The 57,671-nt window shown below is 34.3% G+C and carries 45 protein-coding genes and 1 tRNA gene (2 of these 46 running past the window's edge); 19 read left to right on the top strand and 27 right to left on the bottom strand.

Annotation, left to right across the window (positions count from 1 at the left end; all coding sequences use genetic code 11):
* Positions 1-2,024 carry the 5' portion of a SusC/RagA family TonB-linked outer membrane protein gene (locus tag FLAVO9AF_RS14050; protein ID WP_236552328.1) on the bottom strand. The gene continues 970 nt to the left of window position 1, outside the view, so 2,024 of the gene's 2,994 nt are visible here — the first part of the coding sequence; the start codon lies at positions 2,022-2,024; its stop codon lies beyond the left edge, outside the window.
* Between the two features lie 408 nt (positions 2,025-2,432).
* Complete coding sequence (locus FLAVO9AF_RS14045; RefSeq protein WP_159690150.1) at positions 2,433-4,439, bottom strand: glycoside hydrolase family 65 protein; 2,007 nt, start codon at positions 4,437-4,439, stop codon at positions 2,433-2,435.
* A gap of 184 nt (positions 4,440-4,623) precedes the next feature.
* Here FLAVO9AF_RS14045 and FLAVO9AF_RS14040 point away from each other — a divergent pair, with 184 nt between their 5' ends.
* The 7 genes from FLAVO9AF_RS14040 to FLAVO9AF_RS14010 all read left to right on the top strand — a co-directional run bounded on the left by FLAVO9AF_RS14040 (position 4,624) and on the right by FLAVO9AF_RS14010 (position 14,538).
* Positions 4,624-6,228, top strand: a complete 1,605-nt coding sequence (locus tag FLAVO9AF_RS14040) for a glycoside hydrolase family 32 protein (protein ID WP_236552327.1) — start codon at positions 4,624-4,626, stop codon at positions 6,226-6,228.
* Positions 6,221-7,552 (top strand): sugar porter family MFS transporter, encoded by a 1,332-nt coding sequence (locus FLAVO9AF_RS14035; protein WP_159690147.1) that lies wholly within the window; start codon positions 6,221-6,223, stop codon positions 7,550-7,552. The genes FLAVO9AF_RS14040 and FLAVO9AF_RS14035 overlap by 8 nt, the downstream gene beginning before the upstream one ends.
* Complete coding sequence (locus FLAVO9AF_RS14030) at positions 7,545-8,453, top strand: carbohydrate kinase family protein (protein WP_159690144.1); 909 nt, start codon at positions 7,545-7,547, stop codon at positions 8,451-8,453. The genes FLAVO9AF_RS14035 and FLAVO9AF_RS14030 overlap by 8 nt, the downstream gene beginning before the upstream one ends.
* Before the next feature lie 301 nt (positions 8,454-8,754).
* Positions 8,755-10,512 carry an alpha-glucosidase gene (locus FLAVO9AF_RS14025; RefSeq protein WP_159690142.1) on the top strand — a complete coding sequence of 586 codons (1,758 nt, stop codon included), beginning with the start codon at positions 8,755-8,757 and terminating at the stop codon, positions 10,510-10,512.
* Positions 10,513-10,524: 12 nt separating this feature from the next.
* Positions 10,525-12,213 carry an alpha-glucosidase gene (locus FLAVO9AF_RS14020; RefSeq protein WP_159690139.1) on the top strand — a complete coding sequence of 563 codons (1,689 nt, stop codon included), beginning with the start codon at positions 10,525-10,527 and terminating at the stop codon, positions 12,211-12,213.
* 125 nt (positions 12,214-12,338) lie between these two features.
* Positions 12,339-13,358, top strand: coding sequence for a LacI family DNA-binding transcriptional regulator (locus FLAVO9AF_RS14015; RefSeq protein WP_159690136.1), 1,020 nt, complete (start codon positions 12,339-12,341; stop codon positions 13,356-13,358).
* A 154-nt stretch (positions 13,359-13,512) separates the two neighbouring features.
* On the top strand, positions 13,513-14,538 hold the full coding sequence (locus FLAVO9AF_RS14010) for a LacI family DNA-binding transcriptional regulator (RefSeq protein WP_159690134.1): 1,026 nt from the start codon (positions 13,513-13,515) through the stop codon (positions 14,536-14,538).
* Here the strand turns inward: FLAVO9AF_RS14010 and queG are convergent.
* From queG to FLAVO9AF_RS13960, 10 genes are all read right to left on the bottom strand, one after another.
* Positions 14,533-15,456, bottom strand: coding sequence for a tRNA epoxyqueuosine(34) reductase QueG (gene queG / locus FLAVO9AF_RS14005; RefSeq protein WP_159690131.1), 924 nt, complete (start codon positions 15,454-15,456; stop codon positions 14,533-14,535). The genes FLAVO9AF_RS14010 and queG overlap by 6 nt on opposite strands.
* Before the next feature lie 2 nt (positions 15,457-15,458).
* Positions 15,459-16,481, bottom strand: a complete 1,023-nt coding sequence (gene ruvB / locus FLAVO9AF_RS14000) for a Holliday junction branch migration DNA helicase RuvB (RefSeq protein WP_159690126.1) — start codon at positions 16,479-16,481, stop codon at positions 15,459-15,461.
* A gap of 73 nt (positions 16,482-16,554) precedes the next feature.
* Positions 16,555-18,351, bottom strand: coding sequence for a cbb3-type cytochrome c oxidase subunit I (locus FLAVO9AF_RS13995; protein ID WP_159690124.1), 1,797 nt, complete (start codon positions 18,349-18,351; stop codon positions 16,555-16,557).
* Between the two features lie 28 nt (positions 18,352-18,379).
* Positions 18,380-19,534, bottom strand: a complete 1,155-nt coding sequence (locus FLAVO9AF_RS13990; protein ID WP_159690121.1) for a cytochrome c oxidase subunit II — start codon at positions 19,532-19,534, stop codon at positions 18,380-18,382.
* Between the two features lie 20 nt (positions 19,535-19,554).
* Complete coding sequence (locus FLAVO9AF_RS13985; RefSeq protein ID WP_159690118.1) at positions 19,555-20,922, bottom strand: quinol:cytochrome C oxidoreductase; 1,368 nt, start codon at positions 20,920-20,922, stop codon at positions 19,555-19,557.
* 27 nt (positions 20,923-20,949) lie between these two features.
* Positions 20,950-21,495, bottom strand: coding sequence for a cytochrome c (locus tag FLAVO9AF_RS13980; RefSeq protein ID WP_159690115.1), 546 nt, complete (start codon positions 21,493-21,495; stop codon positions 20,950-20,952).
* An 8-nt stretch (positions 21,496-21,503) separates the two neighbouring features.
* Positions 21,504-22,028 carry a DUF3341 domain-containing protein gene (locus tag FLAVO9AF_RS13975; protein ID WP_159690111.1) on the bottom strand — a complete coding sequence of 175 codons (525 nt, stop codon included), beginning with the start codon at positions 22,026-22,028 and terminating at the stop codon, positions 21,504-21,506.
* Entirely contained in the window at positions 22,021-23,424 is a 1,404-nt protein-coding gene (gene nrfD / locus FLAVO9AF_RS13970) for an NrfD/PsrC family molybdoenzyme membrane anchor subunit (RefSeq protein WP_159690109.1), read from the bottom strand. The genes FLAVO9AF_RS13975 and nrfD overlap by 8 nt, the downstream gene beginning before the upstream one ends.
* 35 nt (positions 23,425-23,459) lie before the next feature.
* Positions 23,460-26,510, bottom strand: a complete 3,051-nt coding sequence (locus tag FLAVO9AF_RS13965; RefSeq protein WP_159690107.1) for a TAT-variant-translocated molybdopterin oxidoreductase — start codon at positions 26,508-26,510, stop codon at positions 23,460-23,462.
* 34 nt (positions 26,511-26,544) lie between these two features.
* Complete coding sequence (locus tag FLAVO9AF_RS13960) at positions 26,545-27,870, bottom strand: c-type cytochrome (protein WP_159690104.1); 1,326 nt, start codon at positions 27,868-27,870, stop codon at positions 26,545-26,547.
* Positions 27,871-28,085: 215 nt separating this feature from the next.
* Here FLAVO9AF_RS13960 and FLAVO9AF_RS13955 point away from each other — a divergent pair, with 215 nt between their 5' ends.
* Positions 28,086-28,475 (top strand): SPOR domain-containing protein, encoded by a 390-nt coding sequence (locus tag FLAVO9AF_RS13955; RefSeq protein ID WP_159690102.1) that lies wholly within the window; start codon positions 28,086-28,088, stop codon positions 28,473-28,475.
* A 78-nt stretch (positions 28,476-28,553) separates the two neighbouring features.
* Here FLAVO9AF_RS13955 and infB read toward each other — a convergent pair whose 3' ends face one another.
* The 3 genes from infB to rimP are packed head-to-tail and all read right to left on the bottom strand — an operon-like array spanning position 28,554 to position 33,193.
* Positions 28,554-31,409 (bottom strand): translation initiation factor IF-2, encoded by a 2,856-nt coding sequence (gene infB, locus FLAVO9AF_RS13950; protein ID WP_159690099.1) that lies wholly within the window; start codon positions 31,407-31,409, stop codon positions 28,554-28,556.
* Between the two features lie 52 nt (positions 31,410-31,461).
* Positions 31,462-32,715 (bottom strand): transcription termination factor NusA, encoded by a 1,254-nt coding sequence (gene nusA / locus FLAVO9AF_RS13945; RefSeq protein WP_159690096.1) that lies wholly within the window; start codon positions 32,713-32,715, stop codon positions 31,462-31,464.
* 13 nt (positions 32,716-32,728) lie between these two features.
* Positions 32,729-33,193: a ribosome assembly cofactor RimP gene (gene rimP, locus FLAVO9AF_RS13940; protein WP_159690094.1), complete on the bottom strand. Its 465-nt coding sequence runs from the start codon at positions 33,191-33,193 to the stop codon at positions 32,729-32,731.
* Between the two features lie 187 nt (positions 33,194-33,380).
* On the opposite strand from rimP, the gene FLAVO9AF_RS13935 reads away from it, so the two are divergent.
* A complete protein-coding gene (locus tag FLAVO9AF_RS13935; RefSeq protein ID WP_159690091.1) occupies positions 33,381-34,205 on the top strand; it encodes a universal stress protein in 825 nt (274 codons plus the stop codon).
* A gap of 44 nt (positions 34,206-34,249) precedes the next feature.
* Here the strand turns inward: FLAVO9AF_RS13935 and FLAVO9AF_RS13930 are convergent.
* Positions 34,250-34,320 (bottom strand) — tRNA-Gln (locus FLAVO9AF_RS13930).
* A gap of 238 nt (positions 34,321-34,558) precedes the next feature.
* On the opposite strand from FLAVO9AF_RS13930, the gene FLAVO9AF_RS13925 reads away from it, so the two are divergent.
* Both FLAVO9AF_RS13925 and FLAVO9AF_RS13920 read left to right on the top strand, forming a co-directional pair.
* Positions 34,559-37,840 carry a DUF2723 domain-containing protein gene (locus tag FLAVO9AF_RS13925; protein WP_159690088.1) on the top strand — a complete coding sequence of 1,094 codons (3,282 nt, stop codon included), beginning with the start codon at positions 34,559-34,561 and terminating at the stop codon, positions 37,838-37,840.
* An 81-nt stretch (positions 37,841-37,921) separates the two neighbouring features.
* Complete coding sequence (locus FLAVO9AF_RS13920; RefSeq protein ID WP_159690085.1) at positions 37,922-38,560, top strand: polysaccharide deacetylase family protein; 639 nt, start codon at positions 37,922-37,924, stop codon at positions 38,558-38,560.
* Positions 38,561-38,621: 61 nt separating this feature from the next.
* On the opposite strand, the gene FLAVO9AF_RS13915 is transcribed toward FLAVO9AF_RS13920, so the two are convergent.
* Entirely contained in the window at positions 38,622-38,918 is a 297-nt protein-coding gene (locus FLAVO9AF_RS13915; protein ID WP_159690082.1) for a co-chaperone YbbN, read from the bottom strand.
* 71 nt (positions 38,919-38,989) lie between these two features.
* On the bottom strand, positions 38,990-40,225 hold the full coding sequence (locus tag FLAVO9AF_RS13910; RefSeq protein WP_159690078.1) for a metallophosphoesterase: 1,236 nt from the start codon (positions 40,223-40,225) through the stop codon (positions 38,990-38,992).
* Positions 40,226-40,454: 229 nt separating this feature from the next.
* Between FLAVO9AF_RS13910 and polA the strand changes: the two genes are divergently transcribed.
* The gene (gene polA, locus FLAVO9AF_RS13905) at positions 40,455-43,316 is read left to right on the top strand and encodes a DNA polymerase I (RefSeq protein ID WP_159690076.1); all 2,862 of its coding nucleotides are present in this window, start codon (positions 40,455-40,457) and stop codon (positions 43,314-43,316) included.
* Positions 43,317-43,374: 58 nt separating this feature from the next.
* Here the strand turns inward: polA and FLAVO9AF_RS13900 are convergent, their stop codons facing one another.
* On the bottom strand, positions 43,375-44,400 hold the full coding sequence (locus FLAVO9AF_RS13900) for a LacI family DNA-binding transcriptional regulator (RefSeq protein ID WP_159690073.1): 1,026 nt from the start codon (positions 44,398-44,400) through the stop codon (positions 43,375-43,377).
* Between the two features lie 336 nt (positions 44,401-44,736).
* Here FLAVO9AF_RS13900 and rplM point away from each other — a divergent pair, with 336 nt between their 5' ends.
* The 4 genes from rplM (at position 44,737) to tsf (ending at position 47,463) form a co-directional block, all read left to right on the top strand.
* Positions 44,737-45,192, top strand: a complete 456-nt coding sequence (rplM, locus tag FLAVO9AF_RS13895; RefSeq protein ID WP_064715636.1) for a 50S ribosomal protein L13 — start codon at positions 44,737-44,739, stop codon at positions 45,190-45,192.
* Entirely contained in the window at positions 45,192-45,578 is a 387-nt protein-coding gene (rpsI, locus tag FLAVO9AF_RS13890; protein WP_024980376.1) for a 30S ribosomal protein S9, read from the top strand. Before rplM ends, rpsI begins: the two co-directional genes overlap by 1 nt.
* A gap of 172 nt (positions 45,579-45,750) precedes the next feature.
* A complete protein-coding gene (gene rpsB, locus FLAVO9AF_RS13885) occupies positions 45,751-46,512 on the top strand; it encodes a 30S ribosomal protein S2 (RefSeq protein WP_064715635.1) in 762 nt (253 codons plus the stop codon).
* A 126-nt stretch (positions 46,513-46,638) separates the two neighbouring features.
* The gene (gene tsf, locus FLAVO9AF_RS13880) at positions 46,639-47,463 is read left to right on the top strand and encodes a translation elongation factor Ts (protein WP_159690071.1); all 825 of its coding nucleotides are present in this window, start codon (positions 46,639-46,641) and stop codon (positions 47,461-47,463) included.
* A gap of 154 nt (positions 47,464-47,617) precedes the next feature.
* On the opposite strand, the gene FLAVO9AF_RS13875 is transcribed toward tsf, so the two are convergent.
* Positions 47,618-48,859 carry an MFS transporter gene (locus FLAVO9AF_RS13875; protein WP_159690067.1) on the bottom strand — a complete coding sequence of 414 codons (1,242 nt, stop codon included), beginning with the start codon at positions 48,857-48,859 and terminating at the stop codon, positions 47,618-47,620.
* A 205-nt stretch (positions 48,860-49,064) separates the two neighbouring features.
* On the opposite strand from FLAVO9AF_RS13875, the gene FLAVO9AF_RS13870 reads away from it, so the two are divergent.
* Together FLAVO9AF_RS13870 and FLAVO9AF_RS13865 are read left to right on the top strand one after the other, a co-directional pair.
* On the top strand, positions 49,065-50,123 hold the full coding sequence (locus FLAVO9AF_RS13870; protein ID WP_159690065.1) for an exopolyphosphatase: 1,059 nt from the start codon (positions 49,065-49,067) through the stop codon (positions 50,121-50,123).
* Between the two features lie 79 nt (positions 50,124-50,202).
* Positions 50,203-50,730 carry a helix-turn-helix domain-containing protein gene (locus FLAVO9AF_RS13865; RefSeq protein ID WP_159690062.1) on the top strand — a complete coding sequence of 176 codons (528 nt, stop codon included), beginning with the start codon at positions 50,203-50,205 and terminating at the stop codon, positions 50,728-50,730.
* A gap of 266 nt (positions 50,731-50,996) precedes the next feature.
* On the opposite strand, the gene FLAVO9AF_RS13860 is transcribed toward FLAVO9AF_RS13865, so the two are convergent.
* The 7 genes from FLAVO9AF_RS13860 to FLAVO9AF_RS13830 form a co-directional block, all read right to left on the bottom strand.
* Positions 50,997-52,064 carry a serine hydrolase gene (locus FLAVO9AF_RS13860; RefSeq protein ID WP_159690059.1) on the bottom strand — a complete coding sequence of 356 codons (1,068 nt, stop codon included), beginning with the start codon at positions 52,062-52,064 and terminating at the stop codon, positions 50,997-50,999.
* A 173-nt stretch (positions 52,065-52,237) separates the two neighbouring features.
* Entirely contained in the window at positions 52,238-52,726 is a 489-nt protein-coding gene (locus tag FLAVO9AF_RS13855) for a glycosyltransferase (protein WP_159690055.1), read from the bottom strand.
* 216 nt (positions 52,727-52,942) lie between these two features.
* Positions 52,943-53,563, bottom strand: a complete 621-nt coding sequence (locus tag FLAVO9AF_RS13850; protein ID WP_236552326.1) for a transposase — start codon at positions 53,561-53,563, stop codon at positions 52,943-52,945.
* A gap of 294 nt (positions 53,564-53,857) precedes the next feature.
* Complete coding sequence (locus tag FLAVO9AF_RS13845; RefSeq protein ID WP_159690051.1) at positions 53,858-54,508, bottom strand: tetratricopeptide repeat protein; 651 nt, start codon at positions 54,506-54,508, stop codon at positions 53,858-53,860.
* Positions 54,509-54,683: 175 nt separating this feature from the next.
* Positions 54,684-55,163 (bottom strand): hypothetical protein, encoded by a 480-nt coding sequence (locus FLAVO9AF_RS13840; protein WP_159690048.1) that lies wholly within the window; start codon positions 55,161-55,163, stop codon positions 54,684-54,686.
* Between the two features lie 249 nt (positions 55,164-55,412).
* Positions 55,413-55,820 (bottom strand): hypothetical protein, encoded by a 408-nt coding sequence (locus FLAVO9AF_RS13835; protein WP_159690045.1) that lies wholly within the window; start codon positions 55,818-55,820, stop codon positions 55,413-55,415.
* A 546-nt stretch (positions 55,821-56,366) separates the two neighbouring features.
* Positions 56,367-57,122, bottom strand: coding sequence for an NUDIX domain-containing protein (locus FLAVO9AF_RS13830; protein WP_159690042.1), 756 nt, complete (start codon positions 57,120-57,122; stop codon positions 56,367-56,369).
* Positions 57,123-57,659: 537 nt separating this feature from the next.
* Here FLAVO9AF_RS13830 and FLAVO9AF_RS13825 point away from each other — a divergent pair.
* Positions 57,660-57,671 carry the start of a glycoside hydrolase family 3 C-terminal domain-containing protein gene (locus FLAVO9AF_RS13825; protein WP_201296299.1) on the top strand. 2,319 nt of this gene lie beyond the right edge of the window, so 12 of the gene's 2,331 nt are visible here — the first part of the coding sequence; it begins with the start codon at positions 57,660-57,662; its stop codon lies beyond the right edge, outside the window.

Genomic DNA, 57,671 nt, shown 5'->3' with positions numbered 1-57,671 from the left:
CATTTCAAATTTGGATTTGCATTCACACCTTCTGGACCATTATCTGAACCTCCTGGACCGTAGGAACTTTTGTTTAGAGCTGAATTCGCAGCAAACTCTTGATTACCAGTCCTTCCTATACTTCCTCTAATTTTTATATCATTTAACAAACCTTCGTTTTGCTCAATTATCTTGTAGGCTGCTCCTAAAGCATAAAACACATCATATTTATTGTTCTCACCTAATTTAGAAGACCCATCCCTTCTAATTGTTCCAGTAAGAATCAATTTTTTATATAAAGCCGCTTCAGCTCTTGCAAAGTAAGACTGTAACTCGACTCTATTTCTTGCAGAATTTGCTTGAAATTTAGTAACAATTCCACCTTCTATATTATCAATCAAGTTAGTCTGAGCTATATTATAACCTACACCTGAAGAAGTATTCCCTTCAAAATTATAGTCGTAATATGAATAACCTAAAATAGTGTTTAAATGAAAATTATCACCTAAGTCTTTATCAAAAGTAATATTGTGTTCAAATGTTTTATTAAACTTATTTAAATTGGCAATATTCGCATAACCAAATTTTTCAACACCTCCATTCACGTCATCTATTGCTCTTAGAGCAGTACTTCTAATATTGATCGTTGGTAATACTTGTCTTTTTCTAGCAGAATTTGAAGCTTCTACTCCAAACACAAAATTGTATTTTAAATAATCTGTTAACTTAATCGTAGTAGTGATATTAGCAACTAACTTTTGAGTATTTGTATAATCTTTATAAGAATTTAACAATTGAACAGGATTTAAATAATCATCCCCAACAAAAGTATAAGAGCCATCTGGTTTGTAAATAGGTAAAGTTGGATTCCAATACAAAGCAGATCCAATTAAGTTACCTATATATCCAGCATTATTAGTTATCAATGTTGTTCTGTCTTTAATTCCTGCATACAATAAATGAGTATCAACTTTTAAAACACCACCAAAAAAATCATTCGAATTATTAAAACCGATAGTGTATTTAGCTATACCAGTATTTTTAACAATACCATCTGTTGAAGTAGCTCCAATAGACAAACGAGTATTGGAATTTTCTGAAGCCTTACTGATTGATAAATCATGGTTTGTTGTTAATCCAGATTGCATAATTGCATCTTCCCAATTATAATCTCGACCTCCTTTGTCTTGCCCGGGCACTGCCTTTGCATACTCACTTGGAGTTAACAACTTGAAATCTCCTGACATTTTACTAAATTGTACAGAGGCGTTATAAGTTAACTGAGGTAAATTTGATTTTCCTTTTTTTGTAGTAATTACAATAACACCATTTGCTCCTCTTGCACCATAAATTGCAGTTGAAGAAGCGTCTTTCAAAACCGACATACTTTCAATATCATTTTGATTGATGAAATTTAAAGGATTCCTTGCGGAAGAGGAACCAATATCCGTTATTTCACCACCCTCAGAGGACATATTTCCACCATCCAATGGTACACCATCAATTACAATTAAAGGATTATTTCCAGAACGAATTGATGAATTACCACGTATTCTAATCGAAACACCGGCCCCTGGTTCTCCACTAGATTGAGTGATTTGAACACCCGAAACCTTACCTCTTAGCAATTCTGCTGGATTGGTTGCTGAAACATTATCAAAATCTTTAGAACTTAATTGATCCACAGCTCCTGTAGCATCTTTCTTTTTCACAGTACCATAACCTACCACGATTACTTCTTTCAATTCTGCAGAATCATCTTTTAGAGTAACATTGATTACACTTTTACCTGAAGCACTAACTTCTTGTGTTTTTAAACCAATGTAGCTAAATACCAAGATTGCGTCTGAGCTGACGTTTCTCAGCGTAAATCTTCCATCAAAATCTGTCTGAACAGAATTACTAGTTCCTTTTACCAATACATTGGCCCCAGGAAGAGGACCACTAGCATCTGATACTTTCCCGGTAATCTCTTGTGCATAGGTCATCCCAGTGCAAAGAACCGTTAGAAATACCATCAAGCCTTTTAGTAGACTATTTTTCATACGTAATAAATAAGTTAGTTAATAATTTTTAAAAATTTGGTTATTGCTTTTTTTATACAAATCAAACTTAAGCAATGTTTTATGAAAAATTTAAGAAAAAGTACAACTATAACGTTTTCGATAGACCGAAAACGTTTTCGATTTTAAAATAGATACTTCAAAATTTTAATATTTATTTTAAATAAACCATAAAAAAAACCGATAAAAAAAACATATAATGCTTTTTTTCGGCTTTTCTAAACAAAATCGCTTATCGATTATTCAGTTAAACATTCCATTCATAGATTTTGACTGCTAATTATTCAATAAAAATGTATTTTTCATAACAAAATCCTAACGACAAAAATTTAATGTCAGAAAATCAATTAATTAAAAATTAAAAAAAGCATCAATCGCAACACAAACGAATTAATTTACGGTAATTGTTCTTTCATCGGTTCCAATACCAATAATTTTCAAAGATTTCCATTTTTTGGGTAAAATCCCTTTATTAAATTGCAATCCCTTATCCGTTTGCTCAACCCCGCCAAAACCATAAATTACCGCTTGCAGCATTGCCCCAGCTCCTGTAGCGAAATAAGGATTATTGCTATTGGCTGATTCAGAAAATACTCCAAATGGTGGGCGACTATTGGGCAAATACGATTTTACAAAATATTCATACGCCTTATCTCTATCTCCCAATCGAGCATACAAAACCGATAAAACTCCAGAAGCCATTGCAGGACCATCTTTCTTGTCAATTTTATCAGCATAATATTCTAAATCCTTCTTGATTTGATTTTTATCCGTAATTATGTGCAAAGGATAAGCCAACAAGTTTACATCCGCTTGTTTTATCATTTGCCCTTTGTATCCTTTGTAGTTTTGTGTGATTCCATTTTCTTTATTAATGACTAATTTTTCAGAAACCTTAATCCATTCTTCATTCACTTTTTCGTTTAAAATCTTTGCCGCTTTAATCGTATTCTTCAAACTTTCTATGGCCGAAGCATTCGTAAAAGCATTATCATCCACGTGCTGAGCATATTCGTCTGCACCGACCACATTATGAATGGAATAGCTTCCATCTGCATTTTCTACTGCTCTACTGACCCAAAAATTGGCCGTTTGTTTCAAAACCTCCCATTCATTTCTTAACCAAGATTGATTTTGTGTCATTGCAAAATAATTCCAAAAAGCAATAGACACATCTGCCGTAATGTGTTGTTCAAAAATTCCAGTTAATGCCCAAGTCGGCGTAGCTTCTTCTCCTGTATCATCAGATTCCCAAGGAAACATCGCTCCTTGATAACCATAAATACTTGCTTTTTGCTTTGCTTTTGCCAAACGGTCAGAACGATAATCCAAACACGATTTTGCTAATTCTGGTTGTAAGACTAACAAAGTTGGAAACATCCAAAGCTCCGTATCCCAAAATATATGACCATTGTACCCCTGAGAAGACAAGCCCATTGGCGCTATGCTTTGTCTTGAATCTGGACGAATAAAGGAATACAAATTATACAATGCAAAACGTACTCGTTGTTGTGCATCTAAATCTCCTTCTATTTGAATATCTCCCGACTTCCATAAATCGGCCCAAGCTTTTTTGTGTTTGAACAACAATTTATCAATCCCTTCTTGCAAAGCATAAATAGGTTGTCTTTCGGATTCATTTAAAGGGTCCGTAACATCTTTTGAAGTACAAATCCCTCCAGCTATTGCAAACCGATAGGCTATTCCCTTGTTCAGTTTTTTTGTAAAACCTACTTCATCGCCTTTTGGTTCTAATGTTTCACTTGTCCCATCAAACAGAAAAGTGGTTGATGCCGCCACTTTATATTTACCCGTCAAAGTTTGTGCAGTAGTTCCAAAAACAGGCATTAGATATTGATTGTCTTTCAACACCCTAAATTGTCTTTTGGCTTGTTTTAATTCTTCGGGAACTGTCATATAATTGGCCGCAGTCACTTCAATATCTTTCAAAGGTGTGATTTTCACAATAGCCATCGCAGAAAAAGGCAAGGCTCTATTCGCCAAAATAGCATACTCAATAGCAGCTACATCTTTAAATCGGAACGAAGTCGTGCTTGTTCCTTCTTTCATAGCAACTACTTGTTGCCATTTATCTATATTCGAAGCCGTCACTTCTTCCCCATTGATTACTAATCTCAGGTTCAAAAACTCTATCCCACGCACAATTCTACTGATACCGTTTTCTGGACTACCATCATAAACCCCATTGAGAATGATTTCTTTGGTTTTGAGTGGAGTCGCATCCGTAACAATCCCAATCTGTCCATTGGCCATAGCCACACCATAATAATTGTCTCGAGAATTCGCTACCAAATTCCATTCGTCGGATTGGGTCTGAGCCTGAGAAAATGGACTAAAAAGAAAAATAGCGGCAATCTTAATGATTGTTGATTTCATATTTTTAATGTTAAAATAATTTCAAATTTAAAGTATTTACATTTAAAAAAATGGATTTCACCACTAAGTCACTCAATTCAGAATCGAAATCGTTTTCGAAAAAATCGAAATCGTTTTCGATTTTTTAGCCTTCCATAATTTAAAAAAGGAATTCTATTTTTATGGGATGGTTAAACTAAAAAAGATGAAAGTACTCCCAAAGACTTATTTAATACCTATTTTCCTTTGCCTATTGAATATGGGGTGTGAGAAAGTAAAAGACAATGAATTTTCGATACCTACTACTGTTCCCCTCACTTCAAATCCTGACCAACTTTTTAAAGAACCATATCGACCACAATTTCATTTTACACCCCAAAAAAAATGGATGAATGACCCAAATGGAATGGTATTTTATAAAGGAGTCTATCATTTGTTTTACCAGTACTATCCAGAAGATATTGTTTGGGGACCAATGCATTGGGGACACGCAACAAGTACTGATTTGATACATTGGCAACACAAGAAAATAGCCTTATTTCCTGATGAGCTGGGATTAATTTTCTCAGGAAGTGCCGTAATTGATTACAACAATACTTCAGGATTGGGAACCAAAGAACATCCGCCAATGGTTGCCATCTTCACTTATCATAATATGGCTTTTGAAAAAGCAGGCAAAATAAACACACAATCACAGGGTATCGCTTACAGCCTTGATGAAGGAGAAACTTGGAAAAAATACGAGCGAAATCCCATCATTAGTAACACCAATAAAAAAGATTTTAGAGACCCGAAAGTATTTTGGAATCCAGAAACCAACATCTGGAATATGGTACTTGTTGCTGGAGACCACGCAGAATTTTACACATCAAAAAACCTTATAGATTGGACTAAAGAAAGTGAATTTGGAAAACAGTATGGCGCCCACGGTGGTGTTTGGGAATGCCCTGACATCTTTAAATTAAAAGTAAATGGTAACGAAGAAGAAAAATGGGTTTTAATTATAAGTATCAATCCTGGTGCTCCAAATGGAGGTTCGGGAACTCAATATTTTGTGGGGAATTTTGATGGAAAAACATTTACTAGCACTCAAAAAGAACCTAAGTGGATTGACTTTGGCACTGATAATTATGCTGGAGTTACCTATAATGATGCTCCCAATAACCAAAGAATATTCATAGGATGGATGAGTAATTGGTTATATGCCAGAAATACTCCTACCAAAAATTGGAGAAGCGCTATGACACTGCCAAGAACACTAGAATTAACAAAAATAAACGGAGAGTTTATCCTGAAAAACAAACCTATTGCAGCTTTTAAAAAGCTACAAAAACCAGCCTTTACCTCTAATAAAATCCCCTTAAAAGCCAATCAAAAAACTATTTTCAAGTATGATGCTTTTAACCAATCCGAAATCCGATTCAATGCAGCTAACAAAGACTTACAATTGGTTTTTTCCAATGACTTAAAAGATTCTTTAGTGCTCCATTATAATTCCCAATCGAAAACGTTTAGCATTGACCGCCGAAAATCTGGAAAAGTTGCCTTTGAAAAAAACTTTGGGAAAGACATCCATAAATCTAACGTTTTGGCACTTATTGCTAATCAAATCGACTTTCAAATCATTCTAGATTGGTCCTCTATAGAGCTTTTCTTGAACGATGGATTATATAGTTTCACTGAGCAAATTTTCCCTCAAAAACCCTACACCCAATTAAGTATTTTATCAACCGAAGACCAAGAACTGAATGATTTTACCATTAGTAGCATTAGCAGTATTTGGCCTAAAAAAATAGCAAATAATGAATAATGTTAGAAACTGGTCACTTACTGTTGCAGTAGCTGGATTTTTATTTGGTTTTGATACAGTAGTTATCTCTGGAGCCAATTTACCTATAAAAGAACTATGGCACACCACTCCTTTGTTTCACGGTGTTTTCATTATGTCAATGGCCCTTTGGGGAACGGTATTAGGTGCCCTTTTGGGTGGCTATCCTTGTGATAAATGGGGCAGAAAAAAAACACTGCTTTGGATAGGTATCTTATTTTTGGTTTCGGCACTAGGCTCGGCATTGGCTCCCAATCCTTATGTTTTTTCTTTCTTTAGATTCATTGGCGGAATTGGGGTTGGCGCCTCTTCGGTAGCCGCTCCAATCTATATATCGGAAATCTCAAGTCCAGAAAATCGAGGAAAATTGGGAACATTATTTCAGTTTAACATCGTATTCGGAATACTGATTGCCTTTTTTTCAAACTATTTTTTCGAAGGTTTTGGCGGTGAAAACGATTGGCGCTGGATGATTGGCATTGTCGCCTTACCAGCATTGATTTACAGTGTCATTGTCATTAGAATTCCTGAAAGCCCTAGATGGCTTATTCTGAATAAAAAAGATGACCAAGCGGGTCTAGCAGTTTTAGAAATGATTTATGCTCCAGCTCAGGCCAAAGAAAGTTTTAATGAAATCAAAAAAGACGTAACAACGACTGCAACTTCAGATTCCTTCTTTTCTAAAAAGTATAAATTTCCTATTCTTCTGGCTTTTCTGTTGGCTTTTTTCAATCAATTATCAGGCATCAATTTCATATTGTATTATGCCCCAGAAATTCTCGAAATGGCAGGATTAGGAGCCAAAGAATCGTTGTTTAATTCCATTTTGATTGGCGTAACCAATTTGGTTTTCACCCTAATCGGAATGCGTTTAATAGATGTTTTAGGTCGAAAACAACTTATGTTAATTGGCTCGTTGGGATACATTATAAGCTTAACTATGGTTGCTTTTGCTTTCTATTCACAACTAGGCTCAGTAGTTTTATTGCTTTCGATTATGTTATTTATTGCATCTCACGCCATTGGACAAGGAGCCGTAATCTGGGTTTTCATTTCCGAAATCTTCCCCAATACCGTTCGGGCAAATGGGCAAGCTTTTGGCACAGGAATTCACTGGATTTTTGCGGCTTTAATCACTTTAGTTGGCCCTATTGTTATCGATATTTACAAAGAAAATCCTTGGCCAATTTTTGCTTTTTTCGCCTTTATGATGCTCTTGCAACTTGTTTTTGTACTCTTTATGATGCCAGAAACCAAAGGATTATCGCTTGAAGAAATTGAATCTAAAATGAAAGCTTATGATTAATCAACCCAACACCAAATCCATAGTTAGCTTTGGAGAAATCTTATTCGATATCTTTCCAACGCACAAAAAAATTGGAGGAGCGCCCTTAAATGTTGCTCTTAGATTAGCGTCATTAGGCATCAATACGCAAATCATTAGTTGCATAGGAGCCGATTCAAATGGACAAGAAGTAATTGACTACCTTATGCCAACAGGCATTTCAACCAAAACCATCCAAATCAACGGCGCACACCCAACAGGCGAAGTTTTAGTTCACCTAAACGAAAAAGGTTCTGCCACCTACACCATCAATTATCCCGCAGCTTGGGACAAAATCAAGTATACGCAAGAAGGAGAAACCGCAGTAATTGGAGCTGATGTGCTTGTTTTTGGCAGTTTGGCCTGTCGTGACGCCATTGCTCATCAAAGCCTTCTTAATTATATCGCTTTATCAAAATTCAAAGTGTTTGACGTCAATCTCCGAGCTCCTTTCTACAACAAAGAGTTACTTCTAGAATTAATGCTCGAAGCCGATTGCATCAAATTCAATGATGACGAACTATACGAAATAGCCAATTTCTTGAACTCTCCCTATCATTCGTTAGAACAAAACATTCACTTCATTGCCGAAAAAACCAACACCAACAATATTTGTGTGACCAAAGGCAGCCACGGAGCCGTTCTATTTACCAATAATCAACTGTATTACAACAGCGGATACCAAGTCACAGTAGCCGATACAGTAGGAGCTGGAGACTCCTTTTTGGCTGGCTTGCTTAGCGTTTTAATCACCGAAAACAATCCTCAAACAGCACTAAATTTTGCCTGTGCTTTAGGAGCCCTTGTCGCTTCACAAGAAGGAGCCAACCCCAAAATAACCCGAAAAGAAATCGATGATTTTATGCATCCCACAACAAGTTAATGAAATAGAATGAGCAGTAGAAGCAGCAAACAAAGGCATTTTTTGCCAGCATCGTCCCGCCATCCGCTATATCTTTCCCTTTTAAAGAAAAAAGGCAAAGGATGCCGCTGCTGTCGGGGCTAGAGAGCCACAACTTGCTTTCTTGCAAACAACTTCTAAAAATACAGTCCCTGTTAAGTTTAACTCTCAAAATATAAATTACACTTATGAAATCGCCATTAACAAAAAGTTTGTTGCAAACAAACACCGATAACTATAAGGCGATTCCATATATGACCGCTAACAAATTATTTTTACATATATGAAAACCAGTACTTCACTACTCTTAGTGCTTCTTCTAATAGGCTATACAAACACAACCAATGCCCAAAAAAAAGAAACTCCTATCGACAAAAAATGGTGGAAAGAAGCCATTATCTACCAACTCTACCCTCGTAGTTTTCAAGACAGCAACGGCGATGGTGTAGGCGATTTAAAAGGAATCACACAAAGACTAGACTATCTACAAAGCCTTGGAATTGATGCCATTTGGCTCAATCCTATTTGTGCTTCTCCCAACGATGACAACGGCTATGACATTAGCGACTACAAAGCCATTATGAAAGAAATGGGCACTATGGCCGATTTTGACGAAATGCTGGCTGGAATGAAAAAGCGAAATATCAAACTCATTATGGACTTGGTGGTCAATCATAGTAGCGACGAGCATCAATGGTTTATCGAAGCCAAAAAATCAAGAGACAACAAATACCGAAACTATTATCACTGGTGGCCCGCTGAGAAGGGAACACCTCCAAAACGCTTCAGCATTTTTGACGAAAACTCTGATGCTTGGCGCTACGAACCCAACACCAACAGTTATTATTTACATTACTTCAGCCGAAAACAACCCGATTTGAATTGGGAAAACCCACAACTCCGCCAAGAAATGTATGATATTATGAAATTTTGGCTCGACAAAGGCGTGAGTGGCTTTCGCTTAGATGCTTTTCCATTCATCGCCAAAGACACCAATTGGCCAGTTATGCCTGCTGATTTTACCAACGAACAATTTGTGCGATACTACGGCGCCGACGCAAAGCTCCATAACTATTTGCGCGAGATGAACGAAGTGATTTTGAGTAAATACAAAGATGTCTATACTGTTGGAGAAGGTGGCGTTATTCCGTTCCAAAAAGTAATGGATTTTGTAGATGAAGACCGAAAAGAAATCAACACCCTTTATCACGACGAGATAGCCAATATTTGGGGAAGAGATGCCTATGACGTGGGCGCTTACCAAGTAGGACGCAACAATGTTTTAGGTATGAAAGAAATCGTAAACAAATGGGATAAAAAAATGGAATCCAAAGGATGGAATACCTTATATTTTACCAATCACGACCAAAGCCGAGCCGTGAGTCGCTACGGAAATGACAGTCCCGAATTTCGAGAAAAAAGCGCCAAAATGCTCTATACTTTTTTACTAACCCAAAGAGCAACTCCCTATATTTACAACGGAGATGAAATCGGAATGACCAATATCCGATTCAAAACTGCGGCTGAATATAATGACCTACAAACCCGAAACACCTATAATCAATTAATCAAAATTAGCAATGCCAAAGCAGCTGAATATTTACTCAATCAACAAGAGTTAAGTCGCGATAACAGCCGCACTCCTATGCAATGGAATGCAACAAAAAATGCAGGTTTCACCACTGGAAATCCTTGGCTAACTATCAATAAAAATTACACGACAGTCAATGTTGAAGCCAACAGCAAAGACAAAAACTCTATATTGAATTATGCTAAAAAACTAGCCAAAATCAGAAAAGAGAATCCTATTTTTGTGTATGGCAAGTTAGAAATAATTGACCCAGCTAATCCTGATGTTTTTGCTTATACAAGAGAATTAAATGGCAAAAAAATCATTGTTTTGTTGAATTTTACATCAAAAACAACCACGATTAGCGCACCTTTATTAGCCCAAAAAACAACACAATGGATTGGCAATTACCCCACTCCTTTTCAAAAAGAATTACGCCCATATGAATCCGTAATTTTAAAAGTAAATTAAAAAGCACATTCTATGAGTCTCGATAACAGCACAATAATTTCGCCAACATTAGACACAAAATGGTGGAAAGAAGCCGTGATTTATCAAATTTATCCCAGAAGTTTTAAGGACAGTAATGGGGATGGTATTGGAGATTTACAAGGTATAATTTCAAAATTAGATTATCTTAAAAGTCTTGGAATTGATGCCATTTGGCTCAACCCAATTTTCGAATCGCCAAATGACGACAATGGCTATGATGTGAGTGACTATCGCTCAATTCTAGCCGATTTCGGAACTATGGAAGATTTTGACATCCTCCTAAAAGGACTAAAAGAAAGAGGAATCAAACTGATTTTGGACTTGGTCTTCAATCATAGTAGCGATGAACACCTTTGGTTTCAAGAGAGTAGAAAATCAAGAGACAATCCGTATCGCGATTATTATTACTGGTGGCCCGCCGAAAAAGGAACACCGCCATACCGTTGGAGTTGGTTTGACGTTGAAAGCAATGCTTGGAAATATGACGCAACAACCGACGCGTATTATCTTCACTATTTCTCTGTAAAACAACCCGATTTAAATTGGAACAATCCAAAAGTACGAGAGGAATTGTATGCTATTATGCGTTTTTGGCTCGATAAAGGCATCGATGGGTTTAGGATGGATGCCTTTCAATTCATTTCAAAAGACCCTTCATTTCCCGAACTTCCAAATGATATTTTAGGCAACATTCCCGAAATTATGAAATATTACGGGAGAGGACCACATTTGCACGATTACATTCAAGAAATGCATCGAGAAGTATTGCAACACTATGATGTAATGACCGTATCTGAAGGAGCTGGTGGCTCTCCAGAAGAAGCCCTACTTTTTGTAGACCCTGACCGAAAAGAGCTAAGTATGGCCTATCATTTGGAAGGAGTAGAAATTGGCAGTCACGTTATGAACTACGGCATAGTAAATTACAAAAAACTCTACACACGCTGGGATGATGCCTTCAAAACCAAAGGCTGGCTCTCCATATTTTTGGCGAATCACGACCAACCCAGAATGGTGAGTAAATTTGGCAATGACAGTAGTGAATTCAGAACGATTTGTTCCAAAATGCTAACTACATTTGTGTTGACTATGCGAGGTACTGCCTATTATTTTCAAGGCGATGAACTTGGAATGGTCAATATACGATTCGATTCCATATCTGATTATAATGATATTGATACCATCAACAAATATGAGTTTATCAAAAGTCAGAATGGCGATTTAGAAGGCTTTTTAGAAGAACAAAAACAAGCCTCTAGAGAAAATTCAAGAACGCCATTTCAGTGGAATGCATCACCCAATGCTGGTTTTACCGAAGGCAAGCCTTGGCTAAAAGTGCATCCCAACCATACAACAATCAATGCTGAGAGTCAAGAAAATGATGTAGACTCTACGCTAAATTATTTTAGAACATTGGTACAATTACGAAAAAAAGAGCCCACACTCATTTATGGTAGCTATACTTTATTAGACGAAGAAAATGAAAATGTTTATGCCTATTTAAGAGAATTAAATGGTCGAAAAATAGTGGTCTTGTTGAACTTTACATCACAAGAAGCCCTTTTTTCAATCCCGATTGCTGTTGTAGGAGCAAAAATATTGCTTTCAAATTACAATCAAAAAAGCATTGAAAGCAACAAACTATTGCCCTATGAAGCAGCAATCATAGCAATTAAATAATTTTTTTAACATTTTTCCCATAAAAAAACCAAAACAAATCACATTTTAGAAATCATCTTCTACTAATAAATTGTATGTTTGTTTAAGAGCATTGATTCTGCTAGACAAACCATTCAATTTTTCAAATGAATAATGCAACACTAAAACAAATAGCGGCACAGCTAGGCATTTCCACTACTACGGTATCAAAAGCCCTAAAAAATTATACCGACATTAGTGAAAAAACCAAGAAAGCTGTAATTGATTTGGCCCAAGAGCTAAATTATACCCCAAATAGTTTTGCTGTCAACTTAAGAACTAGTGAATCAAAAACAATTGGAGTTATCATCCCAACCGTTGATTTTCATTTTTTCTCTAAAGTTTTCAAAGGGGTTTTAGAAGAAGCTGAAAAAAGAGACTATTTGGTAATTGTGTTGCGCTCGAACGAAAAATTAGAACTAGAAAAAAAACAAATTGATTTGTTGCTAAGCAAAAGAGTCGATGGAATTATCATCTCATTATCAAATGAAACTGGTGATTTCGACCACATCAAAAAGGTATTGGCACACAATACTTCATTGGTACTGTTCGATAAAATTGCCAAACTAGTCAATTGCTCCAAAGTGAGCATTAATGATCGCAAAGCGGCTTATGAGGCGGTAGATTATTTAATCAAAAAAGGGCGAAAAAAAATTGCCCATTTTCGAGGATCGTATATGCCTCAAAACGCAATTGATCGTTTTTTGGGATACAAAAAAGCGCTTGAAGACAACGGAATTCCTTACGACTCCTCATTGGTGTATGTTTGTGATAATTTTTCAGATTTTGAAGACGGTTATGCAGCAGCTAAAATAGCTTGTGCTGAGCACCCCGATTTAGATGCCATTTTCACCGTAACCGATTTGGTTGCTGTAGGTGCGCTAAAAGCCTTGCAAGATTTAGCCATCTCGGTTCCTGAACAAATTGCGGTATTTGGATTTTGCAATTCGTTTGTTAGCGAAATCACCACACCAAAACTCTCTACCGTAGATCAGCCGGGTTTTGAAATTGGCAGAAAAGCAGCTGAAATTTTATTTGAAGAAATTCAATTAAAAAAAGAAAGACAGCCAATAACTTTTCAAACTATCGAATTGCAGACTTCACTTTTGGAAAGAGGTTCTGCATAAACCCAATAAATAAGCTGTTTAATTTAAAATAGTCAAATTAATCCATAAATAATTACAAAAAATACTTTACATTAGTATAGGAGTTCAAACGAATTAATTACTTCATATATAACAACATACACGAAATTTTTAAAAGCCAAGCACTAAACGTTACATGAAAGAAATTACTCTTAAAGAAATTGCAAATACCTTAGGTATCTCAATAACTACTGTCTCTAAGGCCTTAAAAAACTATCCTGATGTTAGTGAAAAAACTAAAAAGGCAGTGCTGGATTTGGCTAAAGATTTGCATTATACTCCTAATAGTTTTGCTGTAAATCTTAGAACTAAAGAATCCAAAACTATCGGATTGATAATTCCAGAAGTAATGCATCATTTTTTCTCGAATGTAATTAATGCAATTATTGATGAAGCTGAGAAAAATGGGTATCTGGTAATTATTCTTCAATCGAACGAGTCAATTGAACTTGAAAGAAAACAAGTTGAACTCTTGATTAACAAGCGTGTAGACGGGATAATAATGTCATTATCAAATGAATCTAATTTTGACGAACACATTAAGGAAATTATTAATAGAAAAATTCCTTTTGTGATGTTTGACAAAATATCAAAATTGGCCAATTGCTCCAAAGTATTGATAGACGATCAAAAAGCAGCTATGAGCGCTACCCAACATCTAATCGACAAAGGATGCAAAAAAATAGCCCACATACGTGGTCCTTTAAACCCGCAAAATGCCATAGATCGTTACATAGGTTATAAAAAAACACTAGATAAGAATCAAATTCCATATGACCCTACTTTAGTTTACACTTGTGAAAATGTAACTTTCCAGGAAGGATTAGACTTTGCAAAACAAATAATCGAAGAACATCCTGATGTAGACGGTGTCTTCGCAGTAACAGATTTGGTGGCAGTGGGGGTTTTGTCTTACTTTAATGATCATCAAGTAAAAGTACCACAACAAGTAGCTGTAATTGGTTTTAGCAATTGGTTCATGTCTCAGGTTTTGACCCCAAAACTAAGTACTATTGATCAACCCAGTCATGAAATGGGGGTAGCTGCTTTCCGCTTATTATTGGAAGAAATGTATGCACACAAAGAAAATCAAGATTTCACCCCAAAAACTGTTATTTTGGAAACTAGTGTTATTGAAAGAGATTCTAGTAAAAAATCATAAAGCGTTATCAATATTCCTCATTAGCCCATTCCACTTAGTTCGCTTCAGAGGAGAATTTTTAAATATTGCATTAAAAGTTTCCGATGTGATTTCTTCCCATTCTTTTTTTGACCATCCGAGCATTTCAGGATTTGAATTGAATAAAGGTTCTTTATGGGGTTTAGAAAACCTGTTCCAAGGGCAAACATCTTGACAAACATCACATCCAAAAATCCAATCGTCAAATTTTTCTTTGAATTCTCCTGGAATATTATCTTTTAATTCAATCGTAAAATAAGAAATACATTTACTACCATCCACAACATAAGGCGCAACAATAGCCTGTGTTGGACAAGCATCAAGACAAGCAGTACAAGTACCGCAATGATCTGTTGTAGCATTATCATATTCTAAATCAAGGTCAACAATCAACTCAGCAATAAAGTAAAATGAGCCAACCTTTTGAGTGATTAAATTACTGTTTTTTCCTATCCATCCTAAACCACTTTTAGCAGCCCATGCTTTATCTAAAACAGGAGCAGAATCAACAAAAGCTCGCCCTGAAACTTCACCAATTTCAGTTTGAATCGAAAACAATAACTCTTTTAATTTATCTTTAATTACAAAATGATAATCTTGCCCAAAAGCGTATTTTGAAATCTTATAAGAATCTGGATTTTGTACTTCAGAAGGATAATAGTTCAATAACAAAGATATTACACTCTTAGCACCATCAACTAACAAAGTAGGGTCAAGTCTTTTGTCAAAATGGTTCTCCATATAACTCATTTGACCATTCATCTGATTAGTCAACCACTTTTCCAATCTTGGTGCTTCACTCTCAAGGAAACCAGCTCTAGAAATACCGCAAGACAAAAAGCCGAGTCTTTTGGATTCGGCTTTTATAAATTGAGTATATTTTTCTTTGTTATTAATCATTACTAAAACAATCCACCTTGAAAATTCATTCTAACTTTACCCAGATGCTGATATGCTTTTTCAGTTACCTCTCTTCCGCGTGGCGTTCTCATAATAAACCCTTCTTGAATTAAGAAAGGTTCATATACCTCTTCAATAGTTTCACTACTTTCAGAAACAGCAGTTGCCAAAGTAGTTAAACCAACAGGACCTCCTTTAAATTTATCAATGATGGTTGTAAGAATCTTGTTATCCATTTCATCTAAACCATGTGCATCAACATTAAGGGCCTTAAGGGCAAATCTAGCTATTTCTATATCAATTGTACCGTTACCTTTAATTTGTGCAAAATCACGAACTCTACGCAGGAGAGCATTCGCAATACGTGGTGTTCCTCTACTTCTACCAGCAATTTCAATTGCGGCTTCCATTGTAATAGGCATTTTAAATATCGATGAACTGCGCTCAACAATAGTAGTAAGCAACTCAGTCGAATAATATTGTAAACGAGATGAAATACCAAAACGAGCTCGCATTGGAGCCGTAAGTAAACCCGAACGCGTTGTAGCGCCAATTAAAGTAAAAGGATTTAAATTAATTTGTACCGTTCTAGCATTGGGTCCAGACTCAATCATGATGTCAATCTTAAAATCTTCCATTGCAGAATATAAATATTCTTCAACAATAGGACTTAAACGATGAATCTCATCAATAAAAAGAACATCTCTTTCCTCTAGATTAGTCAATAATCCTGCTAAATCACCAGGTTTATCAAGTACGGGACCACTGGTGATTTTTATTCCAACTTGCAATTCATTTGCTAAAATATTAGCTAATGTAGTTTTTCCTAATCCTGGAGGACCATGAAAAAGGGTATGATCTAAAGCTTCATTACGCTGGTTTGCAGCAGCAACAAATACTTTTAAATTTTCTAAAACTTGATCTTGACCCGAAAAATCATCAAAACTAAGGGGTCTCAATCTTTTTTCAATATCAAGTTCTTCCGAATTATAATTGGTATTAGTTGGGTCTAAATTTTCATTCATTGGATAAAGATAAAAAAAGGCATTGCAATAAAAAAGCCTTTCACAAGGAAAGGCTTTTTATATATTTTAGAAATTAGTGATGTAAAACTTCTTCACCTTCTTTCATAGGAATATTTTGAGGTACAAAATCTTCATCATGTCCTGGCTTACTGTAATCATAAGGCCATCTATGAACTTCAGGAATTTCACCTGGCCAGTTCCCATGAATATGTTCTACTGGAGCTGTCCATTCAAGCGTATTAGATTTCCAAGGATTTTGTTCTGCTTTTTTACCATAAAAAATACTAGCAAAGAAATTATACAAGAAAACCAACTGGAATGCACCACCTACTAAAGCAAAAGTAGTAATCAAAACATTCACATTTTGCAAATCATCAAAAAGTGGAAAGTTAGTATTTGTATAATAACGTCTTGGTAAACCAGCTAAACCGATAAAATGCATTGGGAAAAATACACCATAAGCACAAATCGCAGTTACCCAAAAGTGAACATATCCTAAATTTTTATTCAACATTCTACCAAACATTCTTGGGAACCAATGATAAACTCCAGCAAACATACCATACAACGCAGAAATACCCATCACCAAGTGAAAGTGAGCAACTACGAAATAAGTATCATGAACATTGATATCTAGAGTACTATCACCAAGGATAATTCCAGTCAAACCACCTGTAATGAATGTAGAAACCAAACCAATTGAAAACAACATAGCTGGATTCAATTGTAAGTTACCTTTCCATAAAGTTGTAATATAATTAAACGCTTTTACAGCAGATGGAATAGCAATCAATAAGGTTGTGAATGTAAACACAGAACCTAAGAATGGATTCATCCCTGAAATAAACATATGGTGTCCCCAAACAATAGTTGATAAGAAAGCGATAGCCAAAATAGACATAATCATCGCTCTATAACCAAAAATTGGTTTACGAGAGTTAGTAGCTATGATTTCAGAAGTGATACCCAAAGCAGGTAACAATACGATGTAAACCTCTGGGTGTCCTAAGAACCAAAACAAGTGCTCAAAAAGTACTGGAGAACCACCTTGATAATGTAAAACCTCTCCAGCAATGTAAATATCAGACAAGAAAAATGATGTTCCAAAACTTCTGTCAAATATTAATAACAATGCAGCAGATAATAAAACTGGAAAAGAAATGATACCAATAATAGCTGTAACAAAGAATGCCCAAATAGTAAGTGGCAATCTAGTCATTGACATACCTTTTGTTCTCAAGTTAATAACAGTAACTACATAATTCAATGAACCCATCAATGATGATGCAATGAAAATAGCCATTGAAACCAACCACAATGTCATACCAGTACCAGATCCTGGTATTGCCTGAGGCAAGGCACTTAATGGAGGATAAATTGTCCAACCAGAAGAAGCTGGTCCAGCTTCAACGAAAAGGGAACAAATCATAATTACACTTGACAAGAAAAATAGCCAATATGAAATCATATTCATAAATCCAGAAGCCATATCTCTTGCACCAATTTGAAGTGGAATTAATAAATTACTAAAAGTACCACTCAAACCTGCTGTCAATACAAAGAACACCATGATGGTTCCATGAATTGTAACTAAAGCTAAATAAATATCATTAGCCATAACTCCTTCTGGAGCAAATTTATCACCTAATAAAATATTGAAAATTTTAAAAGATTCTTCTGGCCAAGCCAATTGCATTCTAAAAAGCAATGACATTCCAACACCAATAATTCCCATAACAATACCTGTAATTAAGTATTGTTTTGCAATCATCTTATGGTCAATACTAAAAATATATTTAGTAATGAATGTATCCTTATGGTGGTGTTCGTGTTCGTGATCGTGTCCGTGATCGTGACCTTCTGCTGACATATATATACTTTTAAATATTCTTAAATAATTATTTCATAGCTACTTTCACAGCAGCTGGATCGTTTGCTACTTTAGAGCTATCACTAGGAGTAGCACCTTCTGCAGCTGGGGTTTCTTTAGAAGCTTTAAATTCTTTAGCTAAAGCTACTTTATCACTTAACCATTTTTTATAATCTTCTGGTGAATCAACAATAACTTTCATTTGCATATTGTAGTGAGATGCACCACATATTTTATTACAAAGTAACAAGTAGTCAAATGTATAAGGATCTAGAGCTGTACCACCTTTAGCAACTAATTCAGCGCTCTTCTTTGCACGCAAATCATTAATTTTGGCAACTTTTTCTACCATAAATGGTAACTCTCTATATTCTGCTGTAGTGTAAACAGGAGTAAAAGCAAATTCTGTAACCATTCCAGGAACACAATTCATTTGAGCTCTAAAATGAGGCATATAAGCTGAATGCAATACATCTTGTGAACGCATTTTAAAATGAACTTTTTTTCCTTTTGGAATATGTATCTCTGTAGCTAAGAAATCATCTTGAGCATTCTTATCAGATAAATCCATACCAACAGAATTTACACCATCAATCAAACGAACGTTAGCTTTACCAAGTACTTGATCCGATCCAGCATATCTAGCTGTCCATTTAAATTGCTGAGCATACAACTCAATAACTACTGTATCCTCTTCATCATCTATGAACATGATGTTAGTCCAAGCATATAAACCGTATAAAATTAAACCAGCTAAAACAACAGCAGGAATAACACTCCAAATAGCTTCTAATTTATTATTATCAGCAAAGTAAAGTGCCTTTTTATCTTTATTTCCACGATATTTAAAAGCAAAATAGTGTAATAAAACTTGAGTAATTGCTTGAACAGTAAAGATTAATATCCAAGTAATATTCATTAAACTATCAACCGTAGCTCCATGCTCAGAAGCAGGAGTATGTAGAGGCAAATCACCCCACTTCAATAAACCAAATATCGTGAATACATAAATAAAAGCTAAAAAGCCAAACATTAAATATCCTTGTACATTGTTATCATTATCAGTTGCTATTTGAGAATCATCAGATTTTGAACCTACTTGTGTAAGATCAAATATCTTAGTCAATTGCCAAAGCGCAACAGCTAATAAAACTAAAACTATAATTACCAACAAACTTGTCATCTGTTTTTCTGTTTAAAATATTAATAATGGAAGTGCTTACTTTCCTCAATGAAAGGATTTCTTTTTGGCAATAAAGGTGCTTTTGTAAGTGCAGTAAATACAACATAAATAAACAACCCAAGAAAGAATAGAACTGATGCAATTTCAGGAATTCCTATAAACCATTGATCTCCTACAGTACCAGGCATAATCATATTGAAGAAATCAATATAGTGACCTAAAAGTATCACTGTACCAGCCATAACCAATACCCAAGTGATTCGTTTAAAATCGGTATTAATCAAAATTAAAACTGGAAATAAGAAGTTCATAGCTACAGCACCAAAGAATGGTAAATTAAATTCTTGAATTCTAGTTACAAAATAAGTAACCTCCTCTGGAATATTAGCATACCAAATCAACATAAATTGAGAAAACCATAAGTAAGTCCAAAATACACTGATACCAAACATAAATTTAGCTAAGTCATGAATGTGACTAGTATTTACGTGCTCTAAGTAACCTTTAGATTTCAAATATAAAGTAACCATACAAATAGTAGTAATACCGCTTACAAAGAAACTTGCAAAAACATACCAACCAAACAATGTACTAAACCAATGTGGGTCAATTGACATAATCCAATCCCAAGACATAATAGACTCAGTAACAATAAAGAAAACTAAGAAAAGTGCAGACATTTTGAAATTCTTTTTGTAAAAAGTATTATCATCAGCCTCATCTTGTGCTAAACAGTTTTTTCTTGAAAAATATCTATAAGCATTCCATCCTAACAAGAAGATACCAGCTCTAATAATCCAGAAAGGGAAATTTAAATAACCAGATTTAGTTTGTATCAATTTATCATGTGCAACGACTTCAGGATCTAACCAGATAAACAAATGATTGAAGTGTAAACCACATAAAACCAATATAACAAAGAAAATTACTGAACCAAAAGGTAAATAAGCAGTTATTCCTTGCATTACTCTAAATAAAACTGGTGACCAACCTGCTTGCGCTACTTGTTGTATTGCATAGAAAGCAAGGGTTCCTAATGATAAAAGCATAAAAAAGATACAAGCAACATATACAGCAGCCCAAGGCTTATTGCTTAATTGATGCAAAACATGCTCTAAATGTTCTTTGTGCTCAGCGTCTTCCTTAACACTATGATTCGCTTTTTCAGCTTTATCTGAATGTGAAGTTGTAGCAGCATGCTCATCATGAGCAACAGCTGTAGTAGCATGAGATGCTTCTCCATGACTTCCGTGTGAATCAGCAGCAAGAAGAGCTTCTACTTCTTGAATATCTTTTGGTGCACTATAAAAACCATAACCTATACCTAACAAGCCTACAGCCATTAGAATAAGAGAAAAAGTTTTTAATCTACTTGAAAATGTATACATATCTATTACGATCAGTTTGTTCAACAATTATAATTCGCTTTTTAGTTTAAGAACATAGTCTACAACTAACCAACGCTCATGGGCACTCAATTGGTTTGCATGCGATCCCATAGAATTTAATCCATAAGTAATAACATGAAATACACTTCCCTCTGTAATTGGACGGTCAGCGTAACTAGGTACACCAAGAAACTTTTCTCTTTCAACTAATTTTCCTTTACCATTTCCAGTAGCACCATGGCAACTGATACAATAAATTTCAAAAAGTTCTTTTCCTTTTTCAGAATTTCTTTCTAATGAATCTAAAGGTGATTTTAAATTAGCTTTTGCCAATTCATAACCAGCTGTAGAATTTTCATATTCATACACATCAAAACCTCTTTTGATAGTACCTTTTGCAGGCAATTGACCTTCTTTTCCGTCTTTAAATGCATTAGATTCGGAATATGTTTCGTAACCAACCGATTCATACATGTTTGGAAAATACTGATAGTTTGGTGCCAATTTATCGTGACAAGATGAAACTAACAAAGTAATACCAGCCAAAAGTGTTAATTTATATATACTTCTCATAGCTACAATTAATTCTTATCTATTACATTTACTTCAACTGCTCCTGTGCTTTTGAAAAAAGAAACTAATTCTTCTTCATTATCATTTACAGCAACTTCCATTAAAAAATGATCGTCTGTAGTTCTAACATCAGGATTTTCGGCTTCTTTAAAAGGCCATAATCTACTTCTCATATAGAAAGTAATAACCATCAAGTGAGCAGCAAAGAAAACAGTCTCTTCAAACATAATTGGCACAAAAGAAGGCATATTTTCAATATAACTGAAACTTGGTTTACCTCCAATATCTTGAGGCCAATCTTGAATCATAATATAGTTCATCATCCAAGTTGCGAATGAAATACCACACAAACCATAGATAAAAGCACAAATAGCTAATCTAGTTGGTGCAAGTCCCATTGCTTTATCTAATCCGTGAACCGGAAAAGGGGTAAAAACATCTTCAATATGATAATGTGCTGCACGTGTTTTTTTAACAGCATCCATTAATACATCATCGTCGTTGTATATAGCGTATATTACTTTATTACTCATGGTGTACATCTTTATTTGCTTCTCTTTCTCTTTTGTAGTTATCTCCACTTCCTTTTAATATTGTTTTTACTTCAGCCTGAGCGATAACAGGGAAAGTTCTAGAATACAACAAAAACAATACAAAGAAGAATCCAATAGTTCCAATAAAAATACCAATATCAACAAAGGTTGGTGAAAACATTGTCCAAGAAGATGGTAAATAATCTCTGTGCAAAGAAGTCACAATGATTACAAAACGCTCAAACCACATTCCTATATTTACCACAATCGAAATGATAAATGAGAACATTATACTTGTACGCAATTTTTTAAACCACATAAATTGAGGAGAAAATACGTTACATGTCATCATCGCCCAATATGCCCACCAGTAAGGACCAGTCGCTCTATTCAAGAAAGCGTATTGTTCATATTCTACTCCAGAGTACCACGCAATAAACAACTCAGTTATGTAAGCAACACCAACTATAGAACCTGTAATCATAATTACAATATTCATCAATTCGATATGTTGTATCGTGATGTAAGATTCTAAGTTAGAAACTTTTCTCATAATAATCAACAAAGTGTTAACCATTGCAAATCCAGAGAATACAGCACCAGCTACGAAATATGGGGGGAAAATAGTTGTATGCCAACCTGGAATAACAGAAGTAGCAAAGTCCATCGATACAATAGTATGCACAGAAAGTACAAGAGGAGTAGCCAAACCAGCTAAAACTAATGAAACTTCTTCAAAACGTTGCCAATCTTTTGCTCTACCGCTCCAACCGAAACTTAAAATAGAATAAACTCTTTTGTTAAATGGTGTAATCGCTCTATCACGTAGCATAGCAAAATCAGGTAAAAGACCAGTCCACCAGAAAACTAATGAAACTGAAAGATACGTAGAAATTGCAAAAACGTCCCATAGCAATGGTGAGTTAAAGTTAACCCATAATGAACCAAATTGATTTGGAACTGGGAGTACCCAATATGCTAACCAAGGACGACCCATGTGGATAATTGGAAATAAACCTGCTTGGATAACAGAAAAAATTGTCATTGCTTCCGCTGAACGGTTAATAGCCATTCTCCATCTTTGACGGAAAAGTAAAAGTACCGCTGAGATTAGAGTACCAGCGTGACCGATACCTACCCACCAAACAAAGTTAGTGATATCCCAAGCCCAACCTACTGTTTTGTTTAATCCCCAAGTTCCGATACCGGTGGATACTGTGTAAATAATACAACCCAATCCCCAAAGGAAAGCGGTTAATGCGATTGTAAACACAATCCACCAATGCTTATTGGCTTTACCTTCAACAGGTGCAGCTACATCTACAGTTACATCGTGATAAGACTTATCACCTATAACTAAGGGTTTTCTAATGGTTGCTTCGTAATGAGACGACATAATCCTTTATATTGATTCTTAATTAATTTTTTTTACTAGATATTTCTAACTTTAACTTGGTAAACCACGTTTGGTTTTGTTCCTACGTGCTCTAACAAATGATATGATCTTTCGTCTGCAGCTAATTTAGTAACTACGGCTTCTTTATCATTAACATCTCCAAATATCATAGCTCCAGAAGAACAAGCATTTGAACAAGCTGTTTGGAATTCACCATCTTTGATTTCTCTACCTTCTCTTTTTGCTTTAAGAATTGTTGCTTGTGTCATTTGAATACACATAGAACATTTCTCCATAACTCCACGAGAACGTACGTTAACATCTGGATTCAATACCATTCTACCCAAATCATCATTCATATGGTAATCGAACTCACTGTTTTTGTTATACAAGAACCAGTTAAAACGACGTACTTTATAAGGACAGTTATTAGCACAGTAACGAGTTCCTACACAACGGTTATATGCCATTTGATTTTGACCTTGACGTCCGTGAGAAGTCGCTGCCACAGGACAAACTGTTTCACAAGGTGCGTGATTACAGTGTTGACACATTACTGGTTGGAAAGAAACTTGTGGATTATCTCCAGCTTTCTCCATTTCGTTAAAAGTAGATAAAGAGCTTGAAAGTCCAGCAATGTTTTCTTTTCTTTCTACATCACCTTCAAAAGTACTTTCTGAAGAGTAATATCTATCAATACGCAACCAGTGCATATCTCTACTTCTTCTTACTTCATCTTTTCCAACAACTGGAACGTTATTTTCAGCATGACAAGCTATAACACATGCCCCACAACCAGTACAAGCATTCAAATCAATAGAAAGATTAAAATGATGACCAATTGAACGATCAAAAGAATCCCATAATCCAACAGAAGTAGCTTCTACTTCTTTATGATCTAAAGATACCATCGGTTTCTCGTTCCAAATTTCTGCATCTTTAGTATTGAAAATTTCTAAAGTTGTTTCTTTAATAATATCTCCACGACCCATTAATGTTTTTTGACCTTGTACACAAGCAAACTCATGTTCTCCAGAAGACAATTCTAGGGTTACGTTTTGTAAATCATTAAAATCTTTATACAATGAGTAAGCGTTAATACCTACTTGCATTTCTTCTTTAAGAGCAGCTTTACGTCCATATCCTAAAGCAAAACCAACAGTACCTACAGCTTGACCTGGTTGAACTATCACCGGAACATTTTCTAAAGTAACCCCATTAGAAGTTAATTTTACGTATGAACCATTCAATCCACCATTAGCAACTATTTCATTAGTAAGCCCTAACTTTTTTGCATCTGCATTAGATACTGTAATATAGTTATCCCAAGAAACTCTTGTTATTGGGTCTGGGAACTCTTGTAACCAAGGATTATTTGCTTGTTGACCATCACCCATTCCTGTTTTAGTATACAATACCAACTCAAGACCTTTTGTAGTAGTTGAACTAGCTAAAGCATTAGCTGCGCCAAGATAATTTGCGGTACCAGCTGAAACAGCTGAAATAGCCCCTACATAAACACCATCATGTAATACTTTATTCCAAGAAGAGCCAGCAATGATTCCAGATGAAACAGATTTTAAATAATCATAATATGTACCTGCTATACCATTTAAAGACAATAGTACATCTTGAAATTGTTTAGTATTGAATAAAGGACGAATAGTCGGCTGAGTGATACTGTATGTACCTTCAGTTAAACTTAAATCACCCCAAGATTCTAAATAATGAGGTACTGGAGCAGCAATAGTAGCTAATAAAGCAGTCTCATCCTCTTTTATTGTTAAAGCAACTGAAGTAGTTACTTTCTTCAAACCATTACTAAATGATTTGCTATCCGCTAGAGTATACACTGGATTAACTCCACTCATAATTAAAGTATGAACAGCACCAGCATTCATATCTTTTATTAATTGCGCAACAGCAGCGTTAGAACCTTTTCTAATTAAACGTGCACCAGAAGTAACAAACGCTTCACTAGACAAAGATTGATTAATTGCCAAAACTAACAATTGCGCATTAACATCTTGAATTCCAGAAACTAAAACACCTTTAGATCCAGCAGATTTTAATTGTTGCGCTGCTTTTGTAACTTCAGCTTTGAATTTATCATCTAATTTTACTGAAACATTGCTTCCAGTAACGATGTTATATATTTGAACTAAAGCTTGCTTTTGATTAGCAACAGTCATCGGTACACGCTTATCAGCAGCAGCACCAGATAATGTCATATTAGCTTCAAATTGAAAATGACGAGACATTTTTCCTGCTTTAGGGATTCTTCCTTGCGCATAACCAGCATCAAATCCACCACCTTGCCAATCTCCTAAGAAATCAGCTCCTACAGAAACAATCAAAGAAGCTTTTGAGAAATCATAGTCAACTAAAGCTCTTTTCCCATAAACAGTTTGAAATGCATCTAAAGCTTCAGAAGAAGATACAGCATCATAAACTACATGTTTAGCATTTGGATTTTTAGCTATAAATTCAGCAATTAATTTTTCAGTAGAAGGACTCGCCAAAGTATTCGTTAAAAACACAACTTGACCTGCTTTAGCTTTAGCTTCAGCAATACTTGATTTTAATTTTGAATCAACTGTTGACCAAGAAGCAGCATTACCTGCAACTTTTGGTTCTTTTAAACGCATATTGTCATACAAAGACAATATAGATGCGTGTATTCTAGCATTGGCAGAAAATTTAGCTCCTGCAATGGTATTATTATCAATTTTAATAGGTCGCCCTTCACGAGTTTTTACTAATAAATTAGCAAAATCAAAACCATCAAAAACAGTTGTAGCATAATAATCAGCTACACCTGGAATGATTTCTTCAGGTTGCAACACGTATGGTATTGATTTGTTAACTGGTCCTTCACAAGCAGCTAATGTGGCAGCTGCCGTACTAAAACCAACGTACTTTAAAAAATCACGACGTGAAGTAGAAGAAGACAATTTATCACTATTACCCAAAAATTCATCGGTAGGAATCTCTTCAACAAACTCGTTATTCTTAAGCGCCTCAACAATAGAACTATTTCCGTCTAGCTCTTCAACACTTTTCCAGTATTTTTTGTTTGATGACATATTATATATAAATATTAAATCTTAATAATTTCTTTTAATAGTGGCATTTACCACACTCTAAACCTCCCATTTGAGCAGCTGTCAATTTCTCAACACCATACTTTTTTGAAAGTTGTTCGTGAATTTTGGTATAATATTCATTACCCTCTGTCTTAACATCAGTTTTTCTATGACAATCAATACACCATCCCATAGTTAAAGGAGCGAATTGCTTTTGAATTTCATAAGTTTCAACAGGTCCGTGACAAGTTTGACATTCAATACCAGCAACAGTTACGTGTTGAGAGTGATTAAAGTATACAAAGTCTGGTAAATTATGAATACGAACCCACTTAACTGGTTGCGTTTTACCAGTATACGATTGAGTTGATTTATCCCAACCTACAGCGGCATACAATTTTTGAATTTGTTCATCATAGAAAGCTTTGCTGTATTCTGGAGTAGCAGTAGTTTCAGCCACTTCAGAAATGTTTTTATGACAGTTCATACAAACATTCAAAGAAGGAATACCAGCATTTTTACTTACTCTTGCAGCAGAGTGACAGTACTTACAGTTAATCTCATTATCACCAGCATGTATTTTGTGAGAGTAATGAATAGGCTGAATAGGAGCATAATCTTGATCAACTCCAACTTGCATTAAATAACCATATACAAAATAAGCACTACTCAACAATAAAAGAATTGCAGTAACTAAAACTAAAAATTGATTTTTTGCAAACGCTTTCCAAATTGGCAACGAAGGAGTTTTTGGTTCAACTTCAATACCATTGGCTTTTGCAACTTTTCTCAAAACGTTGTTTACCAAAAACAACAAAACAACCAACATTGCCATTACTAATGCCAAAGCACCAAGAATAACATTGTTACTTATTCCGCTATCACTAGTTTTAGCCGCGTCTACAGCTGGAGCACCTGCAGCCGCAGCAGGAGCTTCTGCTTTAGGTTCAGATGTGTAAGCTATAATATTATCAATATCTCCTTCTGACAATTGAGGAAATGCAGTCATTACCGCTTTATTATTTTCTTCAAATACTTTTACAGCAGCAGCATCACCAGATTTAATTAAATCAGAACTATTCTTTACCCACTTGTAAATCCATGCCATTTCATACTTGGAAGCAACACCTCTTAGCGCTGGCCCAGTTGCTTTAGCATCTAATTTATGACAAGCAGCACAATTGGCATTAAAAAGCTCTTTTCCTTTAACAGCATCACCTCCAGAAGTTGCAGCAGGAGCAGCAGTAGCATCTGCAGGAGCAGGATCTTGTGCAAACAAACTCAAGGATACAGTCAGCATCAATGCTAAACTCAAACATAATTTCCTTGTAATCGAACTATGGTTACCCATCTTTTTCATATAGTTATAGTAATTATCTACAATATTGTCGTGAATTCATCAGAACTAAACCATGATAAAAATCACTTTTTTTAAAATATTCGACAAAAATACACTTTAAGAACTATTCACAAAACCTTAAAATAGTCTTAATTTCAATTTATATTGATTCTAAATAAATATTTTATTCTGAATATATTCATTAAGTAGTACTTTTGCGTAAAAACCAATTAGTTATGAAATACACATCAATCAAGACATCGATATTATTAACATTTTTAATCACTACATCGTTAGCGAAATTACAAGCTCAAAATAAAAACACATTCAGCAATCAAGATCCAAAAGTAGAGCAGTTATTAAATGAGAAAAGAAAATCAAACACCTCTTTATCAATAAATAACAGGTATAAAATTCAGATTTTTAGTGGTGTTAGCGAACTTGCAAAAAAATCTCTAAATGAATTCAAACTAGAAAACAAAAACACTGAAGCAACCATAATATTTCAAACTCCAAATTACAAAGTATGGGTTGGAAATTACAGAACCAGAATGGAAGCAGAAAGAAATCTAATTGAGTTTCAAAAAAAATACAAAAACATTTTATTGATCAAACCTTCAAAATAAAAAAGAGTATTTTAAAACTATTGAAAACAAAAACGCCTCAAATAATTGAGGCGTTTTTACTTTATATAAAACTAAATGCTATTTAAGTTTCTTTTTAATTGCAACTTCGTGATAAGCTTCAATAATATCTCTTTCTTCGATATCGTTGAATCCTTTTACCTGGATACCACAATCATAACCTTTGGCAACTTCTTTAACATCATCTTTAAAACGTTTTAACGCTAAAAGCTCACCTTCAAAGATAACTACACCATCACGTACAATTCTAATTTTGGCATTCTTGGTGATTTTACCATCCATTACCATACTACCAGCAATAGAACCAACTTTAGATATTTTGAATATTTCTCTAATTTCAGCAGTTCCTAAAACTTCTTCTTTCATCTCAGGAGCCAACATACCTTCCATTGCATCTTTTAAGTCATCAATTGCGGCATAAATGATAGAGTAGTAACGAATGTCGATTTCTTCCTTATCTGCAAGCTGTCTTGCATTTCCAGCAGGACGAACGTTAAATCCAATAATAATTGCATCGGATGCAGAAGCCAACATTACATCTGTTTCAGTAATAGCTCCAACCCCTTTATGTATAATATTAATTTGAATTTCATCTGTAGACAATTTAGAGAACGAATCTGACAACGCCTCAACTGAACCATCCACATCCCCTTTAAGAATAATATTAAGTTCTTTAAATTGACCCAAAGCAATTCTTCGTCCAATCTCATCAAGAGTAATATGACGTTGCGTTCTTACAGATTGTTCACGCATCAATTGAGAACGTTTAGCAGCAATTTGTTTTGCCTCTTTTTCGTCTTCAAAAACATTAAACTTATCACCTGCTGTTGCAGCACCATCTAATCCTAAAACAGAAACCGGAGTAGAAGGACCTGCTTCTTTAACAACATGTCCACGTTCATCATGCATCGCTTTAATTTTCCCGTGATGCTTACCTGCCAACATATAATCCCCTACTCTTAATGTACCATGTTGTACTAGGATAGTCGAAACATAACCCTTTCCTTTATCCAAAAAGGCTTCAACAACCGTTCCTTGAGCAGATTTATTTGGATTAGATTTTAAATCTAAAATTTCAGCTTCTAATAATACTTTTTCCAGTAATTCTTTCACACCAGTACCTACTTTAGCAGAAATGTCATGAGATTGAATTTTTCCACCCCAGTCTTCCACCAAAAGGTTCATACCAGCCAATCTTTCTTTTACCTTATCTGGATTAGCATTTGGTTTATCAATTTTATTGATAGCAAATATAATCGGAACACCTGCAGCTTGAGCGTGAGAAATCGCCTCTTTCGTTTGTGGCATGATGTCATCATCTGCTGCAATAACAATAATTGCGATATCCGTAACTTGAGCTCCACGTGCACGCATCGCGGTAAAAGCTTCGTGACCCGGTGTATCTAAGAAAGCAATTTTTTGTCCGTTATCTAAAGTTACCCCATAAGCTCCAATGTGCTGTGTGATACCTCCAGATTCTCCTGCAATTACATTTTCTTTACGAATATAATCAAGTAAAGATGTTTTTCCGTGATCGACGTGACCCATTACGGTAACAATAGGAGCACGTGTTACTAAATCTTCTTCTTTATCTTCAACTACTTGAATCGCTTCTTCAATATCAACAGTGATAAATTCTACTTCATATCCAAATTCATCACAAACAATAGTCAAAGTCTCAGCATCCAAACGTTGATTCATGGTTACCATGATTCCAAGAGACATACAAGTACCTATAACTTTAGTAATTGGCACATCCATCATAATCGCAATTTCACCAACAGTAACAAACTCAGTTACCTTGATTGTTTTGCTTCCCTCATCTAATGCTCTTTGTTCATCATCAGTTTTTTGACGATGCGTTTCTCTTTTCTCTCTACGGTATTTAGCCGCTTTAGATTTTCCACCTTTCCCTTGAAGCTTTTCAAGAGTCTCGCGAATTTGATTTTTCACTTCTTCCTCTGTAGGCTCAACTTTAGCTACAATAGCAGGACGATTTCCTTTTACAAATCCAGGTCTTGCACTTCTATTCGCATTAAACCCACCGCCTGTATTAGGAGTGATTTTATTTGGATTTGGAGCACCTGGTGTAGTTGGCGGTTTAGGAGCACCTGGCTTAGGCGCTATTCTTTTACGCTTATTCTTATTTGCATTGTTTGCTCCAGCAGCCCCAGGAGTACCAGGTTTGTTTGGAGTAATCTTTGGATCTTCTTTTTTCTTTTTAGGCTTATTGAATTGAGATAAATCAATAATTTGACCTGTAAGTGTAGTTCCTGACAACTTTTGGTATTGAGTTGTAATAGTTTCCTCAACTGGTTCGTCTGAAACAGGAGCAACAGGAGCTGAAGAAGTTTTCTCTACAACTGGTGTCACTTCTTTAACTACTTCTTTTTCTTTAATACCAGCAATTGGCTTCGCAACTGGTTGGTCTGTTGAAGGTTTTTCTGGAGAAATTGGTTTAGTTTCAACTACAGGTTCAGTTGCTTTTACAGCTGGAACTTCTGGCTTTTCTACAGCAATAGTTGGATTAGAAACAGGAGCAACTTTTTTCGGATTAAGATCAATTTTACCTACTTGAACAGGACCTGTAACCACAGCTCTTGCTTTGATAATTTCTTGTTGTCTTAAACGTTCTTCGTCTGCTTTGCGTTTGTTTTCGATTTCCTTTTCACGCTCAATGCGCAACGCTTCTTTTTCCTTTCTTTTTTCCTCACCTACTTCTTTCGACGCCTCTTTATTCCCTTTGTCACCAGCAAACTGACCGCACAAGACATTGTATACATCTTCAGAAATTTTTGTGTTTGGATTTGACTCAATAGCAATCCCTTTATCCTTAAGATAATCCACAGCTCTTTCTAAAGAAATATTCAATTCCCTTAAAACTTTGTTTATTCTTATTATTCTCTCTTCAGACATAAAACCTTTTTATTATTATCTTATTTTGTTGTGTTGTTAGAAGAATATAGATTTAACTATCGAATTCTTCTTTCAAAATTCTCATTACATCTAAAATTGTTTCTTCTTCTAGATCTGTTCTTCTAACTAAATCTTCTACTTCTTGTTTCAAAATACTTTTTGCAGTATCTAAACCAATTTTCGCGAATTCTTCTATTACCCAGTCTTCTATTTCATCTGAAAACTCAGTCAATTCAACATCATCCTCATCAGCTGTAGCACCAGCAATATCACCTTCACGAATTACATCTAATTCATAACCCGTAAGCATTCCTGCTAATTTAATATTGTGTCCACCACGTCCGATAGCTTTAGAAACTTCTTCTAATTTCAAAAACACTTCAGCGCGTTTGGTCTCTTCGTTAATTTTAATCGAAGATACTTTAGCAGGACTTAATGCTCTTGTAATATACAATTGAATATTATTTGTATAATTGATTACATCAATATTCTCATTACCTAACTCTCTTACAATTCCGTGGATACGAGATCCTTTCATTCCCACACAAGCACCTACTGGATCAATTCTATCATCATAAGAATCAACCGCTACTTTTGCTTTCTCACCAGGAATTCTCACCACATTCTTCACCATAATCAAACCATCAAATACCTCTGGAATCTCTTGTTCAAACAATTTTTCTAAAAACTTCTCAGAAGTTCTAGACATAATAATTTGTGGCTTATTACCTTTAAGCTCAACACTCTCGATAATTCCACGAACGTTATCTCCTTTTCTGAAGAAATCTGAAGGAATTTGTTTCTCTTTTGGCAAAACAATTTCATTCCCTTCATCATCAACCAAAATTACAACTCTTGGACGCACATGGTGTACTTCGGCAGTGTAAATATCTCCAATAATATCTTTAAATTGTTTGTAAAGATTGGTATTATCGTGTTCATGTATTTTTGAAATCAAATTTTGACGCAAAGCAAGAATTGCTCTTCTTCCTAAATCAATCAATTTAACCTCTTCAGATACTTCTTCACCAATTTCAAAGTCGGCTTCAATCTTACGAGCTTCTGTTAAAGTAATTTCTTCATTTTCGAAATCCAAATCCTCATCAGCAACAATAACTCTCCTTCTCCAAATTTCCATATCTCCTTTATCAGGATTTATAATAATATCGAAGTTATCATCTGAACCATATTTCTTTTTCAATGCATTTCTAAATACATCTTCTAAAATTGCCATAAGCGTTACACGATCAATAAGTTTATCATCTTTAAACTCTGAAAATGAATCGATTAATGCTAAATTTTCCATGCGAATTCTTTAATTAAAATGTTACTGTAACAATTGCTTCTTTAATATCTGCGTAAGGCAACTGAAGTTCTTTCTGAACGGTTTCCTTTCCTTTTCCAACTTTCTTAGGTTCTCTAGCTTTCCAAGACAAAATTATAAAAACATCGTTAGCTTCAACTAATTCTGCCTCAATAATTTCAGTTTCTGTTTTAACAATTAATGTTCTGCCAACATTTTTTTTATATTGACGAATCATTTTTAAAGGTGAACCAACCCCTACAGAGGCTACTTCTAGAGAAAAATCTTGTTCCTCTCTATCTAAATTACTCTCTATAGCTCTGCTTATATCAATACAATCTTGCAGGGCTACTCCATTATCTCCATCCAGCGAAACGATTATCTTAAATGCATCGGTAATAGCTAAATCTATCAAAAAAACCGAAGGTCTTTCTGATAAAGCTTCATCAACTAACGCATTTACTTTTTCCTTAAATGTCATATTTTTATAACTATTTTATAAAAAGAGGGGACATTAGTCCCCTCATTACTTAACTTTTAATAAATAACGGTGCAAATATAGTGTTTTTTTACAAATCATTTTATTTGATTGCAGTAAAAAAAAATCTTATCTTTACTATAACCTTTTAAACAAAGGATTTTCTCACATTTAAAACCCCAAACTAATCATGAAACGGATTTTAGTCCCAACCGATTTTTCAATTTATGCCGAAAACGCATTAAAAGCCGCCGCTCAATTAGCTAAAAAACACAATGCAGAAATTTTATTACTTCACATGTTAGAACTTCCTAACCAAATGAGCGATGCTATTTCTACCGGAAAAAGTATTCCAGAAGTGATGTTTTTTATTCAAAAAGCAAAAGATACTTTTGCCGAAATTTTTGACCGCCCTTATCTTGATGGAATTGAGGTTACTGAGTTTATTCAATTTGAAAAAGCATTTGATGGCGTACTTAAATTTACTCAAAAAAACAATGTCGATCTTATTGTAATGGGTTCACACGGAGCTTCAGGCGTGGAAGAAATTTTTATTGGCTCCAATACCGAAAAAGTAGTTCGCTTATCTGAAATTCCTGTTTTAGTGATAAAAAAAGACGAGGGCGAATTCGATCCAAAAGAAATAGTTTTCGCTTCTGATTTCTCCAAAGAAAGCAAAAAATCATTTGAAAAAATGAAGGATTTCGCAAGTAAATTGAATGCAAAAATTAATCTTGTTACCATTTGCACTCCAAACAGTTTCAAGACTACACTTGAATCAACAGCAATTATGGACGCCTATGCAAAAGAATTTCAGTTAAACAACTTTTCTATCAACATACACAATGATACTAATGTAGAAAAAGGAGTTTTAAATTTCGCAAACTCACAAGGAGCGGATTTAATTGGATTCAGCACTCATGGCCGTACTGGCTTATCCCATTTTTTTAATGGAAGCATTACAGAAGACCTTGTTAATCATTCTGAAAAACCCGTCATTACTTTTAAACTTTAAAAATAGCTCAAAAAAAAAGCCTCTCAATTGAGAGGCTTTTTTTGTTGGTCTACTAGGACTCGAACCTAGAAAGACTGCACCAAAAACAGTTGTGTTACCATTACACCATAGACCAGCAGTGCGTTTTAGCGAGTGCAAATTTAGTACAAATTTTAAGTTGCACAAATTTTTTCGGCAATTTTATTGAAAAAAAATGAAAATAATTTTCAAAAAAGAAACCAAACAAAACAAACAACCTTATTATCAGAAACTTGGAACAACAAATTACTTTTGCAGAAAATAATGTTAATGCTTGTCACGTTAAACAAAAAAAACATTTTCTTTGTAATTGAAATCAAAACCTCAAAATATTCATGAATAATACCTCATTTAATTTCAATAAATGGAATACAATCTTAGGCTGGATTGCATTTGGAATTGCTTTAATCACCTACTCTCTTACTGTTGAACCTACCATGAGTTTTTGGGATTGTGGTGAGTATATAGCAACTGCAGCAAAACTAGAAGTTGGCCATCCTCCTGGAGCTCCATTATTCCAAATGATGGGAGCCTTTTTTGCAATGTTCGCAACAGACAACCAACACATTGCATTAATGGTAAATATGTTATCAGTGTTTTCAAGTGCTTTTACTATTCTCTTTATGTTTTGGTCTAGCTCAATGATTTTGAAAAAAATTATTGAACGTGTATCTGAAATCAATCGCAACAATAATATAGTCATTTTAGGAAGTTCATTTGTTGGAGCACTTGCCTACACCTTTTCTGATAGCTTTTGGTACAATGCTGTAGAAGCAGAAGTATATGCTATGGCATCCTTGCTAATTGCCTTGTTGTTTTGGCTAGGTTTACGCTGGGAGCAAGACATGGATAAACCAAAAGGAAATAAATGGCTGCTTATTATATCGCTTGTTATAGGGTTGTCGTTTGGTGTGCATTTTATGGCATTACTTACAATTCCAGCGATAGGCTTTTTATACTATTTTAAGCATTACGAAAAAGTAACAATCAAAAATTTCATAATAGCCAATGTGATTGTAGTATCCATATTACTGTTCATTTTCAAATTACTACTACCACTAACGATGGCTTTCTTTGGGAAAACCGAGGTGTTTATGGTTAATTCTCTTGGACTACCTTTTGATTCAGGAACTTTGTTTGTCGCTCTTTTATTTGCTTTATTCTTTTATTTTGGATTAAAATATACGCGCCAAAAAGGACTTGTTTTCTACAATACTATAAACCTTTGCATTTTATTTATTTTAATAGGCTTCTCTACTTGGATGATGTTGCCAATTAGAGCCAATGCAAATGTTGTTATTAACGAAAACAAACCTTCGGATGCAAGAGAGGTATTAGCATATTACAATAGAGAACAATATGGCGCAAGCCCATTATTTTATGGTTCACAGTACACCGATGCTTTTGCAGGACTTGACCCAAATAACCCTTATTTAGACAAAGCTCCCAACTACGAAAGAGATTACAAAAGCGGAAAATATGTTATTGTAAACAACTTCAAGAATGCTGAACAAAATAGTGATGATAATCACAAAACTATTTTGCCACGTATGAGAAGTACAGACCATATAGAAAACTACATCAACTTTACCAATCCGCCAGCTTTTAAACTTAATCCTAACTATCCTTACGAAGAGGATTTATTGAAATACGGAATTGACCCAAGTCAATTAAGTGAAGAAGATTTAAATAAAGCTACAGCTCAAGTTCGTAATGAAATCGAAAAAATTGTAACTGAATTTAGAACTGCATATGCTCAAAAACAAATAGACAATAGTGGCTATATCAAATTTCTAAAAAGTTATGGTGATTATCTAATCATTGAAAAACCAACAACTGTAGACAACTTTAGCTTTATGTTTGAGTACCAATTTGGCTATATGTATTGGAGGTATTTAATGTGGAATTTTGTTGGAAGACAAAATGATGTACAAGGAAAATATGACAATGTAGATGGAAATTGGATTAGTGGAATAAAATTCATGGATGCAATACATCTAGGCTCTCAAGATGACTTGCCTTCAGACGTTTTGAATAATAAAGGACGCAACACCTATTATTTTTTACCATTCATACTTGGTTTAATTGGATTGATGTATCATGCCAACAAAGACCTGAAAAGCTTTTACGTACTTTTAGTTCTTTTCTTATTTACAGGTTTTGCACTAAAAATATATTTGAATGAGCGCCCTTTCGAACCAAGAGAAAGAGATTATGCCTTAGTAGGCTCATTCTATGTTTTTGCCATCTGGATTGGATTTGGAGTATATGCACTTTATGAAAGTCTACAAAAATATTTAGCTCCAAAAATAGCCGGACCAATACTTATTGCCGGTAGTTTACTTGCTGCACCTGTTTTAATGGCTTCTCAAAACTGGGATGACCATGATCGCTCAAATAAATATACCGCGGTTGCAATGGCTAAAGCGTACTTAAATTCATGTGATAAAAATGCTATTTTATTTACAATAGGAGACAATGACACTTTCCCTCTATGGTATGCACAAGAAATTGAAAAAGTAAGAACTGATATCCGAATAGTAAATACTAGTCTATTCATGACAGATTGGTATATAGACCAAATGAAGAGAAAAGCATACGAATCAGAGCCAATACCTATTTCATTTAATCATGAAGACTATGTTGGTGATAAATTAGATTATGTAGCGCACATCCCAAAAATCGAAACCAGATGGGATATCAAAGACCTAATTACTTTTATCAAAAACCCAAAATCGATTGTAGAGATGGAAAATGGCCAATCAATCCATTTTTATCCTACAAACAAAATCAGACTAACCATTGATAAAGAATCAATTATTAAGAACAATGTTGTTTCTCCTAAACAATACGATTCCATTGTTCCTTATATTGATATAGACATAAAAGGTCGTGCATTATACAAAAACCGATTAATGATGCTAGACTTAATAGCAAATAACAATTGGAAAAGACCTATTTATTTTAGTGGTGGCGCTTATGACGACGAAGACTTTTTGTGGATGAAAAACTATCTGCAATTAGACGGAATGACTTACAAACTAGTTCCTATTAAAACTGAAATACCAAAAGACGCAAGCCCTCTTGAAATGGGCGGAATTGATACTGATAAAATGTATGCTAATGTTATGAAATGGGATTGGGGCAATAGTGAGAGTTTATCTATTTATCACGACCCAGAAACCAGAAAAAACAGCATTACCTATCGTTCTTATTTGTCAAGATTAATGAATCAACTGATTTTGGAAGGCAAAAAAGAAAAAGCTAAGAACATCATAACATTAGCTATGAAGAAGATGCCATTAGAGCAATTTGGATATTACTCACTTCTTGAGCCTTTTGCTAAAGGATATTATGATTTAGGTGAAAATGCTAAAGCTCAAGACTTACTTTCAAAATTAATCTTGAAGTACCAAGAAAACCTAAAATATTATAGCTCTTTAGTGCCATCTGATCAAACAAGTTTGGCCATTGATATTATCACAGATATCGAACGTTACAGAAGTTTGTTATTGGTAATGAAAGAAAGCGGCGATATGACGTTTTACAACAAAAACAAAGCTCAATTCAACACCTACGTAAGTATCTTCGAAAGATTCGGAAGAGAAAAAGAATAATACAAAAAACACCTTTTGATAAATGTAGCATAACTATTTATGCTACATTTTTTTTATCTTTAAAGTAGAAAAAATAAGAGTATGTCATTTTATTGGATTAAAACAAATGCAATTATCAAAAGGTATTTCTCTAATTATATATGGGACATTCCTAATAAAGAAAATCGTATTTATTTGACCTTTGATGATGGTCCAACCCCCGAAGTAACTGAATGGATTCTTGAATTATTAAAGAACGAAAACATCAAAGCAACTTTTTTTTGTATTGGAAAAAACATTGAAGCACAACCCAATATATTTAATTCCTTAGTTAAAGAGGGTCATATTATTGGCAATCACACAATGAATCATTTAAATGGCTGGAAAAACCTAGATGAAAATTATCTAGACAACACCAAGCAATGTGAAACTATTATTAATAAATACCAGGACAAGAAGCCATCTCTTTTTCGTCCACCTTATGGTCGTATTAAAAGAAAGCAAGCAATGCAACTCAAAAAGCAAGGGTATAAAATAATTATGTGGGACGTACTTAGTGCAGATTTTGACACACAAATTACTCCCGAAAAATGTTTAAAAAATGTTATTTCTTCAGTGAAATCAGGAAGTATCATTGTATTTCATGATAGTTTAAAAGCATCAAAGAACCTAAAATATACACTACCAAAAGCTATACAATATTTAAAACAAAATGGATTTATATTTGAAACCATATCCTAATCGTTTCAAATATAAATCCATTAATATATGGTATGAAAATAAAGAACTTTTAGAGCAAAAACTATATTTGTTCTTGAACCAAACCAATGATTGTATTTGCATCTAATTCTCCAGACTGCCTCCACATCATCACGCCTTCTTTATAAATCATTAGAGTTGGTAATCCTTTGATTCGCAAAACTTCGGCTAATTCTTGATTTTTATCAACATCAATTCGAATTACCTTGGCTTTATCACCAAGTGCTGCAGCCACATCTTTAATAACTGGATGCATCGAAACTGAAGATTCGTTCCAATCTGTGTAAAAATCGATTAACACAGGAACTTGAGCGTTTATAAGTTCTCCAAATTTTGACATAAAACCAAAATATTTAATTTATAATACTTTTTAATGAGATATTACGATACAAATATAGCATTTTTAACTAATTATGCTCTATTATCTCCTTTTTTTAGTTGAATAACAGTTATTTCCGGCATAATACCGACTCTTCCCGGATAGGCATGAAATCCAAAACCGCGGTTAACATAAACGTATCTACCTAAATTTTCGTATAATCCAGCCCATTGTTTATATACATATTGTGCTAAACTCCATTTGAAATAACCTGGAATTTCTATACCAAACTGCATACCATGTGTATGCCCTGATAATGTAAGATGATAATGATTAGGATCGCTTTTTACTATATGTTCCCAGTGGCTAGGATCATGGCTCATAAGAATCTTAAAATCATTCTTGGTCAATCCTGCCCCAGCTTTATTTAAATCACCCGCTTGCTTGAAGTTATGTCCCCAATTTTCAACACCAACTAAAGCAATTTTTTGTCCCTCTTTTTCAATGAAAGTATGCTCATTTAGCAACAAATTAAATCCTATTTGACCATAAAGATGCTTAATTTCTTCAAAATTCTCAGCTTTCTCTTCTTTTGTTTTCCAAGTAACATACTCCCCATAATCATGGTTTCCTAATACTGCATATTTCCCGAAAGGATGTTTTTCTATTTTGTTAAAAGTAGTAATCCAAGGACGCATCTCTTTTGCATGCGTATTAACAATATCACCAGTAAACAATATCAAATCCGTTTTTTGTTGATTAATCAAATCGATTGCATATTCAATTTTATCTGGATTATCGAAACTCCCACTATGCACATCAGAAATGTGAGTAATTGTAAATCCATCGAAAGCATCTGGTAAATCAGGAAAAAAAATAGCTTGTTTGATGACTTTAAAATTATACTTTCCTTCAAAAATTCCGTAAATCAATGATAAGAATGGAATTGCCGCCAAACCTAAACCAATCTGGCTAACAAATTTTCTTCGAGAAGGTAAAAAGGTCGCTTCATTATTATAATCAACAAAATGATTAACAACACCAATTAAAACTCTAAAAACATCTTCTCCCAACAAAATAAGAGTTATCAAAATTTTTGGAACATAAACCAACAACATTAATCCCATTGTACGAAGACTAGATTGTGTTTGCCCAACAGAACGATCAAACTGAGTAAAACCGTAAATAATGTATAAAAGCAGAACTAAACTGAGTACCGCATAGACCCATAAAAAAGTTTTATTTTTTACCAAAGTTTTGAATGCCTGAAAAGCATAGGTTTCTATAAGAGCAAAAACCAGTAAAAAAACGAGTAAACGAAAAATCATGTGTTTTTTAATTTAGCACAAATTAACAAAGAAAGTAGTCGCAACGACTTGTATGAGTCAATTTTTAACTTATGTTTTAGAAAAAACCAGTATACAACTTCTTCATTATTTAATTTCCAACCTATAGAAGTAATTATTTTGAGCAAAAGCAGGAGTTTGAAGATATGCAATGAACAAAATCAAATTGCTTTGTTTATTTTTACCCTTTCAAATTTTAGATACAAAATACATGTCTACTCAAAAACGACTTTTCCTTTTAGATGCCTACGCACTAATTTTTCGTGGCTACTATGCTTTTATCAAAAACCCTAGAATCAACTCCAAAGGAATGGATACCTCGGCTATTATGGGCTTCATGAACTCTTTGATGGATGTTATCCGAAGAGAAAAACCCGATCACTTGGCAGTAGCATTTGACAAAGGTGGTAGTGATTATCGTTATGAAATGTATCAAGAATATAAAGCCCATCGTGACGAAACGCCCGAAGCAATAAAAATTGCAGTTCCCTACATTCAGGAATTGTTAAAGGCAATGCATATTCCAATTATAGAAAAAGCAGGTTTTGAAGCAGATGACCTTATTGGAACTTTAGCCAAACAAGCTGAAAAAGAAGGTTATCAAGTATTTATGGTTACACCTGATAAGGATTTTGCACAATTGGTATCCGAAAATATTTTTATGTACAAACCCGCTCGAATGGGGAATGATATTGAAATATGGGGAATTCCAGAGGTCTTGGCTAAATTTGAAATTGAACGACCAGAACAAGTGATAGACTTCTTGGGAATGATGGGTGACTCTGCGGATAACATTCCAGGACTACCAGGAGTTGGAGAAAAAACAGCTAAAAAATTCTTGGCTGAATATGGCACCTTAGAAAACTTGTTGGCCAATACGCATCAACTTAAAGGGGCGATGAAAGAAAAAATTGAAGCCAATAAAGAATTAGGAATTTTATCGAAAAAACTAGCCACTATACTACTCGATTGTCCTGTTACTTTTGACGCAGAGGATTATGAATTGTCTAAACCTGATGTAGAAAAAACAGATGCTTTGTTTCAAGAATTGGAATTTCGTCAAATGAAAACACAATTCGATAAACTCTTTGGCACAGGAAAAGAATATGACGAAATAGATGGAAATGGAGATGGAAATGAAACGAATCAAGCCACCTCAAAAAAGACTGCGTCAAAAAAATCTGCTGAAAACCAAATGGATTTGTTTGGATTCTCTGATGATGAGAATAACAACGAAAATGGTTTAAATAAGTTTTATCAAACACTCGAAGACACTCCACATTTTTACCAAATCATTCAAGGAGATTTTCCAGTAAAATTATTACTTCAAAATTTATTACAACAAACTTCTGTATGTTTTGATACTGAAACTACAGGAATCGATGCTTTGAATGCCGAGCTTGTTGGTTTGTCTTTTTCATGGGAGAAAGGCAAAGGATTTTACGTTCCTTTTCCCGAAAATCAAGAAGAAGCTCAAGAATTAATTGAAAAATTTAGTCCTTTTTTCGAAAATGAAACCATCGAGAAGATTGGTCAAAATATGAAATATGATTTAAAAATTCTATCCAATTATAACATTCAAGTCAAAGGAAAACTGTTTGATACCATGATTGCGCATTATTTGATTAATCCAGATATGCGACACAATATGGATATTTTATCGGAAACCTATCTAAAATACAGTCCAAAATCTATTGAAACCTTAATTGGCAAAAAAGGAAAGAACCAATTATCGATGCGTCAAGTAGAATTGGAGGCGATTAAAGAATACGCCACCGAAGATGCTGACATCACTTTTCAATTAAAAGAGCATTTCCAACCAATTTTAGAAAAGGTTGGTACCAAAAAATTATTTGATGAGATCGAAATTCCATTAGTACAAGTATTGGCTGATATGGAAAAAGAAGGTATCAATTTGGATGTTGATTTCCTAAAAAACATGTCGATTGATATGCAAAAAGAAATCGATACCTTCGAACAGCAAATTTATGAAACAGCGGGTGAGAAATTCAATTTGGCTTCTCCTAAACAATTAGGCGATATATTATTCGATAAGCTAAAAATTGGAGGAGCTAAACAAAAGAAAACCAAAACAGGACAATATGCTACAGGTGAAGAAGTTTTATCTTATTTAGCCAATGAACACCAAATTGTTCGCGATATACTCGAATGGCGTCAAATGGTAAAACTGCAAAGTACTTACATTGATGCCTTACCCAACCAAGTAGATAAAAAAACAGGACGAGTGCATACCGATTATATGCAAACTGTGGCAGCAACTGGTCGTTTGAGTTCTAATAATCCTAACCTACAAAACATTCCTATTCGTACTGAAAGAGGACGACAAATCAGAAAAGCATTTATCGCACGTGATGAAAATTACACGCTACTTTCTGCGGATTATTCTCAGATTGAATTACGCATTATCGCCGCTTTATGTGGGGAAGAAAACATGATTAAAGCCTTTCAAAACAAAGAAGACATCCATAAAAGTACGGCTGCCAAAGTGTTTAATGTTCCTTTAGAAGAAGTAACCAAAGAACAACGTAGCCATGCTAAAACGGTGAACTTCGGAATTATCTATGGAGTATCGGCTTTTGGATTAAGCAATCAAACCAATTTATCTAGAAAAGAAAGTGCCGATTTGATTGAAGCCTATTACAAAACCTATCCAAGATTAAAATCATTCATACAAGAACAGGTTGATTTTGCCAGAGAAAACGGCTATGTAGAAACCATTTCAGGCAGAAGACGTTATTTGAAAGACATCAATTCTGCCAACGCTATTGTTCGTGGAGGAGCAGAACGAAACGCCGTCAATGCACCTATCCAAGGTTCCGCAGCCGATATTATCAAAATTGCTATGATTAATATTCATAAAAAACTCACGGATGAAAATTGGCAGTCCAAAATGTTATTGCAAGTTCATGACGAATTGGTGTTTGATGTTCACCATTCTGAACTCGAAAAAATACAACCGATGATCAAACACGAAATGGAAAATGCCTTCAAAATGGCAGTTCCATTGGATGTTGAAATTGGATTGGGAAAAAATTGGCTGGAAGCGCATTAGAATAAAAAAAGGCTCGCAACAAAATAGTTGCGAGCCTTTTTGCTATGATTTCAAGAGATTAGTTTAAACGAGTAGATTCTCTTTCTTTTAGTTTTGTTTTAATTACTTTGGTTTGATACGGTAAATGCTCTTCTTTAGATTCCAGACGATCAATTAATAATTGAGCGGCTACTTCACCAATTTCAACACCATGCTGACTTACTGTGGTCAAACTTGGAGACAAACGTCTTGAAGCAAGAATTCCATCTGCAAAACCAATAATCGACAACTCCTCAGGAATTCGTAATCCTTTCTTCAAACCAAACTTCAAAGCAGCAACGGATTCATCTTCAGCTAAAGCAAAAACACCATCAATAGTATTATTGGCATAAATCGCTTCAACTTTTTCATTAAGTCCTTCACTAGAATCGGTTCTCAAAATGATATTCTCATTGATAGGTAAATTATTATTTTTCAAAGCTTGCAAATACCCCTCTAAACGCAATTTACCAATACTCAAATTGTCAATAGTAGAAATAAGAGCGATATTTTTACATCCTGAATCAATTAAATATTGGGTAGAATCTAAAGCAGAATCAAAGTCATCAACAATCACTTTATCACAATCCAACTCGTCTGTGGTTCTATCAAACAGAACTATTGGAGTTCCTTCACTTATAATTTCTTTAAAGTGATTGTATTCGTGTTGCTTTTGTGCTTCTTCAGAAATGGATAAAACAAACCCATCAATTGTTCCATTACTTAACATTTCTAAAGTATGAGCTTCTTTTTCTAACGATTCATTAGAGATACACATAATTACATTGTATCCATTTTCGTCAGCAACTTTCTCAATACCACTAAACACTTTAGCAAAAAAGGAATTTAAAATGTTAGGGATAATAACACCGATTGTTTTTGTTTTACGGTTTTTTAAATTCAAACCAATAACATTCGGCTTGTAATTTTTAAGCTTTGCGTACTCTTTAATTTTAATTTTAGTTTGTTCGCTTATCTCTGGGCTATCATTTAATGCTTTGGACACTGTAGAAACCGAAACATTGAGTTCTTTGGCAATTTGTTTAAGGGTTGCTTTTGCTTTCATATGATAGAAATGTAGTTCGAAATTTGAATGAAGTTAAAAATAATGAATAATTTTAAATTATATGCATTAAACAAGCGAAGATAGTGATTATATTTATTTTATATATACTAAAACCACCTGATTTTTCGCAAAAAAAAAGAAATTCAAGGTTTTATATTTTTACCGGTAGGTGACACAAAATCAATAAGTGAGAAATCAACTAAAAGAATATACAATTGATTATCAACATAGAAAGCAACAAAAAATAATCATTTGAGGTATTTGTATTTAAAATAATTAATTGTACTTTTGCAACCCCTTTATTGGGGATGGAATGTTTAATTAAAATATATTATTGTGAACGCATTAAGCTACAAGACAATCTCAACAACAAAAGCCAATTCTACTAAAGAATGGATCGTTGTAGATGCAGACGGTCATAACTTAGGACGTCTTGCTTCAAAAGTCGCTATGATTTTAAGAGGTAAGTACAAGCCAAGTTATACACCACACGTGGACTGTGGGGATAACGTAATTGTTATCAACGCAGAGAAAATTAACCTTACAGGAAACAAAATGGATGACAAAATTTATATGCGTCATACAGGTTACCCAGGAGGACAAAGAACTTTAACTGCTAAAGTTTTGCAATCTAAAAACCCAGCGTTATTAGTTGAAAAAGCAGTGAAAGGGATGTTACCTAAAAACAAATTAGGAGCAGAACTTTTTAGAAATTTAAATGTTGTTGTAGGAGCTGAGCACAAACAAGGGGCTCAAAAACCTAGAACTGTTAACCTAAACGATCTTAAGTAATGGGAGTTATTCACAAAATCGGTAGAAGAAAAACCGCTGTTGCACGTGTTTATGTTTCAGAAGGAACAGGAGTAATCACTGTAAACAAAAAAGAATTCGCAACTTACTTCCCAACTGCTACTTTACAGTACAAAGTAATGCAACCAATGTCTATGACAGAAAATGCATCAAACTTTGACGTAAAAGTAAACGTTTATGGAGGTGGTGTAACTGGTCAAGCAGAAGCTGTAAGAATGGCAATCGCTCGCGCAATGTGTGAAGTAAATGCTGAAAACAGAGGAGTATTGAAACCAGAAGGTTTATTAACAAGAGACCCAAGAATGGTTGAACGTAAGAAATTCGGTCAGAAGAAAGCTCGTAAGAGATTCCAATTCTCTAAACGTTAATATTGCCTGTCTTGTGCAATACGTACAAGACTTCGTTTATTTATTGAATTTAAAAACAATGTTGTTGTTGTCCCGATGCGTCGGGAAATTAGTTTAGCATCTAAATGTAAGTAGCCGATTTATCGCCATTCTTACATTGCTATATTCAACAGAACGTAAACTAGTACAAAAAATGTCAAACAAAGTAGAAGTAAAAGAATTACTAGAAGCAGGTGTTCATTTTGGACACATGACTAGAAAATGGGATCCAAATATGGCTCCTTATATTTATATGGAGCGTAATGGAATCCACATTATCAATCTATATAAAACTGCAGCAAAAATTGAAGAGGCTAATGAAGCATTGAAAAAAATCGCTGCATCAGGTAGAAAAATATTATTTGTTGCTACCAAAAAACAAGCAAAAGACATCGTAGCTGAAAAAGCAAAAGCTGCAAATATGCCTTACATCACTGAAAGATGGCCTGGTGGAATGTTAACAAACTTTGTTACTATCCGTAAAGCTGTTAAAAAAATGTCTTCTATCGACAAGATGAAAAAAGACGGAACTTTTAACACACTTTCTAAAAAAGAGCGTTTGCAAGTAGATCGTCTTCGTGCTAAATTAGAGAAAAACTTAGGTTCAATCGCTGATATGTCTAGACTACCTGCAGCATTGTTCGTAGTAGATATCAAAGCGGAACACATCGCAATAAAAGAAGCTCAAAAATTAAACATTCCAGTTTTTGCAATGGTTGATACTAACTCTGATCCACGTGAAGTAGATTATGTTATCCCTGCAAATGATGATGCTTCTAAATCAATTGACAAAATTTTATCTTTAGTTACTACTGCTGTAATCGAAGGCCTTTCTGATAGAGGTGCTGAGAAAGAAGTTGAAGCTGCTCCTGCTACCGAAGAAGTAGCTCCTGAAGCTCCAGCAACTGAAGAATAAATCAAATTTTAAATTCCAAAACTTAAATTCCAAAATCCAAAATCAGAAAATTAACTTTCTGATAAAGTTGGAATTTGGGATTTGAGAATTGGAATTTTTACTTTTAACATTTAAATACAAAATATTATGGCAACAATTACTGCTGCAGACGTAAATAAATTAAGAACAATCACAGGTGCAGGTATGATGGACTGCAAAAAAGCCTTGGTTGAAGCAGAAGGAGATTTTGATTTAGCTATCGAAAACTTACGTAAAAAAGGACAAAAAGTAGCGGCTAACCGTTCTGATAGAGAATCTACAGAAGGTGCTGTTATCGCTGTTGTAAATGCTGAAAAAACTGCTGGAGTTGTAGTTTCATTAAACTGTGAAACTGACTTCGTAGGTAAAAACGAATCTTTCGTAAAATTAGCTCAAGATTTAGCTGCTTTAGCTTTAAACTTCAATACTAAAGAAGAATTATTAGCTGCTGATTTCAACGGAATTACTGTTGCTGAAAAATTAATTGAGCAAACAGGAGTTATTGGAGAGAAAATCGAAATTGGTGCTTTCGAAAGATTAGAAGGTGCTTTCATCGGTTCTTACATCCACGCTGGTAACAAAATCGCTACTTTAACTGCTTTATCTAAAAACATTGAAGGTGCTGACGAAGTTGCTAAAAATATTTCTATGCAAGCTGCTGCAATGGCACCTATCGCTCTTAACGAAGACGGTGTTGATGCTGAAACTATCGCTAAAGAAATTGAAATCGCAAAAGACTTATTACGTCAAGAAGGTAAGCCAGAAGCTATGTTAGACAATATCGCTAAAGGTAAATTAGCTCGTTTCTTTAAAGACAACACTTTAGTAAACCAAGATTACATTAAAGATAACAAATTAAGCGTTGCTGCTTATGCTAAATCTTTAGATAAAGATCTTATTGTAACTGGTTTCAAAAGAGCTGCTTTAGGATAATAAACTATTGATTTTACTTCTTGTAATTTCAAATAAAAGTCCCAACTTTAATAAAGTTGGGACTTTTTATTTACAGCTATATATGATTTAATTCCATAAAAAAAACAGTAGTAAAATAATCACTACTGTTTTTTTTTATTTTATCAGACGATGCTTATTTTCTATCGTCGCTTTCTACTGGAATCATCGTTGCTTTACTCAACTCTTCTTTCTCAACCATTGCAAACAACTTAAACACAAGTAAAGAACCTACCACTCCAAGAATAGACATAAAAACCCAATTCGTTTCATATCCAGAGTTTTGAATGATTTCCATCCCTGTTTTAGCACTCAAAATGTGCGCAAAACTGTAACTCATCGTAAAAGCAGCCATATATTTTCCTTCTCTTTGCTCATAAGATCTTTCCATAGCAAATGAATTAGCGAACGGAAAGGTAAGCATTACTCCACAAGTCATAAAAAGCATCATAGGAATCAACATACCTTCCCATGGATACAATAAGAACAAAAAGCTTGTAGCCATTAAAACTAATCCAATAAAGATAACTCTATGATTGTTTATTTTATTTCTACTTACATAGTTGACAATTGGAAGTTCAAAAAGTAAAATCAATAAACCGTTCAAACTTAACAACAATCCACTATCAAACTCCGACATATTGAATTGTTCTTTGTGATACAAAGGCAATGTTGTGAATATTTGAAAGAATAAAATTCCAGTAATCAAGCATATAACCAAATGCAACATAAATGGTTTATCTTTCATAACTGATACATTTTTTGGCAAAGCTCTTTCTGCAGCAGTTTTAATCGGCAATTGTTTTTCTCTTACAAAAATCATAAAAACAATAATGGCTAAAATACAAGTAGCACCATCTGCATAAAAAATGTACTCATAACCTGATTGCATAATAATCAAACCTCCTAAAACAGGACCAAAAAGAAATCCTAAATTCACAGCCGCTCTAGTCAATGAATAAGCACTTGCTCTGTTTTCTTTAGTAGTAAACGTTTTAAGACATACTAACATTGCTGGCCTGAACATATCAGCAATTGTAGTAAGGACAAGTATTCCAAGGCATAACTCTTCAAAAGTTGTAGCATAATGGAGTAAAATAAAAACAATCCCACTAGCAAACAAACTAAAAACCATCACCTTGTAAAATCCTATTTTATCAGACAGCTTTCCACTAAGCCAAGTCCCAACTATAGAACCAATTCCGAAGAAAACCATTACCCAACCAATCTGGCTGTAGCTAAAATGTAAATTTTCTTTCATGTACTTTGACAGAAATGGAATAACCATTGTTCCTGCTCTGTTGATAAATGTAATTAAAGTCAAAATCCAAACTTCTCTTGGAAAATCCTTAAAATTGTCGAGGTATTTTTTTATCATAATTAATTATTTTTGGGGCAAAAAATATTTTTATAAAAGCAAAAATAGATTTTTTTTTGACCCCAACAACAAAGAAATGTTAAATTATAATGGAGACATCTAAAAAAAATAGTATTACTATTTTTAATAAATAAAAATTAAAAAAAACGAATAAAAGTTTCATTTTTTAATATAGATTTGCAATCGAACCCCAAATTAAAAAAGCATGAAAGAAAAATTTTACTTTGTCGCAGCGCTTCTTATTTTTTCTTACTCTTCGTATTCACAACTTTATGGAGGAATAGAAATTGGTAGTAAAGGTGTAAAAATGACTGTTCTTGAAGTAGAAAACTTGAAGAAAAACAACTATGACGTAAAAGAGTTTTGGACAGAAAACGTTGGTATCGCAACTGGTATCTCGATAGATGGTACATTATTCAAAGAAGACATAGAAAGAGCAGTAGCTGTAGTTTTGTTGAACTACAACAAAATGCTAACTGAGTACAAAATAGAAGATAAAAATATTTTCATAGTAGCTTCATCAGGAGTTGGACTTGCAACTAATACAGCTGAACTTACAGACAAAATCAAAGCGGTAACCAAGAAGAACGTTGAAGTTATCTCTTCTTCATTGGAAGCAAAACTACTTTTAAAAGGTTGTATCCCTCCAAAAAATTATTTGAGTTCAGTAATTGTAGATATTGGAGGTGGTAACACAAAAGGCGGTTATGCAAAAGAAATTAACGCTTCTGGTGTATTCTTCCCTATCTCTGCCGATATTGGAACAGTTACTTTAACCGAGCTTATCAACAAAAAATGTAAGCAAAAAACTGTTTTCGAGTTTAACGAAGAAATGTTCAACTACTTACCTACATTGCGTGAAACTTTCACAAAAATGTACACTAACCGTCCAGAATCACAACAAAAAAACAATGTATATATTTCTGGTGGTGCAGCATGGGCTATGTACACTTTGTTAAATGGAAATGTAGCAGAAGAAAACTTTACTCCTGTAACTTACGATGACATTTTAACGATTAAAGCTATTGCAGAAAACAATTACCAAAGATTCGTTTTGGATGCTGAAAACAATGCTGAGAAGAAAAAAGTATTAAAAACCTACCAACAAAAAAACTTAATTGCAGCATTTAACCTTTTGGAAACATGTCTTGAAGTAATTCCAGATATGAAAAACAAAAAGATTTATTTTGCAAAACAAGGTCAAATTGCTTGGTTAGTGAGTTATGTATTCGATAATGCTAGAGGAGTAAAACAGATTTACTAAAAAAGTATTTAATCAATTTAGAAAAATCCCATTCGTTAGACTGCCCCCAAAAAGTTAGACACTATTTGGGGGTATTTTTATGGAAAGAAAAGTCAGATATGATGCTTCATTTAAACTTGAATGCGTAAAATTAGTATTAGAAAAACATTATTCGTGCAATTATGTTTCTAAACAAAAAGGTCTAAATGAGTCTAACATTCGTAAATGGGTTCGATTTTATAAGCAATATGGCAGTATTGGTTTGCTGCCAAGAAAAAACCAAAGTTATTCGGTTGCTTTTAAATTGAAAGTATTAAAAGCAATTGATAACAACTCATTGTCTTTGAGAGCTGCCAGTGTTAAGTTTAATATACCTGACACTAGTATTATTGTTAAATGGAAGAAGGATTTCACTACTTTTGGTTTAGTAGGCTTACAACCAAAAACTAGAGGCAGACCAACATTTATGGACACCAATAAAAGAAAAAAGCGAAAATCAGACAAGCCCTTAACCAGAGAAGAAGAACTTCTATTAGAGAATGAAGCATTACGTTGTGAGAACGAATTGCTAAAAAAGTTGCAAGCCTTAATTCAAGCAGAAGAGAAAGCCAGAAAGCGCAAGCCATAATGGAATTAAGGCATGAGTTTGATTTGAATTTACTTTTAAAGCAAACCAAAAAAATAACTTATGAAAGGCACAACAAACCTTCGTGTAATTCTTATTCGAAGGCTTGTTATGTCTTTTTTTTAAACTAAAAAATAAATAAATTTTTAGTTTGTATATATCATAGTAATCGGGGCTAGAGATTGACAGGGTTTTCTTTTCGGATACAACCAAAAAAAAAGCGACAACAAAACCAAGATTTGTTGTCGCTTATGAAGTAGGATTAAAAATTACTTTATCACCGCATTTATTTTATCCCAAAGTGCCGTATCAAAACCAGAAAGTGCAAAATTAGGATTCGCAGGATCCGAAGCGTCACCCATTCGTATCACCACCATATTCTTACTCGGAATCACATAAATACGTTGGTCCTCTGCTCCCATTGCTGAATACATATCAGCAGGGGCATTAGGTACCAAAGCCCCTTGATAAACTGTTTGCCCACCTGGAACCATATACTTCGATTTTCCATTCAACCACCACAAATAACCATAAGAAGGATTAATCGTTTGTGACGTACTGATACTTTCCTTAAAAAAAGCTTCATTAATAATTTGCTCATTATTCCATTTGCCGTTTTTAAGTGCCAAAAGTCCAAATCGAGCCATACTTCTGGTAGAACTATTGTAAATCGTAAAAATAGGGCCATAGTTCCAGAAACCATCCATTCCTATTTTGTTTTTCAACTTGCTATTGAAATACACTTCAAAGTCTTGTTTACTTGCCGCAGCCACTACATCCATCAACTTCTGAAACACATTATGATACGACCATCTTGTGCCTGCATCGGCCAAATAGGTCAAATTTGATTTTATAACAAGTTCTTTTTCGTCATTCAAACCAGAACTCATCGTTAGTAAATGTCTAGACGTAATCAGATTTTCTTTATCCAATGTTTCACTTGTCCATCCAGTACCTAAATACTGAGACGCTTTGTTGTTGATGTTTAGCAAGCCTTCTTGTTGCGCAATTCCTGTGGTAGTAGCCACCAAAGTCTTTCCAGCGCTATTCCATTGCCAAGTTGCCGCTGCGGTGTGTCCGTTGAAGTATTCTTCCATCACGATTCGCCCATTGACTAGAATCATAAAGGATTTAGTATGTTTATCTGCCAAATAATCTTTTAAGGGCTGAACCGCGCTTTGGTTCCATCCCAAACTGGCTATGGATTTCGTTTCCCAAGTGCTTCCTGTAGTGGGTGGATAATAAAAAGCTTCCGTAGTTGGATTTTGTGGAATATCATCGCTTTTTTCACATCCTATGAACAAAATAGCGAGTACAAGTAGTGGTAAGTATCTCATAATAGGTTATTTTGGGTTATTTGGTTGGTTTTGTATATAGACTTTCCAAATCTAAAAAGGTTTAACCCAGATTCCAAACTTTGAGAACCCAATACAAACTACTTTTTAGTATGCTTGTTGAGCGGATTTGCCGTTGGAACCAATTAGATTCTTGCCACTCATACAACGAAATACTAACTGTTATGCTTTTCTATTTCGTCAATTGTTTTTTCAATACCGTTTTCACTTTCAATTAATCTTTTCATTTCAATTGCATTTTTATATAATTCATCGTTTGTCAATAATTCCCTTACGCTTCTTATAAATTTTTCTTCGGTCATTTTACTAATTGGTATTGGACGAACAGCTATTTTTCCTCTGTATCCTACTAGTCCCCAAAATTGCTGGTCACCTATTGGATGTAAAATAGGACAAATGAAAAAGGGTTTTCCCGCTCTCAAACATTCTGCAGTTGTACCAATGCCGCCGTGATGAATGATTGCTTTTGTTAGTGGAAATAATTTTTCATAAGGTGCAGCATTAATAACCTTGATTTTGAGATTGTTCTCTAGTTTTTCAGTTTGCTCAAGTCCCCAGCCTTTAATTACAATTATTCTTGTATTAAATTGTTCGGTTAGTTTTATGATAGCCTCTTGCAAATCAAATTTACTTTTAAAAGGCATACTTCCAAAAGTCAAAAGTAGCGGCGCTTCCTCAGCTCCGCAAAGTATTATGATGAATCAAAATAATGTCGTGCTGCGCTGCGCGAATGTCTCTGACTTCGCGCCATCTTAATTGTCTATTGCAATCGTTACAAGTGTCAAAAGTCTCCTGACTTTTTCCGAAAACGTATTGAAAATGAATTGTTTTGCTAAAACAACACATCCAAAGAGATACAATCAATACAAATTGATTTTTGTAACAGAATTAGGATTCAATACATCAACAACGGGATTATCAGCTTTTTCTATTTTAAGAAGTCCCGTATCGTTTACATAATTACTGGCACTTGAATAAACATAATGTGATGCCTTTTCAACAATTCCTGCCCGAACAGGATTCAGATGAATATAATCCAACTTCGACCACATAAACTTGTTGGTATAGATTTCTTCAGGATGATTGCCATATTGCCAGAATTGGTAATTTTTGTTTCTAGAATGACTCTCGGTTGCCAATTTAAAACGTTCTAACATCCATTCTCTTCTACTTTCAGGTTCTATTTGTATTTTTTCTAAGACTTTGGCAGCTATGAATTTTTTGAAATCACGTATTAAATCAGAAAGATTACCTTCACTGGATTGAAGAACTAAATGGATATGGTTACTCATAATTACATAGCCATAAAGAACCATTCCTTTGTTTGCGATACAATAATCGAAACACTCGATAACTGTATCTCTATATGTTTTTCTTGTAAAAACATCAATCCAATCCACAACAGTTGCCGTTATAAAATGGGGCAAGGTTTGGTCTCTTATTGTATAGCCTTCTTTCGTCATTGTATTCTTTTGAATCATCTTGCAAGTTTATTTGCCTCCAATTCAAATATATAAAAACTGCTATATTATAATATTACTATTTTGAAGTTTTATAAAATGCTTTGAAACGTGTATCATTCTAAAGATATTTACGTAAAAAGTCGGGAGACTTTTACACTTTTACGGTTTACAAAACGATTTAAAACAGCGCGAAGTCAGAGACATTCGCGCAGCCTTAACGACAAATTTTATCAATTGTTTAGAACACTTTGCGGAGCGGGGCAGCCTTAACGACAAATTTATCTATTACTAAGAAGACTTTGTGGAGCGGGTTTATTTCTTTTTCGCGATTTCCCTTACTTTAGGATTAACAAATTTTGGGTCTATTTCATCTGTCTTTTTTATGTATTTTACCAAACTGTCTTTTTGTTTTAAATAAGCATACGAGCCTGCTAATTGTCCCAAAGCTCTTCCATTTTTTGGTTCTATCTTTATTGCTTTTTTTAAGTTCTCAATTGTTAGGTTTAAATATCTAATATCTTTTGTTTTAAAAAATATTTGGCCATAACTAGTGGATATACATTCGTAAACATTAGCGTTGTTCGGTTCTAAATCAATTGATTTCTGAAAATATTTAACAGATTTTTCGAATTCGTTTTTTCTACCTAGTAAGTTACCAAAACCCCAATACACTTCTGAATTTGTTTTATCTAAAAGCCAAGCCTGATTAAATCGCTTCATAGATGTATCATTATCATCTTTATAGAAATATTCCCAACCTTTAGACACATAGTATTTGGATGCTTCTTTTCTGTCTTTGAATTGTTTTTCTGATTCTAAAATAAATTCATTGTCTAATTCAATTTGCTGTTCACATTTTTTTACTTCTCCATACATCGGCAATAAATTAATCCCTTCTGGACAATTTGTTTGGGATTTGCAACTCCATTGACTTAAGATTATTAAAAATAATATTTTCTTCATTCTATTTAATATATTTTTCTTTTTGATTTTTTTTTAGATGTATACCAACTTTCTTGTACTGCAGTGGTTTAAAACCAAATTAAGTCATTATTCGGATTTCCATCGCGAAGCTTCGGGACCTAAATATAAAAGCAACTTCCCATTTAGCTAATTGCCCAAATCCGTGGTAATGCTGTTAGCCGGCGTTTTGTAATAATTCGATTAGTTCTTCAAGGTTTTTATTTTGCATTTTTACAACTGATTCAATTTTCGAATTTCCATTCGAAATTACAAGAATTCCTTTATTGTCATCTTCATATCCAATCGGTTTAATTGAATACATCATTAAATCTTTATCAAGAGTTCTTTTCCCATCTTTAAACCAACGATAGTCAGCGACATATTCTATTTGGTCATCATTAAATTGAATTATTTCTTCACCAAAGCTATTCCACAAACTGATGCGTAACATAAAAAAACCTATAAATGAAAACACTCCAAATGCTAAAATTCCTCCGAACTTTATTCCGTTTCCCTCAATAATATTCAAAACTATTCCGAATAGAGGAAGTACAAAGCAAAGAAATGTAATTATAAATAAAATGAGACGAACTAAAATAGGTGATTTTGCAACTTTAAGTTTTAATTGTTTTTTCTCAAACGAAAATTGATTCATAAGTTGTATTTTTTGTATAATGGTAATTAAAATGAAGGCTAAAATTCTGGAACTACAGCGGGGCGAAGTCAGAGACATTCGCGCAGCCTTAACGACAAATTTATCTATTACTAAGAACACTTTGTAGAGCGGGGACATTCGCGCAGCCTTAACGACAAATTTTATTTATTAATAAGAACTCTTTGTAGAGCGGGGTCTAAAGACAACAAATTTATTTATTGGTAACGACACTTTGTGTAGCGGTTTTTTTTATTCGTCAATATCTTCAAATGTTAGTGTGTTTTCGTTTTTGTCAACTTCAATTTTCCTCCAAGTTGGGACATATCCTTTTCCTTTCGGTTCAAAAAGTTCTCTTATAAATTGTTTTTCAGTTTCATAATTTTTAATTCTTTTAGGACCATTGTAATAATCTTCTTGATTGTCGAAATAATTCTCGATTTTAGGATCAAGATTGAAGTTTTTAGAATTTCTAATTTCGTTAATTATCTTTATCTTATCTTCCGCAGTAATTTTTAAAGTAAACGTATGGTAGTAATCGCCAATTGCAGACATTGATTTATTTTCGAGAAGTTCAAAATCATTATTCAAAGTAATATTTTGTTCAGCTAATAAATTTTCGGCTTGATTTTTTGAAAACAATTCATCTTCAAATATCATACTCACAGCTATATAAATAAAAAATAATCCAACTATTGAAGAAAGAAATATTCCAAGTTTCTTTTGTCCGCTTTTGGCTGGGATTGAATATAAAATATACACTAACCAAATACAAAAAGCCGAAGGAATCAGAACTACTAAAATTAAAATTATTATCAGAAAAATGCTGTCCATTTATTGTTCTTGTTTAAACTGCTTATCTTATAAAATTATCACTAACTAGTTCATAGTAAATACAAAGTAACTTCGTTACATTCATTATTGGGTAGATAGTTGAAGGTTGATTTCGTTATATCGTCTCCCAAATATATTCCTTTTTCCTCTAAAAATATAAAATTTTTCTGTAAGAATGCTGTGCAGTCTGCAAAATCCCAAATCCCAAATCCCGTCTTCTACCTTCGCATAAGGGATAGGAATGGCATCCTTTGCTGGCGGTTCTTTTAGCCAGCAAAGATATAATGGATAGCCCGACCCCGAGGAGCAGGGTGTTGTGGTTTGCGGGGTTGTGTAGCTCGGGGGTATGCCCAAAACAAAAAGCTAGTAAAATTACCAGCCTTGGGTGAGGCCGTTTTTTACGACCTCTTCGTAGCGTTCTTTGTCAAAACGGTACAAGTTGGGCGCCTTGTGTGCGACGTTGCTTTTCTTTTCGTCGAGTTTGATGAGGATGCCTATGGCCGTGATTTTTCGGAGGAAATTGCGGCGGTCGAGCTGGCGTCCTAGTATGGTTTCGTAGAGTTTTTGCAACTCGGGTATGGTGAATTTTTCGGGCAGCAGGTTGTAGCCTACGGGCATCAAATTGAGCTCGGTGCGGAGTGTGGCTAAGGCGGTGTCTAGGATTTCGCGGTGGTCCAAAATGAGTTCGGGTACGGCGCTGTGGTCAATCCATTCTACCACTTCTTTGTTGCCCTCGGATTGTGGCACGGTTTGCGAGAAATCGACCAAGGCGTAATAGCCCACGGTGACAAATCGGTTCAAATACCATTGTGCGGCTTCGGGGGTAAGTCCATAAAATTGGACGACTTTTTGACTAAAATCGGACTGGTTGCGTTTCACTTTTCCGAAGGTGGCAAACTGGCGCAGGAAGATGCCTTTGACTCCCGTTCGTCCGTACAAAATAGAGACTGCTGCTTGGTCCAAATCTTCGTCGACGGGAACAAAACCGCCAGGCAATGCCCATTGGTCGCTGTATTTGGTCTTGTTCAAGAGCACTTTGAGTTGGTTGTTATGAAAGCCAAAAATGACACAATCTATGGATAGTCCAGGTTGGTATTGGTCTTTATTCTCGAGTATTTTCATTAACATCTGCATCTTCTTTAAATTAATACGCCGCTATTGTGAGCGCAATTTAGTTTTTTTTGAGAAACAAAGCGGTAAATTTCTGCTCAAGCCAAGCAATCGCTTTTAAAATTTCCACCACAAATTACACGAATGCACACTAATTCATAACTGTTGGGTGAAAGTGAAACAAAATAAAAAAATAACCACATAGAATCATAGATAAAATTTTGTAGAAGAAAATAACAGAAATAGCACTATTTCTCACATAGGAATGGCTATGTGAATAGTAAAACGTCTATTTCTTTCTTTCAAAAACTATAAACTCTATGAAACTCCTATGTGGTGAAAAATTAAAATAGCTAAGTGGCAGCACTTTAACCAAATAAATTCTCATATTTTTTTTAGATAACTTCTTAATCCTTAAAATTTTACGTACATAAAACTAGATTTCACTAAAAAAGAGGCTTTTTTTTGAGCGAAGTGTTTTTTTAATCAAAAATAAATGTACATTGCGTCAAAATAACACATTACTATTTCACTATAAACCAAACTCTTACCGTTATGAAAAAAAGA

This window comes from Flavobacterium sp. 9R, from assembly GCF_902506345.1.
In the GTDB taxonomy this organism is placed as follows: Bacteria; Bacteroidota; Bacteroidia; order Flavobacteriales; family Flavobacteriaceae; genus Flavobacterium.
This window is presented reverse-complemented; position numbering and strand designations above follow the sequence as displayed.

Excerpts from the sequence above, each read along its gene's own strand:
- FLAVO9AF_RS14045 (WP_159690150.1), bottom strand. The coding sequence starts at position 4,439 with ATGAAATCAACAATCATTAAGATTGCCGCTATTTTTCTTTTTAGTCCA.
- FLAVO9AF_RS14040 (WP_236552327.1), top strand. The coding sequence starts at position 4,624 with ATGAAAGTACTCCCAAAGACTTATTTAATACCTATTTTCCTTTGCCTA.
- FLAVO9AF_RS14035 (WP_159690147.1), top strand. The coding sequence starts at position 6,221 with ATGAATAATGTTAGAAACTGGTCACTTACTGTTGCAGTAGCTGGATTT.
- FLAVO9AF_RS14030 (WP_159690144.1), top strand. The coding sequence starts at position 7,545 with ATGATTAATCAACCCAACACCAAATCCATAGTTAGCTTTGGAGAAATC.
- FLAVO9AF_RS14025 (WP_159690142.1), top strand. The coding sequence starts at position 8,755 with ATGAAAACCAGTACTTCACTACTCTTAGTGCTTCTTCTAATAGGCTAT.
- FLAVO9AF_RS14020 (WP_159690139.1), top strand. The coding sequence starts at position 10,525 with ATGAGTCTCGATAACAGCACAATAATTTCGCCAACATTAGACACAAAA.
- FLAVO9AF_RS14015 (WP_159690136.1), top strand. The coding sequence starts at position 12,339 with ATGAATAATGCAACACTAAAACAAATAGCGGCACAGCTAGGCATTTCC.
- FLAVO9AF_RS14010 (WP_159690134.1), top strand. The coding sequence starts at position 13,513 with ATGAAAGAAATTACTCTTAAAGAAATTGCAAATACCTTAGGTATCTCA.
- queG (WP_159690131.1), bottom strand. The coding sequence starts at position 15,456 with ATGATTAATAACAAAGAAAAATATACTCAATTTATAAAAGCCGAATCC.
- ruvB (WP_159690126.1), bottom strand. The coding sequence starts at position 16,481 with ATGAATGAAAATTTAGACCCAACTAATACCAATTATAATTCGGAAGAA.
- FLAVO9AF_RS13995 (WP_159690124.1), bottom strand. The coding sequence starts at position 18,351 with ATGTCAGCAGAAGGTCACGATCACGGACACGATCACGAACACGAACAC.
- FLAVO9AF_RS13990 (WP_159690121.1), bottom strand. The coding sequence starts at position 19,534 with ATGACAAGTTTGTTGGTAATTATAGTTTTAGTTTTATTAGCTGTTGCG.
- FLAVO9AF_RS13985 (WP_159690118.1), bottom strand. The coding sequence starts at position 20,922 with ATGTATACATTTTCAAGTAGATTAAAAACTTTTTCTCTTATTCTAATG.
- FLAVO9AF_RS13980 (WP_159690115.1), bottom strand. The coding sequence starts at position 21,495 with ATGAGAAGTATATATAAATTAACACTTTTGGCTGGTATTACTTTGTTA.
- FLAVO9AF_RS13975 (WP_159690111.1), bottom strand. The coding sequence starts at position 22,028 with ATGAGTAATAAAGTAATATACGCTATATACAACGACGATGATGTATTA.
- nrfD (WP_159690109.1), bottom strand. The coding sequence starts at position 23,424 with ATGTCGTCTCATTACGAAGCAACCATTAGAAAACCCTTAGTTATAGGT.
- FLAVO9AF_RS13965 (WP_159690107.1), bottom strand. The coding sequence starts at position 26,510 with ATGTCATCAAACAAAAAATACTGGAAAAGTGTTGAAGAGCTAGACGGA.
- FLAVO9AF_RS13960 (WP_159690104.1), bottom strand. The coding sequence starts at position 27,870 with ATGAAAAAGATGGGTAACCATAGTTCGATTACAAGGAAATTATGTTTG.
- FLAVO9AF_RS13955 (WP_159690102.1), top strand. The coding sequence starts at position 28,086 with ATGAAATACACATCAATCAAGACATCGATATTATTAACATTTTTAATC.
- infB (WP_159690099.1), bottom strand. The coding sequence starts at position 31,409 with ATGTCTGAAGAGAGAATAATAAGAATAAACAAAGTTTTAAGGGAATTG.
- nusA (WP_159690096.1), bottom strand. The coding sequence starts at position 32,715 with ATGGAAAATTTAGCATTAATCGATTCATTTTCAGAGTTTAAAGATGAT.
- rimP (WP_159690094.1), bottom strand. The coding sequence starts at position 33,193 with ATGACATTTAAGGAAAAAGTAAATGCGTTAGTTGATGAAGCTTTATCA.
- FLAVO9AF_RS13935 (WP_159690091.1), top strand. The coding sequence starts at position 33,381 with ATGAAACGGATTTTAGTCCCAACCGATTTTTCAATTTATGCCGAAAAC.
- FLAVO9AF_RS13925 (WP_159690088.1), top strand. The coding sequence starts at position 34,559 with ATGAATAATACCTCATTTAATTTCAATAAATGGAATACAATCTTAGGC.
- FLAVO9AF_RS13920 (WP_159690085.1), top strand. The coding sequence starts at position 37,922 with ATGTCATTTTATTGGATTAAAACAAATGCAATTATCAAAAGGTATTTC.
- FLAVO9AF_RS13915 (WP_159690082.1), bottom strand. The coding sequence starts at position 38,918 with ATGTCAAAATTTGGAGAACTTATAAACGCTCAAGTTCCTGTGTTAATC.
- FLAVO9AF_RS13910 (WP_159690078.1), bottom strand. The coding sequence starts at position 40,225 with ATGATTTTTCGTTTACTCGTTTTTTTACTGGTTTTTGCTCTTATAGAA.
- polA (WP_159690076.1), top strand. The coding sequence starts at position 40,455 with ATGTCTACTCAAAAACGACTTTTCCTTTTAGATGCCTACGCACTAATT.
- FLAVO9AF_RS13900 (WP_159690073.1), bottom strand. The coding sequence starts at position 44,400 with ATGAAAGCAAAAGCAACCCTTAAACAAATTGCCAAAGAACTCAATGTT.
- rpsI (WP_024980376.1), top strand. The coding sequence starts at position 45,192 with ATGGGAGTTATTCACAAAATCGGTAGAAGAAAAACCGCTGTTGCACGT.
- rpsB (WP_064715635.1), top strand. The coding sequence starts at position 45,751 with ATGTCAAACAAAGTAGAAGTAAAAGAATTACTAGAAGCAGGTGTTCAT.
- tsf (WP_159690071.1), top strand. The coding sequence starts at position 46,639 with ATGGCAACAATTACTGCTGCAGACGTAAATAAATTAAGAACAATCACA.
- FLAVO9AF_RS13875 (WP_159690067.1), bottom strand. The coding sequence starts at position 48,859 with ATGATAAAAAAATACCTCGACAATTTTAAGGATTTTCCAAGAGAAGTT.
- FLAVO9AF_RS13870 (WP_159690065.1), top strand. The coding sequence starts at position 49,065 with ATGAAAGAAAAATTTTACTTTGTCGCAGCGCTTCTTATTTTTTCTTAC.
- FLAVO9AF_RS13865 (WP_159690062.1), top strand. The coding sequence starts at position 50,203 with ATGGAAAGAAAAGTCAGATATGATGCTTCATTTAAACTTGAATGCGTA.
- FLAVO9AF_RS13860 (WP_159690059.1), bottom strand. The coding sequence starts at position 52,064 with ATGAGATACTTACCACTACTTGTACTCGCTATTTTGTTCATAGGATGT.
- FLAVO9AF_RS13855 (WP_159690055.1), bottom strand. The coding sequence starts at position 52,726 with ATGCCTTTTAAAAGTAAATTTGATTTGCAAGAGGCTATCATAAAACTA.
- FLAVO9AF_RS13850 (WP_236552326.1), bottom strand. The coding sequence starts at position 53,563 with ATGATTCAAAAGAATACAATGACGAAAGAAGGCTATACAATAAGAGAC.
- FLAVO9AF_RS13845 (WP_159690051.1), bottom strand. The coding sequence starts at position 54,508 with ATGAAGAAAATATTATTTTTAATAATCTTAAGTCAATGGAGTTGCAAA.
- FLAVO9AF_RS13840 (WP_159690048.1), bottom strand. The coding sequence starts at position 55,163 with ATGAATCAATTTTCGTTTGAGAAAAAACAATTAAAACTTAAAGTTGCA.
- FLAVO9AF_RS13835 (WP_159690045.1), bottom strand. The coding sequence starts at position 55,820 with ATGATATTTGAAGATGAATTGTTTTCAAAAAATCAAGCCGAAAATTTA.
- FLAVO9AF_RS13830 (WP_159690042.1), bottom strand. The coding sequence starts at position 57,122 with ATGTTAATGAAAATACTCGAGAATAAAGACCAATACCAACCTGGACTA.